General features: G+C 73.1%; 41 protein-coding genes, 1 tRNA gene and 9 pseudogenes (2 of these 51 only partly in view). 24 read left to right on the top strand and 27 right to left on the bottom strand.

Going from position 1 to position 57,671, the window contains the following annotated elements; all coding sequences use genetic code 11:
- Positions 1-319: the 3' portion of a GAF domain-containing protein gene (locus ACEXOX_RS05455; protein ID WP_406519317.1), read on the top strand. 290 nt of this gene lie to the left of the window's left edge; the window shows 319 of its 609 coding nt (coding positions 291-609); its start codon lies beyond the left edge, outside the window; its stop codon occupies positions 317-319.
- A 116-nt stretch (positions 320-435) separates the two neighbouring features.
- On the opposite strand, the pseudogene ACEXOX_RS05450 reads toward ACEXOX_RS05455, so the two are convergent.
- A pseudogene (locus tag ACEXOX_RS05450) lies at positions 436-1,721 on the bottom strand (acyl-CoA dehydrogenase family protein).
- A 387-nt stretch (positions 1,722-2,108) separates the two neighbouring features.
- On the opposite strand from ACEXOX_RS05450, the pseudogene ACEXOX_RS05445 reads away from it, so the two are divergent.
- Positions 2,109-3,307: pseudogene (locus ACEXOX_RS05445) on the top strand (Gfo/Idh/MocA family protein).
- Between the two features lie 10 nt (positions 3,308-3,317).
- On the opposite strand, the gene ACEXOX_RS05440 reads toward ACEXOX_RS05445, so the two are convergent.
- The 3 genes from ACEXOX_RS05440 to ACEXOX_RS05430 form a co-directional block, all read right to left on the bottom strand.
- Complete coding sequence (locus tag ACEXOX_RS05440; protein WP_406519316.1) at positions 3,318-6,563, bottom strand: amidohydrolase family protein; 3,246 nt, start codon at positions 6,561-6,563, stop codon at positions 3,318-3,320.
- Positions 6,564-6,759: 196 nt separating this feature from the next.
- On the bottom strand, positions 6,760-7,662 hold the full coding sequence (locus ACEXOX_RS05435; RefSeq protein WP_406519315.1) for a transketolase: 903 nt from the start codon (positions 7,660-7,662) through the stop codon (positions 6,760-6,762).
- 97 nt (positions 7,663-7,759) lie between these two features.
- The gene (locus tag ACEXOX_RS05430) at positions 7,760-8,509 is read right to left on the bottom strand and encodes a transketolase (protein ID WP_406519314.1); all 750 of its coding nucleotides are present in this window, start codon (positions 8,507-8,509) and stop codon (positions 7,760-7,762) included.
- 55 nt (positions 8,510-8,564) lie between these two features.
- On the opposite strand from ACEXOX_RS05430, the gene soxR reads away from it, so the two are divergent.
- Complete coding sequence (soxR, locus tag ACEXOX_RS05425) at positions 8,565-9,062, top strand: redox-sensitive transcriptional activator SoxR (protein ID WP_030998286.1); 498 nt, start codon at positions 8,565-8,567, stop codon at positions 9,060-9,062.
- Here soxR and ACEXOX_RS05420 read toward each other — a convergent pair.
- Positions 9,043-9,459: a YiaA/YiaB family inner membrane protein gene (locus ACEXOX_RS05420; RefSeq protein ID WP_406519313.1), complete on the bottom strand. Its 417-nt coding sequence runs from the start codon at positions 9,457-9,459 to the stop codon at positions 9,043-9,045. The genes soxR and ACEXOX_RS05420 overlap by 20 nt on opposite strands.
- Positions 9,460-9,524: 65 nt before the next feature.
- Here ACEXOX_RS05420 and ACEXOX_RS05415 point away from each other — a divergent pair.
- From ACEXOX_RS05415 to ACEXOX_RS05385, 7 genes and pseudogenes are all read left to right on the top strand, one after another.
- Positions 9,525-9,598, top strand: a tRNA-Pro gene (locus tag ACEXOX_RS05415).
- A 415-nt stretch (positions 9,599-10,013) separates the two neighbouring features.
- Complete coding sequence (locus ACEXOX_RS05410; RefSeq protein WP_406519312.1) at positions 10,014-10,214, top strand: hypothetical protein; 201 nt, start codon at positions 10,014-10,016, stop codon at positions 10,212-10,214.
- 1 nt (position 10,215) lies between these two features.
- Positions 10,216-11,292, top strand: a complete 1,077-nt coding sequence (locus ACEXOX_RS05405; protein WP_406519311.1) for an MAB_1171c family putative transporter — start codon at positions 10,216-10,218, stop codon at positions 11,290-11,292.
- A 528-nt stretch (positions 11,293-11,820) separates the two neighbouring features.
- On the top strand, positions 11,821-12,135 hold the full coding sequence (locus ACEXOX_RS05400) for a hypothetical protein (protein ID WP_406519310.1): 315 nt from the start codon (positions 11,821-11,823) through the stop codon (positions 12,133-12,135).
- Positions 12,136-12,207: 72 nt separating this feature from the next.
- Positions 12,208-13,436 (top strand): annotated as a pseudogene (locus tag ACEXOX_RS05395) (cytochrome P450).
- 315 nt (positions 13,437-13,751) lie between these two features.
- Entirely contained in the window at positions 13,752-15,368 is a 1,617-nt protein-coding gene (locus ACEXOX_RS05390; RefSeq protein ID WP_406519309.1) for a D-alanyl-D-alanine carboxypeptidase family protein, read from the top strand.
- Positions 15,346-15,876 (top strand): DUF309 domain-containing protein, encoded by a 531-nt coding sequence (locus ACEXOX_RS05385; RefSeq protein WP_406519308.1) that lies wholly within the window; start codon positions 15,346-15,348, stop codon positions 15,874-15,876. Before ACEXOX_RS05390 ends, ACEXOX_RS05385 begins: the two co-directional genes overlap by 23 nt.
- Positions 15,877-15,985: 109 nt before the next feature.
- On the opposite strand, the pseudogene ACEXOX_RS05380 reads toward ACEXOX_RS05385, so the two are convergent.
- The 8 genes and pseudogenes from ACEXOX_RS05380 to ACEXOX_RS05345 all read right to left on the bottom strand — a co-directional run bounded on the left by ACEXOX_RS05380 (position 15,986) and on the right by ACEXOX_RS05345 (position 23,193).
- Positions 15,986-17,019: pseudogene (locus ACEXOX_RS05380) on the bottom strand (hypothetical protein).
- Between the two features lie 89 nt (positions 17,020-17,108).
- Positions 17,109-18,359: an MFS transporter gene (locus tag ACEXOX_RS05375; protein ID WP_406519307.1), complete on the bottom strand. Its 1,251-nt coding sequence runs from the start codon at positions 18,357-18,359 to the stop codon at positions 17,109-17,111.
- 21 nt (positions 18,360-18,380) lie between these two features.
- Positions 18,381-19,427 carry a metallophosphoesterase family protein gene (locus ACEXOX_RS05370; protein ID WP_406519306.1) on the bottom strand — a complete coding sequence of 349 codons (1,047 nt, stop codon included), beginning with the start codon at positions 19,425-19,427 and terminating at the stop codon, positions 18,381-18,383.
- A 56-nt stretch (positions 19,428-19,483) separates the two neighbouring features.
- A complete protein-coding gene (locus ACEXOX_RS05365; protein WP_406519305.1) occupies positions 19,484-19,816 on the bottom strand; it encodes a DUF427 domain-containing protein in 333 nt (110 codons plus the stop codon).
- Between the two features lie 140 nt (positions 19,817-19,956).
- Positions 19,957-20,415 carry a thioesterase family protein gene (locus ACEXOX_RS05360; RefSeq protein WP_406519304.1) on the bottom strand — a complete coding sequence of 153 codons (459 nt, stop codon included), beginning with the start codon at positions 20,413-20,415 and terminating at the stop codon, positions 19,957-19,959.
- On the bottom strand, positions 20,412-21,368 hold the full coding sequence (locus tag ACEXOX_RS05355; RefSeq protein WP_406519303.1) for a 3-hydroxyacyl-CoA dehydrogenase NAD-binding domain-containing protein: 957 nt from the start codon (positions 21,366-21,368) through the stop codon (positions 20,412-20,414). The genes ACEXOX_RS05360 and ACEXOX_RS05355 overlap by 4 nt, the downstream gene beginning before the upstream one ends.
- A 41-nt stretch (positions 21,369-21,409) precedes the next feature.
- The gene (locus ACEXOX_RS05350; RefSeq protein WP_406519302.1) at positions 21,410-22,297 is read right to left on the bottom strand and encodes a 3-keto-5-aminohexanoate cleavage protein; all 888 of its coding nucleotides are present in this window, start codon (positions 22,295-22,297) and stop codon (positions 21,410-21,412) included.
- 38 nt (positions 22,298-22,335) lie between these two features.
- On the bottom strand, positions 22,336-23,193 hold the full coding sequence (locus ACEXOX_RS05345; RefSeq protein WP_406526240.1) for a TetR family transcriptional regulator C-terminal domain-containing protein: 858 nt from the start codon (positions 23,191-23,193) through the stop codon (positions 22,336-22,338).
- A 223-nt stretch (positions 23,194-23,416) separates the two neighbouring features.
- On the opposite strand from ACEXOX_RS05345, the gene ACEXOX_RS05340 reads away from it, so the two are divergent.
- The 4 genes from ACEXOX_RS05340 (at position 23,417) to ACEXOX_RS05325 (ending at position 29,630) form a co-directional block, all read left to right on the top strand.
- Positions 23,417-25,480, top strand: a complete 2,064-nt coding sequence (locus ACEXOX_RS05340; protein ID WP_406519301.1) for a SpoIIE family protein phosphatase — start codon at positions 23,417-23,419, stop codon at positions 25,478-25,480.
- A gap of 161 nt (positions 25,481-25,641) precedes the next feature.
- On the top strand, positions 25,642-27,051 hold the full coding sequence (locus tag ACEXOX_RS05335) for a glutamine synthetase family protein (RefSeq protein WP_406519300.1): 1,410 nt from the start codon (positions 25,642-25,644) through the stop codon (positions 27,049-27,051).
- A gap of 55 nt (positions 27,052-27,106) precedes the next feature.
- A complete protein-coding gene (locus tag ACEXOX_RS05330; protein WP_406519299.1) occupies positions 27,107-28,279 on the top strand; it encodes an amidohydrolase family protein in 1,173 nt (390 codons plus the stop codon).
- A 70-nt stretch (positions 28,280-28,349) separates the two neighbouring features.
- On the top strand, positions 28,350-29,630 hold the full coding sequence (locus ACEXOX_RS05325; protein WP_406519298.1) for an MFS transporter: 1,281 nt from the start codon (positions 28,350-28,352) through the stop codon (positions 29,628-29,630).
- A 28-nt stretch (positions 29,631-29,658) separates the two neighbouring features.
- Here the strand turns inward: ACEXOX_RS05325 and ACEXOX_RS05320 are convergent, their stop codons facing one another.
- From ACEXOX_RS05320 to ACEXOX_RS05305, 4 genes and pseudogenes are all read right to left on the bottom strand, one after another.
- Positions 29,659-32,037: a phosphoketolase gene (locus ACEXOX_RS05320; RefSeq protein WP_406519297.1), complete on the bottom strand. Its 2,379-nt coding sequence runs from the start codon at positions 32,035-32,037 to the stop codon at positions 29,659-29,661.
- A 132-nt stretch (positions 32,038-32,169) separates the two neighbouring features.
- On the bottom strand, positions 32,170-33,669 hold the full coding sequence (locus ACEXOX_RS05315) for a M81 family metallopeptidase (protein ID WP_406519296.1): 1,500 nt from the start codon (positions 33,667-33,669) through the stop codon (positions 32,170-32,172).
- A gap of 37 nt (positions 33,670-33,706) precedes the next feature.
- The gene (locus ACEXOX_RS05310; protein WP_406519295.1) at positions 33,707-34,399 is read right to left on the bottom strand and encodes an ROK family protein; all 693 of its coding nucleotides are present in this window, start codon (positions 34,397-34,399) and stop codon (positions 33,707-33,709) included.
- A 365-nt stretch (positions 34,400-34,764) separates the two neighbouring features.
- Positions 34,765-34,884 (bottom strand): annotated as a pseudogene (locus tag ACEXOX_RS05305) (hypothetical protein); the annotation flags it as partial.
- 256 nt (positions 34,885-35,140) lie between these two features.
- Here ACEXOX_RS05305 and ACEXOX_RS05300 point away from each other — a divergent pair.
- From ACEXOX_RS05300 to ACEXOX_RS05285, 4 genes are read left to right on the top strand one after another with little or no spacing between them, the layout of a single operon-like run.
- Positions 35,141-36,949 (top strand): peptide ABC transporter substrate-binding protein, encoded by a 1,809-nt coding sequence (locus tag ACEXOX_RS05300; protein WP_406519294.1) that lies wholly within the window; start codon positions 35,141-35,143, stop codon positions 36,947-36,949.
- On the top strand, positions 36,946-37,896 hold the full coding sequence (locus tag ACEXOX_RS05295) for an ABC transporter permease (protein WP_406519293.1): 951 nt from the start codon (positions 36,946-36,948) through the stop codon (positions 37,894-37,896). The genes ACEXOX_RS05300 and ACEXOX_RS05295 overlap by 4 nt, the downstream gene beginning before the upstream one ends.
- Before the next feature lie 11 nt (positions 37,897-37,907).
- A complete protein-coding gene (locus ACEXOX_RS05290; protein ID WP_406526239.1) occupies positions 37,908-38,828 on the top strand; it encodes an ABC transporter permease in 921 nt (306 codons plus the stop codon).
- 10 nt (positions 38,829-38,838) lie between these two features.
- Positions 38,839-41,046 (top strand): dipeptide ABC transporter ATP-binding protein, encoded by a 2,208-nt coding sequence (locus tag ACEXOX_RS05285; protein ID WP_406519292.1) that lies wholly within the window; start codon positions 38,839-38,841, stop codon positions 41,044-41,046.
- Here the strand turns inward: ACEXOX_RS05285 and ACEXOX_RS05280 are convergent.
- Positions 41,023-41,760: a L,D-transpeptidase gene (locus ACEXOX_RS05280; RefSeq protein WP_406519291.1), complete on the bottom strand. Its 738-nt coding sequence runs from the start codon at positions 41,758-41,760 to the stop codon at positions 41,023-41,025. The two genes, ACEXOX_RS05285 and ACEXOX_RS05280, sit on opposite strands and share 24 nt — an antisense overlap.
- A 565-nt stretch (positions 41,761-42,325) precedes the next feature.
- On the opposite strand from ACEXOX_RS05280, the pseudogene ACEXOX_RS05275 reads away from it, so the two are divergent.
- Positions 42,326-43,716: pseudogene (locus ACEXOX_RS05275) on the top strand (NADP-dependent succinic semialdehyde dehydrogenase).
- 57 nt (positions 43,717-43,773) lie between these two features.
- Here ACEXOX_RS05275 and ACEXOX_RS05270 read toward each other — a convergent pair.
- A pseudogene (locus ACEXOX_RS05270) lies at positions 43,774-43,950 on the bottom strand (response regulator transcription factor); the annotation flags it as partial.
- Positions 43,951-44,015: 65 nt separating this feature from the next.
- Here ACEXOX_RS05270 and ACEXOX_RS05265 point away from each other — a divergent pair.
- Complete coding sequence (locus ACEXOX_RS05265) at positions 44,016-44,411, top strand: FG-GAP repeat domain-containing protein (RefSeq protein WP_406519290.1); 396 nt, start codon at positions 44,016-44,018, stop codon at positions 44,409-44,411.
- Here ACEXOX_RS05265 and ACEXOX_RS05260 read toward each other — a convergent pair whose 3' ends face one another.
- The 4 genes and pseudogenes from ACEXOX_RS05260 to ACEXOX_RS05245 all read right to left on the bottom strand — a co-directional run bounded on the left by ACEXOX_RS05260 (position 44,412) and on the right by ACEXOX_RS05245 (position 49,882).
- Positions 44,412-46,661 carry a SpoIIE family protein phosphatase gene (locus ACEXOX_RS05260; RefSeq protein WP_406519289.1) on the bottom strand — a complete coding sequence of 750 codons (2,250 nt, stop codon included), beginning with the start codon at positions 46,659-46,661 and terminating at the stop codon, positions 44,412-44,414.
- 284 nt (positions 46,662-46,945) lie between these two features.
- A pseudogene (locus ACEXOX_RS05255) lies at positions 46,946-48,195 on the bottom strand (MFS transporter).
- Positions 48,192-49,337, bottom strand: a complete 1,146-nt coding sequence (locus tag ACEXOX_RS05250; RefSeq protein ID WP_406519288.1) for a PLP-dependent cysteine synthase family protein — start codon at positions 49,335-49,337, stop codon at positions 48,192-48,194. Before ACEXOX_RS05250 ends, ACEXOX_RS05255 begins: the two are co-directional and overlap by 4 nt.
- A 110-nt stretch (positions 49,338-49,447) precedes the next feature.
- The gene (locus ACEXOX_RS05245; RefSeq protein ID WP_406519287.1) at positions 49,448-49,882 is read right to left on the bottom strand and encodes a hypothetical protein; all 435 of its coding nucleotides are present in this window, start codon (positions 49,880-49,882) and stop codon (positions 49,448-49,450) included.
- Positions 49,883-50,561: 679 nt separating this feature from the next.
- Between ACEXOX_RS05245 and ACEXOX_RS05240 the strand changes: the two are divergent.
- From ACEXOX_RS05240 to ACEXOX_RS05230, 3 genes and pseudogenes are all read left to right on the top strand, one after another.
- Positions 50,562-51,110: pseudogene (locus tag ACEXOX_RS05240) on the top strand (transposase family protein); the annotation flags it as partial.
- 187 nt (positions 51,111-51,297) lie between these two features.
- Complete coding sequence (locus tag ACEXOX_RS05235) at positions 51,298-51,786, top strand: hypothetical protein (RefSeq protein ID WP_406526683.1); 489 nt, start codon at positions 51,298-51,300, stop codon at positions 51,784-51,786.
- Between the two features lie 17 nt (positions 51,787-51,803).
- Positions 51,804-52,073 (top strand): transposase, encoded by a 270-nt coding sequence (locus tag ACEXOX_RS05230; protein WP_406526238.1) that lies wholly within the window; start codon positions 51,804-51,806, stop codon positions 52,071-52,073.
- 468 nt (positions 52,074-52,541) lie between these two features.
- On the opposite strand, the gene ACEXOX_RS05225 is transcribed toward ACEXOX_RS05230, so the two are convergent.
- Together ACEXOX_RS05225 and ACEXOX_RS05220 are read right to left on the bottom strand one after the other, a co-directional pair.
- Positions 52,542-53,393, bottom strand: a complete 852-nt coding sequence (locus ACEXOX_RS05225; RefSeq protein ID WP_406519286.1) for an alpha/beta fold hydrolase — start codon at positions 53,391-53,393, stop codon at positions 52,542-52,544.
- Positions 53,394-53,396: 3 nt separating this feature from the next.
- On the bottom strand, positions 53,397-54,011 hold the full coding sequence (locus ACEXOX_RS05220; RefSeq protein WP_406519285.1) for a TetR/AcrR family transcriptional regulator: 615 nt from the start codon (positions 54,009-54,011) through the stop codon (positions 53,397-53,399).
- Between the two features lie 98 nt (positions 54,012-54,109).
- On the opposite strand from ACEXOX_RS05220, the gene ACEXOX_RS05215 reads away from it, so the two are divergent.
- Positions 54,110-55,600, top strand: a complete 1,491-nt coding sequence (locus ACEXOX_RS05215; protein ID WP_406519284.1) for a carboxylesterase/lipase family protein — start codon at positions 54,110-54,112, stop codon at positions 55,598-55,600.
- Positions 55,601-55,761: 161 nt separating this feature from the next.
- On the opposite strand, the gene ACEXOX_RS05210 is transcribed toward ACEXOX_RS05215, so the two are convergent.
- Both ACEXOX_RS05210 and ACEXOX_RS05205 read right to left on the bottom strand, forming a co-directional pair.
- On the bottom strand, positions 55,762-56,988 hold the full coding sequence (locus ACEXOX_RS05210) for a metallophosphoesterase (RefSeq protein ID WP_406519283.1): 1,227 nt from the start codon (positions 56,986-56,988) through the stop codon (positions 55,762-55,764).
- 180 nt (positions 56,989-57,168) lie between these two features.
- Positions 57,169-57,671, bottom strand: partial view of a DUF1990 family protein gene (locus ACEXOX_RS05205; RefSeq protein ID WP_030022452.1) — the 3' portion only. It continues 34 nt past the right edge of the window; 503 of the gene's 537 nt are visible here — the last part of the coding sequence; its start codon lies off the right edge, out of view — the gene reads right to left on this strand; the stop codon is at positions 57,169-57,171.

Here is a 57,671-nt window from a genome sequence, read left to right as displayed (position 1 = left end):
CGCCCAGCCCGGCCGGGTGATGGCCCGCGACCACGGCTACTGCCCGCACGTCATCGTCCGCCGCAAGGCCCTCGTCCTGGAGGACGTGTGCGACTACCCGCGCTTCGCGGGCAACCCGGTCGTGGACGAGATCGGCATCCGCTCGTACCTGGGCGCACCGCTCATCGACCGTACGGGGATGGCGCTCGGCACGGTCTGCGTGGTGGACCTCGAACGCCGCCCATGGGGGCGCGAGGGCCTGGAGACCATCAAGTCGATGGCGGCCGAACTCGTCGAGAAGATCCACCGCATGGAGCAGCAGCGCGCCGGGGAGAGCTGACGAGCCCACATGCCCGGGGAGGGGCGGTGGCCCGGCTTCCGGGGCGGACGGCACGGGTCCCGGGAGAGGTGGCGCGGAACCCGGGAAGAAGACCCGCGCCACCCTCCGGCCCGGCCTCAGCCGGTCGGCTGCAACTCCGTCCGCTCCCGCGGGAGAGAGGTGCGGCGTCCGGCGACGGCGGGTTCCGCGGCCCGGTCGTCCTCCGCGAGATCCGCCGGTTCCCTGCGGACCAGGCCCGCCAGCCGGCTGGACCACTCGCCCTTGGCCGTGCCGAGGGCCAGCTCGCCCAGGCGCAGCAACTGGACGTCGGTGGTCCCGGCCGGGGCGAAGATGTGGTGGGCGTCGCGCAGGAAGCGCTCCACCGGGCGGTCCGTGAACAGCCCGCAGGCGGCGTGGATGTCCATCGCGTCGCGCGCCGACTCCACGGCAGCCTCGACGTTGACCAGTTTGGCGTTCATCAGCTCCGCGTCGCAGGGCTGGCCCTGGTCGAGCAGGTGGACGGCGTGGTAGGCGGCCAGCCGGGCGGTCAGCAGCCGGGACTGGACGCGGCCGAGCTTGATCTTGATGTTGCCGAGGTGCGCCAGCGGCTTGCCGTAGCGTTCCCGCTCCGCGCAGAAGCGCGCCGTCTCGTCCAGCACCGCCTGGTGGATGCCGAGCGACACCGCGGTCAGGTTCGGCCGGCCGTACAGCACGCTGGAGGAGTACGCGACGGCCAGCCCGTCGCCCTCGCTGCCGAGCAGATTCGCCGCCGGCACCCGGCAGTTGTCGAAGAACAGCTCGCCGAAGCTGAAGCCGTGCAGCCCCATGGCCTGCTGCTGCGCGCCGACCCGCAGGCCCGGCCGGTCCGCCTCCACCAGGAACGCCGACAGACCCTTGGAGCCCTCACCGGTCCGGACGACGACGCCGTGCAGATCGCCGACGTGGCTGTTGCCGACGTAGATCTTGCGGCCGTCGAGGACGTAGTCGTCGCCGTCGCGGACCGCCCGGCTCGTCATGCCGAGCACATGACCGCCCGACTGCGGCTCGGTGACGGCGATGGTCGGCAGGCACGCGCCGGTGGCGACGGCCGGCAGCCAGGTCTTCTTCTGCTCCTCGCTGCCGAAGTGGATGATCTTCGCGGCGCCGAGCTGGGACGCCTGCACCATGGCGCCCATGGCGCCGCTCACCCGGGACAGTTCTTCGATGATCAGGGTTTTGGCCAGGTGTCCGGCGCCCATGCCGCCGTAGGCCCGGGGACGGTCGCGCCGATCCACCCCTGGCGGGCGATCCGGCGTGACAGATCGTGGCAGACGGTACGGGACGCCTCCATCTCGGCTATCCGGGGGCGGACCTCGCTCTCGGCGAAGTCCCTGACCCGGTGCCGGAGTGCTTCATGCCGCTGGTCGGTGAAGTAGCGATGCAAGACGAGCCTCCTCCGTCGAACGCCCCGCGCCGTGCTGCTTGCCGCCTGCCCACCGGGCGGCGCACTCCGCGAGTGCGCCGCCGGTCGCCCTGGTCCGCGACCCTGCCGTTCCGGACCGTCATGGGTTGCTTACCTCGTGCAATACCCGTTGGCATACCTGCTGCACGGCGCATAAAACATCAACACCGTGCATTTATGCGAGCAATGGGAGCGCGCGGAACCCGTTCACCACCCCTGTGGTCTACGGTGCGTGCAGCACGTCCGGCGGTGTTCTCGTGGGGTGGCGAGGGGAGGCGCGACACCGGTGGCCCCCGGCCCCCGCCGCCCCTCGTTCCTTGGTCCCGCACCCCGCCGACCATGGAGTCCGGCAGCCTCTGGAGGCACCTCATGACCGACGATCTGCGCCTGGGCGTCATCGGCTTCGGGTTGCGCGGTGATCTCGCGCGCACCGCTCACCGGCCGGGATACGGCGCCCGGGTCGCCGCCGTGGCCGACCCCGACCCGGACGCGTTGGCGTACGCCACCCGGCGCTTCCCCGGCGTCGAGACCTTCGCCGACCACCGGGCGCTGCTGCACCATCCCGGCCTCGACGCGCTCCTGCTCCTCACACCCGACCACACCCACGCGGACCTGGCGCGCCAGGCACTGCGCGCCGGCCGCCCCGTCTTCGTGGAGAAGCCCCTCGCCACCTCGATCGAGGACTGCGACGCGATACTGCGCACCGCCCACGAGACCGGTACGCGCCTGTACGTCGGCCACAACATGCGCCACATGCCCGTCATCCGCCTGATGCGCGAACTGATCACGCGCGGCGACATCGGCCGGGTCCGGACCGTGTGGGTACGGCACTTCGTCGGGCACGGCGGCGACTACTACTTCAAGGACTGGCACGCCGAGCGGCGGCACACCAACGGGCTGCTGCTCCAGAAGGGCGCGCACGACCTGGACGCGCTGCACTGGCTCGCGAACGGCTACACACGGCAGGTGCAGGCGCTGGGCGACCTGACGGTCTACGGCGATCCCGGCATGCGGCGGGCGCCGGGGAGCCCCGGCCGGAGGACTGGCTGGCGCACGACGCGCACTGGCCTCCCGGCAGCCAGCGCGGCCTGAACCCGCTGATCGACGTCGAGGACGTCTCCCTGGTCAACATGCGCCTGGACAACGGGGTGCTCGCCGCCTACCAGCAGTGTCATTTCAGCCCTGACTACTGGCGGAACTACACCGTCATCGGAGACGCGGGCCGTCTGGAGAACTTCGGCGACGGGCCGGGCGGTGCGGTACGGGTGTGGAACTCCCGCCAGTCCGGCTACCGTGCCGACGCCGACGCCGTGTACGAACTCCCCGCGAGCGAGGCGGACGACGAGGCCGGGCACGGCGGCGCCGACCCGCTGCTGGTGGACGAGTTCCTGCGGTTCGTCCGGCACGGCGGGCCGACCGACACCTCACCCGTCGCCGCCCGGATGGCGGTGGCGGCCGGCGACCGGGCCACCGCCTCGCTCCGCGACGGCGGCACCCCGCACGAGGTGCCGCCCCTGGACCCGGAACTGGTGGACTACTTCGAGCGCGGCCAGACCAAGGAGGGGTGAGCCTCCTTCCTCAGTCGGCCGCCCCGCAGCACGAATCGCGCCGGTGCTGCCGCCCGACCTCCAGCCAGTCCACCGCGCGCGCCCCGGCAGCCCGGACCGCGTGGCTGTCCGGCGCGGGGAAGGACGCCACCAGCTCCTCCTGCTCGTACAGCCGCCCGCCCCGCAGCACCGCCGCCGTGCGGACCAGCGTGTCGAAGTCGGTGAACGGGTCGCCGTCCACGATCACCAGGTCGGCCAGTTTGCCCTCCTCCAGGGTGCCGAGGTCCCGGTCGGCGCCGAAGACGCGGGCGGGCAGGGCGGTGGCGGTGCGCAGGGCCTGCGCCGCGGTGAGCCCGTAGCGGTGCAGGGCGCGCAGCGCCAGGTGCAGGTGCAGGCCGACCGGTGTCAGCGGCTGGTCGGTGCCCAGGGCGACGAGGCCGCCGCCGTGCAGCACCCGCCGGTAGACGCCGATCTCGGTCCGAAGGTCACCCAGCTGCTTCGGGGTGGGGCGGTGGCCCGCGTTCTCCCGTGTCAGCGCGGCGTCCCACGGCGGCATGAGGGTCGTGACCCGTTCGTCGTCGGCGAGGCCGGGGTCCTCCCCCAGCAGCACGGAGGCGGTGAAGGGGGTGGCGATGAGGTGGAAGTCCGTACCGGTGTAGATCTCCTCCACGTCCTGGTAGGCGTGGCCGGTGGCGGTGATCGCGTGCCCGAACTCCAGACGCTGTGTCGCCTGCAAATGGGTCGTCAGGTCCTGGCCGAGCTGCACGCCGGGGGACAGCAGGTGACTGCCGGACCGTACCCCCAGCCGCTGGTGCGCGAAGCGCGCGGCCTCCTCCATGATCCAGCCGGGGGCCCGTACGTACGTCTTGACGAAGTCCCAGTCGAGCGCGGCGCCCCGCTCCAGCGACCGGCGCAGGCCCTCCCGCGTGGCATGGGCACGGCCCATGCTGTAGGCGACGCGGCTGCCGTCCAGCAGCTCGCCGCAGGCCAGCAGCCGCGGCCCGGCGAGCGTGCCGGCGGCGACGGACTCCCGGACGCGGGCCTGTTCGTAGGAGAAGCCACCGAAGGAGACGGCGGTGGTGATGCCGTAGGCGAGCTGGAGGGCGGTCTGCCGGCCGCCGTACGTGGTCTGCCAGGGGTGGGTGTGCGAGTCCCACAGGCCGGGGATCACGGTGCGCGCCGAGGCGTCGACGCGGCGGGCGGCGCGCCGGCCCGCGGCCCGGCCGTGCGGCTCGACGTCGGCGATGCGGCCGTTGCGCACCACCACGTCGACGTCCTCGCGCACCTCCTCGCCGGTGCCGTCCCAGAACCGGCCCGCGTGCACGACCGTGTCCCGGGCGCGCGAACCGCGGTGGTCCAGGGCCACCCGGACCGTTCGCGCGGGGCCGCCGTCCACACCGGTCAGCCGCAGCCGGCCGGCTGACAGGTACAGCAGGGTGCGGGAGTCGCCGGACCAGGACGGGTGGTCGGCGCTCTCGTCGGTCAGCCGGCGCGGCGTGCCGTCGGGGGTGCCGTCCGGGCGTACGGGCAGCACCCAGAGCGCGGATTCGGCGATCAGCGCCATCCACCGGCCGTCCGGGGACCAGACGGGGCCCGAGTCGTAGCGGTCGGCGATCGACCGCACGGTGTGCCCCGGGTCCGGGGCGTGCAGCCGGTCCTTGCCGGTGCGGGTGTCGAGGACCCGGATGAGGTTGTAGCCCTCGCGGAAGCGCCGGTTGAGGCGGTTGCGGTCGCAGAAGGCCACGTAGCGGCCGTCCGGGGACCAGCTGGGGCGGCCGGGCACACCACCGCCGCCCAGCGGGGCGGTCGTGGTCTCCTTGCCGTCGGCCAGATTCCGTACGATGAGATTTCCGGACATGCCGATCGCGGCGAGCCGTCTGCCGTCCGGGGACAGCGCGGGCTGTACCCGGCCCCCGTCGGCCAGCACCGTCTCCTCGCCGGTCGCCAGGTCGTGCCGGCGGACCGCGAACAGCCCGTCGCGGTCGTCCGCGTACACCAGGGAACGGCCGTCGCGGGCCCAGCTCGGCCCGAGGACGTACCGGGTGGCGCCCGCCCGGACGAGCCGCCGCGGCCGGCCGCCCGAAGCGGACACCAGCCACAGCGAGTCGAGGGCGGCGAAGGCCACCTGGCGCCCGTCGGGGGAGAGCGCGGGCAGGTGGACGCCGCGCACCGGCCGGACGCCGGTGCGCTCGAAACCGTAGTCCTTGACCTCGTAACGGGGCCGCCGGACGGGCATGTCGGCGGTGAAGGGAATGGTTTCCGCGCCGTCCGGCGCGCCCGGCCGCAGCACCGTGAACTGCCCGCCCACGGTCAGCAGCAGCTCCTCGCGGGAGATCCAGCGCGGTGGTACGGGCTCCACGTCACCGTCCACCGGGACCTCCGCGCCGTCCACGACGAGGACGCAGGTGGCGCCGGGGCGCTCGGTGGTGCGCAGATAGGCGAGCCGGGGAGCACCGCCCTTCGCGGCGGGCGCCAGGGCCGGGACCATGGCCTGGGCGCCGGCGGCGGCCGTGTGCTCGATGACGACCTCGCCGCCGCCGTCGGCCCGTACGGACGCGACGGTACGGCTGTCCAGGCTGGTGCCCGACACCGCGCCGCGCACGAACCACAGCCGCTCGCCGTCCGGCGACCAGGTGGGGTCGAAGTCCTCCCACGCGCCGCCCTGGTGGGGGCCCGCCTGCCCGGGGTGCCCGGTGACGCGGGTCAGCTTCCGCGTCCGTACGTCCAGCACCCAGATCCGGTACGGGCTGCCCGCCACCGGATCACCGCCCCGCTCGGACGCGAAGGCGATCCGGGTGCCGTCCGGCGACCAGGCTGGGCCGCGGTCGTCCCACGGCCCGTCGGTCAGCTGCCGCAGGTCCGAGCCGTCGGGGCGCAGCGTCCACAGGTGGAAGCCGCCGCCGCGGTAGGCGCAGACGGCGAGGCGGGTGCCGTCGGGGGAGAAGACCGGCCGGGTGGGTTCCAGGTCCGGCGGGGTGAGCGCGCGCGCCTCGCCGCCTTCGCGCGGCACGGACCACAGGACGTTCTGGACCTCGGCGACGAGCCGGTCGCCGGCGGGGGAGAGGGTGGCGGCGCCGTTCGTGGCGGCGGTGAACGAGAGGGTCGGCAGCCGGGTGGCTTCGGCGGCGTGGGCGGGGGCGGCGAGCGGCCCTGGCAGCCCGGCCAGTCCCGTGACCGCCGCGGCGGAAGCCGTCCCTTGCAGGAAAGTGCGCCGGGAGAAAGGCCGCGGAAGGCGCGCGGCCCGGGAAGCGTCCTCGGATCTGTCCGTGGTGTCCAACGGTCCTCCAGCCATGGAAGGTTACGTGGGTCGGCGGCCTGGGGCGAGCGTGGCCTGGGGTGAGCCGACCGATCGTGTCACGCACCGACGGTCCGAGGTCAACACCCCGCGGCGCGCGCCGCTTGGCGCGTCGCGGGGTGGGGGAGGCACCGGGGACGGCGTCCCGCGGCCGGCGCGGGCCGCCGGCCGTCCGGCGTCACCGGGCGAGGAAGCCGGTGATCCGCTCGCGCAGCGACCGCGCGTCCAGGCCCTGGCCCGCCAGGTGCTCGTCGAGCTGCCCGTAGCGGCGCAGTTCCCGGCGGCCGACGCCGAGGCCGAGGACGCGGTGCGGTACGTGCTCCAGCGCGTCGTTCGCGTGCCGGGTCGAGGTGCCCTCGTGGTACGGCTCGACGATCACCACGTCCGCCGCCGTCGCACCGGCCACCGCGGCCCGCAGCGCCGCGGCGTCGAAGGGCCGGACGGTCGTCGCGTACAGCACGGTCGCGTCCAGGCCCTCGGTCGCGGCCAGGACGTTGTCCAGCATCGGCCCGACCGCCACCACGACACCACCGGTCCCTTCGCGCACCGTCAGGAAGCGGGCCCCGTCGACCGGCCGCGGCGTCGCGTTGGTCTGTACGGACAGCCGTACGTAGACCTTGTCGTCACCGGCCGCGGCGGCCTGCCGCAGCAGCGTGTCGGCCTCGTCCGGGTGGCCGGGGACGTGCACGGTCCAGCCGTCGAGGGTGTCCAGCAGGGCGACGTCGCCCGGCGCCATGTGGGTGAAGCCGCCGGCCGGCCAGTCGTACGAGCCCCCGGCACTGACCAGCACCCCGCCCACGTCCTGGTGCCCGAAGTCCAGCTTCACCTGCTCGAAGGGGCGCTCCACCAGGAAGCTGGCGAAGGTGTGCACGACGGGCCGCATCCCGGCCAGGGCGAGGCCGCCGCCGACCCCGACGAGCAGCTGTTCTCTGATGCCGACGTTCACCACCCGCGTGGGGTGGCGTTCCTGGGCGGACCGGAAGCCGTCGACGCCGATGTCGGCGAGGACGACCGCCAGCCGGGGGTCCTCGTCCAGCAGCTGGGTGGTGACCGAGGCGAAACGTTCGCGCATGGTGTCCATCAGAAGAATCCTTCTCAAAGTCGGCGCGCAGCGGCGCGGTGCGGTGCGGGAGGTGCGGATACGGATACGGATGCGCGTACGGGGCGGGCGGCGCGCCTCAGGCCGCCTCGGCCTTCGGCTTCGGCTCGCCCGAGTACTCCTTGGCCTCCACCCGGGCGACGACCACGTGCGGCCGGTCCGGATGGGGCGCGGTGAACGCCGCGTACAACGCCTCGTGGTCGCGCCCGTCCACGGTCACCGCCGACCAGCCGGCGGCCTCGAACCGCGAGGCGATCCCGCCGCGCCAGCCGTGGCTCGACGAGGTGTTGTCGACGACCAGCGTGTGCAGCCGGGACAGGCCGGCGGCGCCCGCGTACGCGATGGCCTCGTGGTTGCTGCCCTCGTCCAGCTCGGCGTCGCCGATCAGGACCCACACCGCCGGACCGGTGCGGTCCTGGGCCCGCAGTCCCAGCGCCGTGCCCACGGCCAGCGGCAGCCCGTGCCCCAGCGAACCGCTGCCGATCTCCGCGCCCGGCACCAGCACCCGGTCCGGGTGGTGGCCGAGCGGCGAGTCGTACGAGCCGAAGCCCGGCAGCCACGCGGCGGGGAAGAAGCCCTTGGCGGCGAGGACCGCGTAGTAGGCCATCGGCCCGTGGCCCTTGGAGAGGAGGAAGCGGTCCCGGTCCGGGTCCTCCGCGGCGGCGGGGGAGACCCGCAGCACCCGGTCGTAGAGCACCCACAGGGCGTCGAGGGTGGAGGTGGCGGCCGGGCCGTGCTTCTCGTCCCCGGTCATCAGGCTCATCAGGTGCGGGAGTTCGCCGAAGCCCGCGTCGTGTGCGGTGGTCCCGTTCAGGGGCGTGGAAGTCATGGAAGAGAGCCTGCAACTTCAAGTCCACTTGAAGTCAAGCGCTAGTCTGACGGCCATGACCTCACCCCACGACCGGCTCCCGATCGGCGAGCTCGCCGGGCGCAGCGGGCTGGCTGCCTCCGCGCTGCGCTACTACGAGCAGCTGGGGCTGATCCACTCCGAACGCACCGGAGGCGGACAGCGCCGCTTCACCCGCGCCACCCTGCGCCGCATCGCCTTCATCCGGGCGGCCCAGGCGGTCGGTCTCTCTCTGGAGGAGACCAGCGCGGCGCTGGCCAGGCTGCCGCGGGACCGCGCGCCCAACGCCACCGAGTGGAACAAGGTGGCCCGCACCTGGACCCGCCGCATCGACCAGCAGATAGCCGAACTCCAGAAGCTGCGCGGCCAGTTGTCCAGCTGCATCGGCTGCGGCTGTCTGAGCCTGCGCAAGTGCGGCCTGTACAACCCGGGCGACGCGGCGGCCGTGAGCGGCGCGGGCGCCCGCTACCTGCTGGGCGACCGCCCCGAGACGGTGGGCGTCGAGACGCCGGGCGTCAGACCTGACCCGGCTTGAAGACGTCCTGCTCGATCAGCAGCTTGTCGATCCTCGCCTTGTCCACCCGGTTGGTGACCTCCTCGACCTCCTGCCGGTCCCGTACGCACTTGGCCAGCGTGAACGCCGACGAGACCACGAAGACCAGACCGAGCCCGAGGAAGCCGCGCTCCCAGGCGCCCACGGGCAGCTTGGCGATCCCGATCATCAGGGCGACCAGGAGAGCCCGAACGAGATCGCGGACTGCACGAAGAAGGCGGTGGTCGTCGGCCGCTGTATCGATGGAGTGGTCATGCGCGTAGCGTCCCGCCGCGGTGCCGGGGGCGCATGAGTACCCGTACTCATGCGCCCCCGGCACCGCGGCGGCCGGATCGGAGCGGCCGGCCGGGGCCGCCGCGCCGAACCTGGCGGCGGACACCCCCTGACATGCGGTATTGTTCTCATGCGCGGCCAGCCGGGAGAAACACCGGGCCGGACGGGCATCGGGACGTGGCGCAGCTTGGTAGCGCACTTGACTGGGGGTCAAGGGGTCGCAGGTTCAAATCCTGTCGTCCCGACTGGATGGAACAGCCTCTGGCTTGGGAGAAATCTCAGACCAGGGGCTGTTTTCCGTGCTCTTTCGTCATGACGCGGCCCGGCCGCGGCGGACGGCCACGGTCCGGGCCGGGTCCTGGCCGTCCGCGCCGTCCCTGGCTGGGAAACCTTGGTCATGGACGTGGTTCCCGCGCCTTTCACTGACCGTAAGTGCACTGGTGCGCGATATCGCGTGCGTGACAGGATGCGGGCTGCGGTTTCGGCGGTGGTAACTGCGTGCGGGGCGCGGGCGGCCGGGATCCGGGGAGCACAGCCGGGGGGCAGATGCTGGTAGGGGGCGCGCGGACCGGTAACGGGGCGCGAAACGTGCGTACGAGACGGTGGGGCCGCCTGCGCGCGGGCGCGCGGGCCCGGCGCGAACGGTACCGGTGCCGGCGATTGATCACCGAACGGGACCTGCCCGTCCCGACGGTCCCGGCGGACGTGTGCGCCGCCGACCTGGCCGCGTCCTCGGAACCCGCGCCGCGGCACCGGCGCGCCGAGCGGAACGGCACGGGGCGCGCGGGCGGTGTCGACGGGAAGGCCGACGCCGCGAGCGGCGCCGGCACAGCTGACACGGACGGGGGAACGGGTGTTTGACGTGCTGTACCTGTGTTTCGGCGGGGCGGCCTGGGCCGTCGTCGCCTTCAAGGCGCGCGCCTGGCTCGGCGACCGCGGCAATACGGACCTGGGCCTGACGTGTGTGATGAGCGCCGGCGTCGCGACGGTGTTCGTCTTCTCCGCCCCCGGCGTGTACCGCTGGTTCGACGGTTTGACCGGTGTGCCGAACCTGTCGATGGTCCTCCTCCACTCCGCGGTCGTGGTCTTCGCGGCCGGCGCGTTCGTCCTCCTGCTGCGCTGGAACAGCGGCACGGGAGCGGAAAGCCGGGCGCGGGCCCGGGCGCGCGCCCGCGTGGCCGTGGCGGTGGTGGCCGTCGCCTGGGCGGCCGCGGTCCTGTGCTTCGCCGCCGGGCGGCCGGACGGCGTGGAACACCCACGCGACTTCACCACCGCGTACACGGCCTCGCCGGGAGTGATGACGTTCCTGGTGCTGTACCTGGCCATCTTCGGCACGAGCCTCGCGGGCCTGGGCACCCTCTGCCCGCGCTACGCCCGCCAGGTCGGTCCGTCCTGGCTCGCCCGCGGTCTGCGGGTGCTCGCCACGGGCTGCTGGATCGGCCTGGTGTACTGCGCCTGCAAGCTGGCCGGCTTCGTGCTGTCCTGGGCCGGGCACGAGGCGCTGTGGCTCTCCAACGGGGTGGCGCCGCTGAGCGCGACGGTCGCCGCGGCCCTGGTACTGACCGGGCTCGCGCTGCCGGCCGCCGGCACCCGGGCATACGCCTGGCGCCGGCTGCGCCGTCTGCACCCGCTGTGGAAGGACGTCGCCGCGCAGGCTCCCGAGGTGGCCGCGCGGCGTCCGGCCGGGGCCGGCCGGTGGGGGCTCACCGGCCTCCAGCGGCGCGCCGACCGGCAGCTGGCGGAGATCCGGTACGTGCAGCGCGGCATCCGGCGGTACGTGGAGTCGGACACCATCGACATCGCGCGGGAGCGGGGCGCGCGGTCGTGGCGGACGAACGTCAGCTGGCGGCCGTCGCGGAGGCCGCCGCCCTGCGCCGCGGGCTGGAGAACCGGGCCATCGGTCTCGTGCCCGTCCTCGGTTCCGACAGCGTGGTGGTGAGGGCCGAGGAGCGCGCGGGGAGCGCACACCGCAGGGCACGGCCGAAGGCCGGGAGCAGCTGCCGCACGGCCGGGCCGGTTGCCCCCGTACCGAAGGCGTGGCCGAACTCGCGACCGAATTCGAGCACTTGGCGCGTGTCGCGGACGTCTACCACTCACCGCTGACGGACACGGTACTCACCGAGCTACGGCAGCGCAGCGCCATGCAGCGGCACTGAGTTCGTCCCGCACGGTCCGGCTGCGCACGTGGGGTTCGGCTCGAACGTGGCCACGCGCCGGGCCCGGGGCCACCGGATATTCCGATCAAGATCACGGGGAGCCGTGCGACGATGGGCCGGCCAGCGGAGAGTCACGACCGGGAACGAAGTCCGATGAAGTACGTCACCCTCGATGCGCAGGCCGGCGACCTGTCCAGCGTCCTCGACCCCCGTCGCTACCTGGAGCGTCTGCCCTCGCTCAGCGGTGACCTGCCGCCCGGCGCCCGGGCCTTCGCCACCGACCCGGACCACTACGACTTCCGCAGCGAGCGATGCGTGAAGGACCTGGAACTCCAGCACGTCCGGGCGGCGGAACGGACGACGACGCGGTCGAGGTACGGCTTCGGCACAACTGCTGGAAACACAACGCGGACCTGGTCATCCGCTACACGGGCGTCTCCGGCTTCGAGACCACGACTCCCGTGGCCGGTCGATGGGCGGACCTCGGAACGCTGATCCTCGACGAAATCCTGCCCCATGCGAACGGTTGCAGTCACGAGCTGGCGTTCTGGGACGGCACGCTCACCGTCATCTGCCGTGACCTCGTGGCGGCCTGGGTCGAGGCCGACTGCCGCACCGGGCCGTGAGCCCGGCGCGTTCCCGGGCGGTACGGCGGTCGCCGACCGCGTCGGCGGCCGCCGTGTCTAGAGTCGTGCACCATGCAGACGACCGCCGAGACCGGCCCTGACGACCTCATCGATGTGACACACCTTCTGGACGATCCGCACGCCGGTTACGCGGCGTTGCGGGACGCCGGGCCCGTACACCGCATCGCCGGCCCCGACGGGCAGCCCGCGTGGCTGGTGACCCGGTACGAGGACGTGCGCCGCGGACTGTCCGACCCGCGGCTCTCGCTCGACAAACGCCATGCCCGAAGCGGCTATCGCGGGTTCTCGCTGCCGCCCGCGCTGGACGCCAACCTGCTCAACATGGATCCGCCGGACCATACGCGGGTGCGCCGCCTGGTGGCGAAGGCGTTCACCCCCGCCCGGGTCGAGAAGCTGCGGGAGCCCGTGCGGCGGCTCGCGGACGGGCTGCTGGACGCGGTGGCGGAGGCCGGCCGGGCCGACCTGATGGCGGCTTACGCCGGTCCGCTGCCCATCGTCGTCATCTGCGACCTGCTCGGCGTACCGGAGCGGGACCGCCCGGACTTCCGGAGCTGGTCGGACGCGCTGTTCACGCCCGACCCGGCCCGGCCGGAGCAGACGAAGGAGGCCGTCGGGGCGATGATGCGGTACTACACCGGCCTGATCGCGGCCAAGCGGACCGCGCCGGGGGACGACCTGCTGTCCGACCTGATCATGGTCAGGGACGGCGGTACGGAGGGGAGGCGGACGGCGGTGCGGACCGGCTGACCGAGGACGAGCTGACCTCGCTGGCCTTCCTCCTGCTCCTCGCCGGCTACGAGAACACCGTCCATCTCATCGGCAATTCCGTACTCGCCCTGCTGGACCACCCCGAACGCCTCAGGGCGTTGCGTGCGGATCCGGCCGAACTGCCGAAGGCCGTGGAGGAGTTCGCCCGCTACGACGGACCGGTCTCGCTGGCCGTCCGCCGGTTCCCCGTCGAGGACGTGGAAATCGGTGGCGTGCGGGTGCCGCAGGGGGAGACCGTGCTGCTCTCCCTTGCCTCCGCCAACCGGGACCCGCACCGCTTCCCGGACGCCGGCACGCTGGATCCGGGCCGGGACGCCGGGGGCCACCTCACGTTCGGGCACGGCATCCACCACTGCCTCGGCGCGGCGCTGGGACGGATGGAGACGGAGACCGCGCTGGCCGTTCTCATCAGCCGTTTTCCCGGTCTGCGGCTGGATGTTCCGCGGGCCGGGCTGCGCCATCGCCGGACGCTGCGCGCACATGGCCTGATCTCGCTCCCCGTCGCCTGGTAATCGCGGGACGAACAAGTTTTTGAGGCATAACCGTTCCTTCATGCGGTAGAAAGGTCGTGAGGCCCGCCCGGTGTGCATCCCCCGTCGCACCGGGCGGGTCCTCGTGCGTACGGGGTGTGCGCGGGGTGCGCACGGGGTGGATGTGCTCCCCTTGCCGTGCCGCGGGCCGGCCGGGCCGCTCCCGCCGTCGTGGCCGCCCGTGAGCCTTTGGCCTCTGATGTGCCGAGTTCGGCCTTCGATGTGCCGGGTTTGGTGCTTCGGCCGTCTGGCGTAGGTTCCTCTGCGGGTGAAGTGCGTGCTTCCTAGCGTGAAGGCATGGCACTTGAGACGCTTCTGTCCCGGAAAGCCGGTGTGCTGGCCGTCGTCGCCGCCACCGGGCTGACGCTCACCTCCATACCGACGGTGGCCCACGCCGAGCAGGTGGCGGTGGGCCGGCGTGCCGTGGACCCGGGGGCGGGAGCGGCCAAGGGGCAGGTGGCGGACCAGTTGGGGGACCGTACGGGGCGCACGGTGGCGGGGGCGGGAGCCCCCGCGCTGCCCGACGGCGTGTCGGCCCGCGCCTGGGCGGTGACCGACGTCCGTACGGGCGACGTGCTGGCGGCCAGGAACGCGCATCAGCGGCTCGCGCCGGCCAGCACCCTCAAGACCCTGTTCGCGGTCACCGTGCTGCCGAAGTTCCGCGCGGGAACCGTGCACAAGGTCACCCCGGAGGAACTGGCGGGCATCGGCCCGGGCAGCAGCCTCGTCGGCCTCAAGGAGGGCCGCAGCTACCAGGTCGCCGACCTGTGGCGCGGGGTCTTCCTGCGCTCCGGCAACGACGCCGTACGGGTGCTCGCCGCGATGAACGGCGGCTGGACGGCCACCGCCCGCGAGATGCAGGCCAGAGCGCGCCAACTGGGCGCCCGCGACACCTCGGTGAAGTCCCCGGACGGGTACGACAGCCCGGGGCAGGTGTCCTCGGCGTACGACCTGAGCGTCTTCGGGCGCGCGGGCCTGGCCAACACCGACTTCGCCAGGTACTGCGCCACGACGACGGCCCGGTTCCCCAGCAAGGGCAGTCCCTCGTTCGAGATCCAGAACACCAACCGGCTGCTGTCCGGCGCGAACGGGCTCCGGCGCTATCCGGGCATCGTCGGTGTGAAGAACGGCTACACCAGCAACGCGGGCAACACGCTGATCGCCGCGGCCGAACGGGGCGGCCGGACGCTGCTGGTGACCGTGCTGAATCCGCAGTCGGGCGCGTCCAACGCCGTGTACCACGAGGCGGCTTCGCTGCTGGACTGGGGATTTCGTGCCGCGGGCAAGGCCCGCCCGGTCGGCTCCCTGGTGGCCGCCGCGCCGGGCGGCCGGACCGCCCCTCGGCCGACGGAGCGCGGAGCGGCGCCGAGCGCTCCTCCGCCTCCGTGCGGCCGGTCGCCGCGCAGGTCTCCCGGGAACCCGGCCGGTGGTCGCAGACCACGGGGTGGGCGGTCGCTGGTGGCTTCGCCGTGGCGCTGGCGGTGGGCGCGGTCTTCGGCTGGCGCATGTACGTACGTGGTCGGCGCACGCCCGGGGGCGGCTCCTGACCGGTGGCGCACCACCCGTCGCAGGCGGGCGCGCGGCACCGTCGAAATCCGGCCAATGACGCGACCGGGCCGGACGCCCTCTGTACCCGGCCCCTCCGTACCGGACCCGGCCCTCCGTGCCGTGCGCACACCGCCCCGTGCGCACATCGCTCCGTCGCGCGCTGCACAATCGAACCGTGAACGTGACACGACGCGACGAGGGCGGCGACCCGGCCTGCTGGCTGGACCAGGTGTGCCAGGAGTGCGGCCGGATCACGGACCGGCCGGCGGAGCCCGGCTGCGAACACTGCGGAGCGGGAAGCGCCGCCGCCGTGGCGCACGCCCCCCAACCGGAAGGACGGACCATGGCAGCCCGCGCCCCGGATGAAGGAACGGACGAGGCCCCGGCCGCCCGGGACCGCGACCCCGAAGGCCGGGCCCGCAACGCCCGGCCGCGGGACGGTCTCGGACGCCCGCTGCCGTACGGCACGCCGGGCGTGGCCCGTCAGCCCGAAGGCGTCGAACGCAGCCCCCGTGAGGCGCTCACCGAAGCCCAGGATCTCCTGGACCGCGGTCTGCCCTTCCACGCCCACGAGGTGCTGGAGGATGCCTGGAAGATGTCGCCCGAGCCGGAGCGGCAACTGTGGCGCGGCCTCGCCCAGCTCGCCGTCGGCCTGACCCACGCCGCCCGGGGCAACACCAAGGGCGGCGCGGCCCTGCTGCTCCGGGGCGCCGGCGCCATCGCCCCGTACGCGGACACCGTTCCGTACGACATCGACGTCCCCGGACTGGCGGACTGGGCGCGGGATCTGGCGGACCGGCTCGACGGGCCGGTGGCGGCGGCCGGGAACGCGCCGCGCCTGTGCACCGCCAAGGGCCCGCAGGCGGCGGACTGACACCCGGGGCCAGGCAGGACACGGCCCCGGACCGCGGACACCCCCCTGGCCGTGGACACGCCCCCGGACCGCCCTGACCCGGCCCCGCCCCGCCCCGACGCGCCCCCGCTCAGCGCACCAGCGCGGGCGACGACGCCCCCACCACCCGCAGCGCCGGGCTGCCGGTGCCGTCCGCCGGTACGGTCCAGATGTCGCTGCCCTTGCCGCCGCTGCCCGGCAGCGCGTAGCCGAGCGTGTGGTCGTCCAGCCAGGCCGCCTGATCGTCCACGCTGCGCTGCTCCGCGAGCGGGTGCTCGCGCATCGTGCGCAGGTCGAGCACGTACAGCTGCCAGGGGGCGCGGGCCCCTTCCCGTACCCGCTTCTTGAAGGCGAGGCGGGTGTTGTCGGGCGAGAGGGACGGGCACTCCAGGTTCTCGCGCAGGGTGCGGGCCGTCCAGCGGCGCAGGTCGCCTTCGACGAGGTAGGTGCGGCCCTTGGTGGAGACGGTGGCGTAGAAGCGGTTGTCGTCGCGGGCGAAGGTGACGCCCCAGTAGTTGACGTCGGGGGAGTGGTAGCGGCGGCCGTCGAGGGTGAGCGGGATGTCCTCCATGTTCTTGATCAGGTAGCCGGTGCGGGTGTCCAGGATCGAGGTACGCGTGGAGAAGGACGTGGTGGCGTACGAGTCGCCGGTGGCGAACATCGTCCAGGACAGCATCCGGCCGGAGGCGGAGACCCGCGCCCGGTTGGGGATGCCGGTGAGCGCTATCCGGCGTTTCTCGCGCAGCCGCTCGTCCAGCACGACGGCGTACGAGGCCGGGGGATGCCGGGGCGGCGCTGGAGGCACAGGGCGGTGCCCCCGGCCGCGTAGAAGCGCTCGCAGGAGGGGCCTCCGGTGGTGCGGCGGTCCGGCGCCGATGCGGCTGCCGCGCTCATGGCGGCGGCGCCGTGGGCGGAGGGCCCGGAGGCCGGGGCGGCCAGGCGGGCGACCCGGCCGGCGCCCTCCCCGTCCCGTGTGCTGCGGAAGTACAACTGCCCGCGGTCCAGGCCGAACGCCGAGGGAGGGTCGGCGGAATCGGCGCGCCGGGCCGCCGTCACCGTGTAGACCACGGCGACCGTGGTGAGGACGGCGGTGGCCACCGCGATGGCGATGACGCGGGCGCGCATCGAGAACCCGCCCGGGCGGCTCTTACGGGCTTCGTCCCTCACGTCCCCCGCCTCCGTCTCCGGTGGGTCCGCCCTGTCCGTCATGACCACTAGGAACGCCTTTCCGTACGGGGAAGCAGCGCGGCGGCGCCCGCCAAGGCGGCTGCGAGGACGACGACGGCGACGGCCAGTGCTGCCCGGCTGCCCCACAGCGTCCAGGCGGCGCCGAATCCCGCCGCGGCGAGCAGGCGGCTCAGTGCCTGGCCCGTTTGCAGCAGGGCCATGCCGCTCGCCTGCCGTGCCGCGGGCAGGGCGGGCCCTGCCAGGGCCATGAGCACGCCGTCGGTGGCGGCGTAGAAGACACCGACCAGTACCAGCACACCGGCCAGCAGGACGGTGCCGTCGCCGACGGTGAGCAGCAGCAGATAGGCGGCGAGGAGCGCCGCGTGGCCGAAGAGGAACGGAACCCGCCGCCCGATGCGGTCACCGAGCCGTCCGGCGGGCACCGCCAGCAGCAGGTAGACCGCGGCGGTGCCGAGCGGGAGCAGCGGGAACCAGCGGACCGCGAAGTCCAGTTGCTTCTGGAGCAGCAGGTAGACGAACGAGTCGCCGATGGTGGCGGCGCCCAGCAGGGCGGCTGCCGCCATGATGCGCCGGAAGGCGGCGTCGCGCAGCGGCTCGGCGATCCTGCTGCGCAGCGGGATCCGCGGTCCGGCGGCGGGCGCGGCCACCGGGCCCAGAGCCGCCCGTCCGGGGACGAACGCGACCAGCAGCAGCACGCCCAGCAGCCCGACGCAGAAACTGACGACGAACACCGCGTCGTAGGCGTCCGCGGTCGCCCACAGCAGGGCGAACGCGGCGAGCGGGCCGAGCAGCGCGCCCGTGGTGTCCATCGCGCGGTGCACGCCGAACGCCCGGCCCAGTGCGTCGGGCGGGCTGCTGAGCGAGATCAGCGCGTCGCGCGGGGCGGTCCGTACGCCCTTGCCGATGCGGTCGGCGGCGATGGCCGCGCTGATCCCGGCCGTACCGCCGCCCGCGAGCAGCAGGCCCAGCCGGGACAGCGCGGACAGCGCGTAGCCGGTGCCGGCCACCAGCTTGTGCCGCCCGCCGCGGTCGGCGGCGTGCCCGCCGGCCAGCCGTACGAGCGCGGTGACGCCGTTGTAGAGCCCGTCCAGGAACCCGAACTGGAGGGGCGAGAGCCCGAGCTGGAGGACGAAGTAGAGCGGCAGCACCGCGGTGACCATCTCGGAGGAGATGTCGGTGACCAGGCTGACCGTGCCGAGCGCGAGGACCGGTCCGGCGACGCGGCCGCGCGTCACCTGTGCGGTGGCGGCGGCCGCGCCGGTGGTGGCGAGATACATGGCGGGTGGGTCCCGGGCCGGTCAGTGGCACCGGTAGGACGGGCTGCTGTCCTTGGTCTTGCCGTCCGTGCCGATCAGGTCCCAGGAGAACCCGTCGTCGGTGAGGTTCAGCTTGACCACGCCGAAGGTCTTGGTCAGCCGCTTCTCACTGTTCGGCTGGACTTCCTCGATCTTGTACGGGTTGGCGCCGCCCATGCCGGCGAGCAGTTCGACCAGGCCCTTGTCGTCGGCCTTGCCGTCCGCGTCCTGCGGCGCGAAACGCTCGTAGTGGTGGTCGTGCCCGTTGAGGACCAGCTCCGCCTTGGCGTCGTACAGCAGCTTCCACACCGAGCGGCTGACCGGCTGGTTGCCGTGCTCGCCGGAGGAGAACAGCGGGTGGTGCCAGTAGGCGGCCACGCACTTCTTGGAGTTGGCCGCGAGGTCGTCCTTGAGCCACTTGGTCTGCGTGGAGTTCAGACTGTTGGAGTCCAGCGCGACGAAATGCCAGTTGCCGTGGTCAAAGCTGTAGTAGCTCTTGCCCTGGGGATAGGCGACGGAGCCGAAGTAGGACTTGTAACCGGCCAGCTTGCCGGCCGGGTCGTACGTCTCGTGATTGCCGGCGACCGGGTGGGTCTTGGCCTTGAAGGCGCCCCAGGAGGTGTCGTAGTACTTCTGGAAGTCCTTCAGCCGGGCGTCGTCGTACTGGTTGTCGCCCATGGTGAGCACGAAGGCCGGGTCGATCTTCTCGACCTGGGCGGCGGTCTTCGGGTGCACGCAGCTGCTGCTGCTCGCGGTGCACTTCTCGGCGATGTCACCGGCGGCGACCACCGTGAACCCGCCGGCCCGCGCGGCCGTCCGCTCCGGCGCGGCGTCCGCCCGCCCGGCCGGTGACCACAGCACCGCACCGCCGACGAGCGCGAGGACCGCGCCCGCGGCGGTGGGTATGCCGGTGCGGGGGTTGCTGAGAAAGAGCCTGGCCGGGCGGGTGCCGCGGGACTTCGCGGCGCGGGGGTGGGCGTCATGTCCGTCTCCTCGGTCGGCGGAGGTGCCGTTCGGAGGAATCTTGACGACGGCGCATGTACGCGTCAATAAGCCTGACGGAGAATAGTTAGGAAACTTTCCTACTCACCATCGCGCGGTGTCGCTCAGATCAACTCGGCCCCGTAGAAGCACAGATGGTCCTTGATCTGCTCGACCGCGGACTTCGGCGCAGGGTAGGCCCACGCGATGTCCTCCGGGCCACCGGAAAGCGACCAGTAGGAGGCGTCCCCCTTGAACGGGCAGTGGGTACGGGTCCCGGACGGGACCAGCAGATCCGTCCGGACGTCCTCGGGCGGCAGGTAGTAGCGCACCGGATACCCGGTCTCGTGGAGCAGCAGCGGACGGCGGCTGTCGGCGACCACCTGGCCGTCGTGGACGACCCGGACGTGCTCGGTGCCCTGCTCGACGGTGATGCGGTGACCTGGTACGGACGGCATGACGGTTCCTCTCCGGACGGGGTGCGAACTCCTAGAGTGCACCGCGCGGCGGGCGGACGGCCGACCCGGCGACGGCGCGCCCCCGGCGGACCGGGGACACGTCGTGCAACGCCACGCCACGCCTCTCGGATTCCCCGCCCCTACACCTCGCGGATCCCCCGCCCGGCCCACTCCGGCGCCGGCCGGACCAGCTCCGCCAGCCGCCCGTACGCCCCCTCGGGCAGCGGCGCGGCACGCCCCTCGTCCTGGTGGACGTGCAGGGCGAAGATCTCCTCGGTGGCCACCGGGCCGCCGGCCGCGTCCCCCACGTACATCTCGTGGACGAAGCGCGCCTTCTTCGCGCTTACGCCCAGGACCGTCGTCCGGACGAGGAGTTCGGCGCCCCGCGGCACCTCCGCGAGGTAGCGCACGTGCGCCTCGACCGTGTAGAGCGAGTGGCCGGTGCGGGTGCGGTAGGCCGCGTCGAGGCCGGCCGCGTCCATGAGGGCGTCCGTCGCGAAGCCGAAGACCAGGACGTAGTACGCCTCGGAGAGATGGCCGTTGTAGTCGATCCAGGCGTCCTGGACGGTCCGCCGGAACAGCGGCAGCCCCGCCGTCACCGGGCGGGCCCGTCCAGACGGCCGGTCGCCCGCAGCACGTCGATGACGCCCTGGTCGCGCTCGGCGACGAGCTGCGCGTACGTCCGGCCGTCGGCGGCCCGGTCGCAGCCGTCGACCACCGCGTCCCGCAGCGCCCGGTCCAGCTCCGGGGCCTCCAGCCGGGTCCACGGGGACTTCAGGGACGGGCCGAAGTGGTCGAGCATGTGGGCCATCCCGCCCTCGCCGCCGGCCAGCGCGAACGTCAGCATCGGGCCCATGAACGCCCAGCGCAGCCCCGGCCCTTCGGTGATCGAGGTGTCGATGTCCTCGACCGTGGCCTCGCCGTTGGCGACCATGTGCAGCGCCTCGCGCCACAGGGCCTCCTGGAGGCGGTTGGCGATGAAGCCGGGCAGCTCACGGTCCATGGTGATCACGGACTTGCCCGCCGCCTCGTAGAACTCGGCGGCCCACTCGACCGCCGTACGGTCGGTCCGCTCCCCGCCGACCACCTCGACCAGCGGGATCAGGTACGGCGGGTTGAACGGGTGCCCGACGACCAGGCGGCCGGGCGTGGCGGCCGCCGTCTGCATGTCGGTCATCGGGTAGCCGGAGGTGGAGGAGGCGATGACCACGCCGGGCGGGGTGGCGGCGTCGAGCCGGCCGAGCAGGTCGCGCTTGAGCTCCAGCTTCTCGGGGGCGCTCTCCTGCACGAACTCGGCGTCGGCGACGGCTGCGGCGAGGGTCGGCGCGATGGTCAGGCGGTCGGGCGAGGCGCCTTCGGCCAGGCCGAGCTGTTCCAGGGCGGGCCAGGCGGCCGTGACCAGGCGGCGCAGCTTGTCCTCGGCGTCCGGTGCGGGATCCCAGGCGGTGACGTCGTAGCCGCGGGCGAGGAAGTGGGCGACCCAGCCGCCGCCTATGACGCCGGCGCCGATGCACGCCACGCGGCGTACGGAGGAGGGAGGGGTGGGGGACACGAAAGACTCCTGAGGGTGAGAGGGCGAGGGGGAACCGGGCTTCAGCCGCGCGGCTTCAGGCCGAGGCGGGCCCGGGCCTGGTCCGGGGTGGCGACCGTCGCGCCCAGCAACTCCGTGATCTGCACGGCCCGTTCGACCAGCTGCCCGTTGGTCGCCTTGACGCCCTTGCTCAGGTAGAGGTTGTCCTCCAGGCCCACCCGGACGTTGCCGCCGAGCAGGATGGACTGCGCGACCCACGGCATCTGCATCCGGCCGAGCGCGAAGCTGGCCCACTGGGCGCCCTCGGGGAGCATCGCGACCATCGACTGGAGCACGCCCGGGTCGGCGGGCGCGCCCCACGGGACGCCCATGCACAGCTGGAAGACGGTCGGGTCGTCGAGCAGCCCTTCGGCGAGCAGCTGCTTGGCGAACCACAGCTGTCCGGTGTCGAAGATCTCCAGCTCCGGCCGTACGCCCAGCTCCTGGATGCGCTTGGCGCCCGCGCGCAGCATGTCGGGTGTCGAGACGTAGAGGCTGGAGCCGTCGCCGAAGTTCAGCGAGCCGCAGTCCAGGGTGCAGATGTCGGGCAGCAGTTCCTCGACGTGCGGCAGCCGCTCCAGGCCGCCGACCAGGTCCGTACCGGGCAGGTGCCGCAGCGGCTCGTCCGGGTCCACGACGAGGTCGCCGCCCATCCCGGCGGTCAGGTTGACGACGACGTCGGTGCCGGTCTCCTTGACGCGCTCGACGACCTCGGCGTACAGGCGCGGGTCGCGGGACGGGGCGCCGGTCTCCGGGTCGCGTACGTGGATGTGGACGACGGCGGCGCCGGCCGAGGCCGCCTCGACGGCGGACCTGGCTATCTGCTCGGGGGTGACGGGCACGTGCGGCGAGCGGCGCACGGTGTCACCGGCTCCGGTCAGCGCGCAGGTGATGATGACCTCGTTGTTCACGGCGGGTCCTTCGGTCGGTGGGGCGGGGAGCAGCCCGCTCAGGGGGCCAGCTCATGGTCGATGAAGGTGAGCAGCGCGGCGTGCATGGTGTCCGGGCCGGTGCTGTCGGGTGCGGTGGCCAGCACCTGGGTGGCCAGGCCGTCGATGAGCGCGGTCAGCCGCAGCGCGGTGGGCTCGGGGTCCACGGCACGGAAGACGCCCTGGTCGACGCCCCGCCGCAGTACTTCGGCGACGGTGGTCCGCCACTGCCGGTAGTAGTGCTCGTGCAGTTGCCCGACGGCGGTGGAACGCGCGGCCTGTGCCCACAGGTCGAGCCAGACCAGCCACTGCCGCCGCTGCTGTGCGGTGCGCGGTGTCTGGAGCGCGATCAGGTGCAGCAGTTCGGCGTGGGCGTCCGGCGCGTCGGCCAGGCCCGCGGCGCGCCGCGCGGTGTCCTCGTCCATGCACCAGCGCACGGCCGCTTCCAGCAGCTCGTCGCGGCCGGGGAAGTGGTAGTGCACGGCGGCCGTGCTGGTGCCGCAGGCGGCGGCGATGTCGGCGACCCGGACGCCGTGGAAACCGTGCTCGGCGATCAGCCGGACGGTCTCCCGGACGATCTGGAGCGGCCGGCCGCCCTCGGGCACCGCGACCGGCTCCCGGTCCCGGGCCGGCGCCGGGGAGCCGCCCCGGGAGCCGAGCAGCCACGCCACGTCCACGCCGCCGATGTCCGCGACGCGCACGATCTCGGCGAGGGTGAAGCGCCGGGTGCCGCCCAGCGACCTGGACAGCTTCGAGGGGTCCATCACGATGCGCCGGGCGAACTCGCGGCGGCTGCATCCGAGGCTGTCGACCACCTGCCGGACGCGGTCACAGACCTCGCTGTCGTCGGGGACCCGGGTGCCGGGGTCTTCGTCCATGGGCATGGTCAGGGACCGTAACAGCGTGTTGAGATCATCGCAACGACCTCATCGGGAGATGTTGCCAGAAAGGCCGGTCATGCTGGGGTATGACTGTTGTGTTGAGCACTGACTGATGCGTAAGTCAGATGCGCGGTCCGGCCGGACCGGCTTCGTCGACCGACGCCGTACGGGACACGTGTGGACCGGCCACGTACAGGACAAATGTGGCAAAGTTGCGGACATGGCTGACCGGGGCGCGAAGCGGCCGACCGTGTCGGTGCCGGACGACTGGCCCGCTCATCCGGACCTGACGCTGGCCCTCAACGGCATGGGCGGCTTCGACTGGGACCTCGACAGCGGCCGTATGCACATGGACGGTTCCGCTCTGGAGGTCTTCGACCTGCCGCCGGAGGAGTACGACTCCGACCCGGCCACCCTGGGCTGCCGTCTGCCGCCGGACGAGGCGGCCCGCCTGGACAGCGTCGTCTCCCAGGCGCTCAAGGACGGCAGCGACTCCTACGGCGCCTACTTCCGCGTCCGGCTGCGGGACGGCACGGTGCGGTGGACCCACACCCAGGCCAGCATCCGCCGGGACGCGACCGGCAAGCCGCACCGCATCATCGGCGTCGTCCGGGACGCCGGCCAGGAGTACACCCAGGCGGCGGAACGGGCCCAGGCGCACGCCCGCAGACTGCGCAACACCGGCCTCGTCGAGCGCACCACGGCGGCCCTGGCGCACGCCAGGACCGTCCACGACGTCATCGGCGTGCTCGGCGACGACCAGGCGCTGACCAGACTGGGCGCGCGGAACGTCATCGTCGGCCTGGTCGAGGCGGGCCGCATCCGGGTGGTGCACGAAGGGCAGGCGGGCAGCTTCGTACCGCAGCACGAGGTGCTGCGGGTCGAGGAGGAGTTCCCGATGAGCGAGGCGGTGCGCACCCTCCAGCCGTGCTTCATCCGCTCCCGCGCCGAGTTCGCCGAACGCTACCCGGCGCTCTGGCCGCACCTCGAAAGGATGGACTTCGGCTCCGCCGCGTACCTGCCGCTGATCGCGCAGGCCCGGCCGATCGGGGTGGTCGGCCTGTTCTACCGCTCGGAGAACCCGTTCGGCGTACAGGAGCGCAACCTGCTGCTCGCCCTCGGCTCCAGCGTCGCGCAGAGCCTGGCCCGCGCCATGCTCTACGACCAGGAGCACGACCTCGCCGAGGGCCTCCAGCAGGCCATGCTGCCGCGCCGCATCCCCGGCATCCCCGGCGCCCAGATCGCCGTACGCTACCGGGCCGCCCGGATCGGCCGGGACATCGGCGGCGACTGGTACGACGTGATCCCGCTGCCCGAAGGCCGGGTCGCCGCGGTCATCGGCGACGTCCAGGGGCACGACACCCACGCCGCGACCGTCATGGGCCAGCTACGGATCGTGCTGCGCGCCTACGCCGCCGAGGGGCACCCGCCCGCCACCGTCATGGCCCGCGCCTCCGCCTTCCTCGGCGAACTCGACACCGACCGCTTCGCCACCTGCACGTACGCCGAGGCCGACCTGACCACCGGAACGGTGCGGCTGGTACGCGCCGGGCACGTCGACCCGCTGCTGCGGCACGCCGAGGGCCTGTGCCGCCGGCTGGAGGTGGCCGGCGGCCTCCCGCTGGGCATAGCGACCGGCTTCCGCGACCTGGACTACCCCGTCACCACCGTCCACCTGGCCGTCGGAGAAACCCTGGTGCTGTACACCGACGGGCTGGTGGAACAGCCGGGCGCCGACATCGAGGACGGTGTACGGCACCTGGCCAGAGTGGTGCGCGACGGCCCCCAGGACGTCCAGCAACTGGCCGACCGGCTCTGCGAGCTGGCGGCCGAGCAGACCGGCGAGGACGACATGGCGATGCTGATCCTGCGGCGCGGCGGGGAGCCCGCCGCACCGGCCGCCGGACGGCTCCAGCAGCACGTCGCACCCGACGACGCCCAAGGGCTGTCCGCCGCCCGCCACATGATCCGCGCCGCGGTACGGGCCTGGGGCGCACGGGAGCGCGCCGAGGAGGTCGAACTGGCCGCCGACGAGCTGATCACCAACGCGCTGCTGCACACCGACGGCGCGGCGGTGGTGACCGTACGGATGCCGCACGGCACCGACCGGCGGCTGCGCCTGGAGGTGGCCGACCGCTCCAGCGCCCTGCCGCGCCGCCGCGACAGCGACGAGTCCGCGCTGTCCGGACGCGGGCTGCTGCTGGTGGACCGGCTGTCGGATGTCTGGGGTGTGGAACCGCGTGGCAACGGAAAGTGCGTATGGTGCGAGTTCGACTGTCCGTGACGGCCGGTACGGCCTCCGGGAACGGGACGGCCGCGCCTGCCGTCCGGCAGGGCACCCGCGGCAACCGCCCCTGACCGGGCGCACCGTGGCGCGGACAGCGGACCAGGGCACAGCTCGATCGGCCGCCGAATGAGCGGCATGGCGGAATGGGGACACGCGCTATGGAACCGGGGCCTGCGCAGCAGTGGGGCGACGCCCGCCGGACGGCGGCACGGCTGGACGCGGAGCACGTCCGCGCCATCGCCCTCACCTGGGTCGACAACGCGGGCATCGCCCGTACCAAGACCGTGCCGACGGCCCGGCTGGCACCCGCCGTGCAGCGCGGTGTCGGCATGTCACCGATCTTCGACGTGTTCACCTCCGACGACGCGATCACCGCCTCCGCGCACCTCGGCGGGCCCGACGGCGACCTGCGGCTCTTCCCCGACCTGGAGCGGGTCACCGTACTGGCCGCGCAGCCCGGCTGGGCCTGGGCGCCGGTCGACCGCTACGACCAGCTCGGCACGCCGCACCCCGGCTGCCAGCGGCAGTTCGCCCGCCGCATGGTGCAGCGGGCCGCCGACGCGGGGCTGGTGCTGCGGATGGGGTTCGAGACGGAGTGGGTGGTCACCCGCGCGCCGGAGGCCGACAGTGGCCGCCCCGACGGCCCCGCGGGCGCCGACGAAGCCCTGGACTACCCCTGCGCGGGCCCCGCCTACGGCATGACCCGCGTCGTCGAACTCTCCGACTACCTCCGCGACGTGGCCGAGGCGCTGGCCCTCCAGGACATCGACGTCCTCCAGCTCCACCCCGAGTACGCGCCGGGCCAGTTCGAGGTCTCCACCGCGTCGGCCGACCCGCTGCGCGCCGCCGACGACCTGGTCCTCGTCCGGGAGACCGTACGGGCCGTCTCGCTCCGGCACGGCCTGCGGGCCAGCTTCGCGCCCTCGGTCGTGGCCGGCCAGGTCGGCAACGGCTGCCACCTCCACCTCAGCCTGCACCGCGGCGAACGCAGCCTGCACCGGGAGCCGGACGCCGACCGGGGCCTGGACCCGGACGCCGTACGGTTCCTCGGCGGCGTCCTGGAGACGATGCCCGCGCTGCTCGCCGTCGGCTGCCCCTCGCCCGCGAGTTACCTGCGGCTGGGCCCGTCCGTGTGGGCCGGCGCCTACCAGTGCTGGGGCGTGGAGAACCGGGAGGCCGCGCTGCGCCTGGTCACCGGCGCCCCCGACGACCCGGACGGCGGGCACGCCGAGATCAAGCCGTTCGACGCCGCCGCCAATCCGTACCTGGCGGTCGGCGCGGTGATCGCCGCCGGGCTGCACGGCCTGTCCACGGGCGCCGTGCTGCCTCCGCCGGTCACCGGCGACCCGGGCGCCCTGGGGGTCCGGGAGCGCGCCCGGCGCGGCATCGTCCGGCTGCCCTCGTCGCTGACCGAGTCCACCGACCGGCTGGCGGAGTCGGCGGTGCTGCGGGAGGCCATGGGCGAGGTGCTGTACGGCGCCGTGATCGCCGTACGCCGCGCGGAGGCGGCGCACTTCGCGGACAGCGAGCCCGAAGAGATCGCCGCGGCGACGCGATGGAGGTACTGATGGCCGTGCCCGCCCTCGTGTCCCCTCCCGGTGCCGCCCACGGACGGAGGGGCCGGTGACCGCACAGGCCGCCGACGGCGCCCCGGACCCCTTCCCGGACCTGCCGCCGCTGATCGACCAGCACTGTCACGGCGTGCTGCGCGGCGACCTGTCGGCCGCCGAGTTCGAGTCGTACCTGACCGAGTCGGACCGGCCCGCCGCCGCGGGCACGACCTTCTTCGACACCCAGACGGGCTTCGCCGTCCGCCGCTGGTGCCCGCCCCTGCTCGGCCTCGCGCCGCACTGCACGCCCGGCGCGTACCTCGCCCGGCGGCGCGAACTGGGTGCGGCCGAGACCCGCCGCCTGCTGCTGGGCGGTACCGGCATCGGTACGTACCTGGTGGACACCGGCCTGCCCGGCGACCTCACCGGGGCGCACGAGACGGCCGAGGCGGGCGGCGCCACCGGGCACGAGATCGTCCGCCTGGAGACGCTGGCGGAACGGGTCGCGGCAGGCGTACGGGCGGCGGGGGAGCGGAGCGTGGACGCGGCAGCCGAGGTGTTCGTGGCCAGGCTCGCCGACGCCGTACGGGACGCGGCCCGCACCGCCGTGAGCTTCAAGTCCGTCGCCGCCTACCGCCACGGGCTGGCCCTCGCCCCTGAACCCCCGCGGGCGGACGAGGTGACGACCGCCGCCCGCGCCTGGCTCACCACCGGCACCCACCGTCTCACCGCCCCCGTCCTCCTGCGCCACCTCCTGTGGCTCGCCACCGCCACCGGCCGCCCCCTCCAACTGCACACCGGCTTCGGCGACCCCGACCTGCGCCTGCACCACGCCGACCCGGCCCTGCTCACCGATTTCGTCCACGCCACCGCGGGCACCGGCACCGACCTGATCCTGCTGCACTGCTACCCGTACCACCGCCAGGCCGCCTACCTGGCCCACGCCTTCCCGCACGTCTACGCCGACGTCGGCCTGGCCCTCGGCCACACCGGCCCCCGCGCGGCAGCCGTGCTCGCCGGATTCCTCGAACTGGCCCCCTTCGGCAAGCTCCTCTTCTCCACCGACGCCTACGGCCTGCCGGAGCTGTACACCGTCGGCAGCGCCGCCTTCCGTACGGCGCTGGCGGAGGTGCTGACCGGCTGGGTGCGCGCGGGCGCCTGGTCGGCGGCGGACGCCGAACGCGTCGCGGCGCTGGTCGCGGCCGGCAACGCCCGCCGGGTGTACGGCCTTTCGGAGGGCCGGTAGCCGTACGGCCGGTGTCATGATCAGGCCACCCAGGTAAGTGGCTCCACCACGGACCGTGCTTTACTGCCCCGTGCCTCCTGTCATATCCGACCCCAAGCCCCGCCCTCCGCTGCACACCCGCCTCTTCGCCGACATCACCCCGCTGCGCACCTCCGCGGACTACCGGCGCCTGTGGTTCGGCAACACCGTCTCCTGGGTCGGCCAGCAGATGACCGCGCTGGCCGTCTCCCTCCAGGTGTACGCCCTCACCGGCTCCACCTTCGCCGTCGGCGCGGTCGGCCTGTGCTCCCTGGTCCCGCTGGTCGTCTTCGGGCTGTACGGCGGGGCGGTCGCCGACACCGTCGACCGCCGCAAGCTCGGTATGTACAGCGCGGTGGGCGCCACCGTCCTGTCCGTCGCCCTGGCCGCCGCCGCGCTCGCGGACGTCCGGCAGGTCTGGGTGCTCTACACGGTCGTCGCGCTCCAGGCCGTCTGCTTCGCGATGAACTCGCCGGCCCGCTCGTCGATGATCCCGCGCCTGCTGCCGCCCGAGCAACTGCCCGCCGCCAACGCCCTCAGCTCGCTCACCAGCAACCTCGGGATGATGGGCGGCCCGATGCTCGGCGGCGTCTTCGTCGGCCTGTGGGGCTACCAGGCCGCCTACCTGATCGACGTGGGCTGCTTCACGGCCGCGCTGTACGCCATGTGGCGGCTGCCCGCCATGCGCCCCGACCACGGCGACGGCGACGGGGCGCCGCGCCGCCCCTCCGTCCTGGAAGGACTGCGCTTCCTCGCCACCCGGCCCAATCTGCGCATGACCTTCTTCGCCGACCTGGCGGCCATGGTGCTGGCGCAGCCCCGCGCGCTGTTCCCCGCCGTCGCCGTGCTCTGGTTCGGCGGCGACGCCAAGACGGTGGGCCTGCTCGTCGCGGCGCCCGCGGTCGGCGCGGTGCTCGGCGCGCTGTTCTCCGGGTGGCTCGGCGCGGTCCGCCGGCACGGGCTGGCGATCCTCGTCTCGGTCGCCGCCTGGGGAGCGGCCGTCGCCTGCTTCGGCCTGACCCGCCACCTGTGGCTCGGCCTGTTCTTCCTCGCCGTCGCCGGCTGCGCCGACACCGTCTCGATGGTCTTCCGCGGCACCATGCTCCAGGCCGCCGCGCCGGACCGGATGCGCGGCCGCCTCCAGGGCGTGTTCATCGTCGTGGTCGCGGGCGGCCCCCGGCTCGGCGACTTCCTGGCCGGATCGGCGGCCGACCTCGCCACACCGGCCGTGGCGGTCGTCGGCGGGGGACTCGCCTGCGTCGTGACGGTAGTGCTCCTGGCCCTGTGGCGCCGCGACTTCGCCCGCTACGACGCCCGCGACCCGCAGCCCTGACGGGCGGCCCCGGGGCCGCCCGCCGCCGTCACCGGCCGCCGCCCGGCCAGCTCCACTCCTCGACCTCCGGCAGGTCCGTGCCGTGCTCGCGGATCCAGGCGTGGTGGCGCTGCCGTACGTCCGCCATCGCCTGCCGCACCCCGGCGGCCCGTACAGCCAGTCCCGGCACCCGGTCGATCACGTCCATCACCAGCCGGTAGCGGTCCATGTCGTTGGTGACCACCATGTCGAACGGCGTGGTCGTGGTGCCCATCTCCTTGTAGCCCCGCACGTGCAGGTTGGGGTGGACGGCCCGGCGGTAGGTGAGCCGGTGCACCAGCCACGGGTAGCCGTGGTACGCGAAGACCACCGGCACGTCGTGCGGCAGCAGCGCCTCGAACTCCCGCTCCGTCATGCCGTGCGGATGCTCCTCGTGGGGTTGCAGGCGCGTCATGTCGACGACGTTGACGACCCGTACCGACAGCTGCGGCAGGTGGGTGCGCAGCAGGGAAGCGGCGGCCAGCGTCTCCTGCGTCGGCACGTCACCGGCGCAGGCGAGCACCACCTCGGGCCGGCTGCCGGGCTGCTCGGTGCCCGCCCACTCCCAGATGCCGGCGCCGCGCGCTACGTGCCCCCGCGCCTGCTCGATGTCCAGCCAGTCGAAGCACGGCTGCTTGCCCGCGACCACCACGTTGACCACGTCACGGGTGCGCAGCACATGGTCGGCCACACACAGCAGGCTGTTGGTGTCCGGCGGGAGGTAGACCCGTACGGTGTGCGGGTCCTTGTTGAGGATGTGGTCGACGAAGCCGGGGTCCTGGTGCGAGAAGCCGTTGTGGTCCTGGCGCCAGACGTGCGAGGTCAGCAGGTAGTTCAGGCCCGCCACGGGCACCCGCCAGGGGATGTCGCGGGCCGACTGGAGCCATTTGACGTGCTGCGAGGCCATGCTCGACACGATGTGCGCGAACGCCTCGTACGAGGAGAACAGGCCGTGCCGGCCGGAGAGCACGTACCCCTCCAGCCACCCCTGGCACAGGTGCTCCGAGAGCACCTCCATCACCCGGCCGTGCCGCCCCAGATGCTCGTCGGTGGGCTCGGTGGCGGCCTGCCACGCCTTGTCGGTGGCGTCGTACACGTCCTGGAGCCGGTTGGAGGCCGTCTCGTCCGGGCCGAACAGCCGGAAGTCGCGGCGGTCGGCGGTCCGCTCCATCAGGTCGCGCAGCAGGCCGCCGAGGACGCGGGTCGGTTCGTGCATCCGGGTGCCGGGCTTGTCGACGGGCACCGCGTACTTCTCGGGGTCGGGCAGTGGCAGCGTACGGACGAGACGGCCGCCGTTGGCGTGCGGGGAGGAGCCGAGCCGCCGGTCACCGCGCGGCACACAGGCCAGCACCCGGTCCACCGGCCGCCCCTCGCCGTCGAACAGCTCGCCCGGCGCGTACGACCGCAGCCAGCCCTCCAGCTGGCGCAGATGGTCCGGGTTGTCCCGGACGCCGGACAGCGGGACCTGGTGGGCGCGCCAGGTGCCCTCGACGGGCGCGCCGTCCACCTCGCCGGGGCCGGCCCAGCCCTTGGGGGTGCGCAGCACGATCATCGGCCAGCGGGGCCGGGACCGCGCGCCGTCGCCGCGGGCGGTGCGCTGGGCGTCGTGGATGCGGTGCAGCGCGGTGTCCATGGCGGCGGCCATGGCCTGGTGGACCTGCGCGGGATCGGAGCCGGTGACGTACAGCGGCTCGTGCCCGTAGCCGCGCAGCAGCGCGTCCAGTTCGTCCTCGTCCACCCGGGCCAGGACCGTCGGGTTGGCGATCTTGTAGCCGTTCAGGTGCAGGATCGGCAGCACGGCGCCGTCGTGCGCCGGGTCCAGGAACTTGTTCGCGTGCCAGGAGGCGGCCAGCGGCCCGGTCTCCGCCTCGCCGTCCCCGATCACGCACGCCACCAGCAGGTCCGGGTTGTCCAGCGCGGCGCCGTACGCGTGCGCGAGGGAGTAGCCCAGCTCGCCGCCCTCGTGGAAGGAGCCCGGCACGTTCGGCGCCGCGTGGCTCGGCACCCCGCCGGGGAAGGAGAACTGCCGGAACAGCCGGCCCATCCCGGCCGCGTCCCGCCCGACGTCCGGATACAGCTCCCCGTACGTCCCCTCCAGCCAGGCACCGGCGAACACCGAAGGCCCGCCGTGCCCCGGACCCCACACGCACACCGCTTCCTGCCCGTGGGTGCTGATGACCCGGTTGACGTGGGTGTAGACCAGGTTCAGGCCCGGGCAGGTGCCCCAGTGGCCGAGCAGCCGCGGCTTGATGTGCTCGGGGCGCAGTTCCTCGGTGAGCAGCGGGTTGCCGGTCAGATAGATCTGACCGGCGGCGAGGTAGTTCAGCGCCCGCCAGTGGGCGTCGAGATCGAGCAGTTCGCTCTCGGTGAGCGGGGTCGGCGACTCCATCGGGGCCCTCCGTCGGGGGAAAGGTGATCAGGGAGCGCCTCTCCACCGTACGGGCCGTCATGCACCCGCGCCGCACATAACGGGCCGACCGGACGCGCCGGGCCCCGGGGCCCGTGTCCCGGAGCCCGTGCCTCAGAGCAGCACCGGTGTCAGGTCCGGCTCCTCGAAGCCCGCGTCGTCGAACGGGTAGAGCGGGCGGACCACCCGGTGGTGGCCCAGGCGCGAGAGGTCCTGGTCCACGCCGCCGGGGGTGAGGGCGAGCAGCCAGTCGGCGGCCATCGCGTACAGCTCCGGCTCCAGGTAGCCGATCTTCACCACGACGATGTCGTACGCCGTCGGGTCGAGCGTGCCGAAGTCGGCCCGGGTGTGGAAGGGCTTGCGGCGCTCGGTGAGCACGGCCGTCACGCCGCCCCGGGTGACGGCGGCGGTGCGGCCGCCGCCGTCGTACGCCGGGTTGCCGCGTGGGGCACCGGTGGCGGGTGCGGCCGGGTCTTCCAGGGCGGTCACCGTGCCGGTCAGCTCGTACGGCTCGGCGTGCGGGCCGGTGCCGGCGCTGACGTGGCCGCCGACCTTCAGGGTCACACGGGCGCCCACCCCGGCCTCGAAGCAGGCGGCCACCGCGGCCGGGTCGGTGATGCCCGGGTGCAGCGCGGTGACCCGGCCGCTCGCCAGGTCCTCGTCGGCCAGCAGACGCCGCAGCATGTACGCGAGGTCGCCCGCGCCGCCCGCGGTGGGATTGTCGCCGGAGTCGCTGATCAGGAACGGGCGGGCGGGGGAGGCCACGGCGTGGGCGATGCACGCGTCGGCGTCGCCGGTCGGGCCGACGAAGACGAAGTCGCGGCGCACGTCCCAGTACTCCTGTGCCAGGCCGCGGGCCTGCTCCAGCGCCAGGTCCGGGTCGTCGCCGGTCACCACGACCGCGGCCCGGCAGCGCGCCTCGTCGGCCCAGGCGTAGCCCACCCAGACCGCCGCGTCCACGATGCCGTCCAGCGCCTCGACGGAAGCGAGCCTGCCGTACAGGGACTTGGCCGGTTCCAGCCGGGTGCTGGTCTTCTCGCCGGGGAGCAGGACCGGCACCTGCACCCAGGCGCGGTACGGGCGGCCCTTCCCGGACGCCAGCCGTCCGACCAGCTTGCGGGCGGCCCGCTCGCGCGTCTCCCAGGCGTCCTCGTGCGGGGCGAGGCGGTGCGCGGTGAGCAGGTCGATGCGGTCGGCGAAGCGGCGCGAGACGTTGCCGTGCAGGTCCATGGCGGCGGAGAGCAGGGAGTCCGGGCCGAGCGCGTCCCGTACGGCGTGGGTGAGGTCCGCCTCGGCGTCGTCCAGGCCGACGACGCTCATGGCGCCGTGGATGTCGTAGACCATGCCGTCCAGCGGCCCGGCCTCGCGGATCCGGGTGACCAGTTCGGACTTGATGCGGTCGTACGTCTCCCGCTCGACGGGGCCGCCGGGCAGCGCCACCGCGTGCACCAGGGGCACCCACTCCACCTGGTCCGTGAGGTCGCTGTCCGGCCGGGTCCAGGTGTAGCGGTCCAGGAGCGCGGTGCCGCGGGTGATGCGGAAGTCGTCGTACGTCGAGCGGTGCGGGCAGAACTGGCTGGACTCGATGGCCATGCCGCCGATGGCGATGCGCATGTTGGTCGGGCACCTTCCGTTGGGACGGTCGGGGGATCTACGTACGGATGATGGGCAGGGCCGGGAGTCCGCCCTCGGCGGCCAGTTCGCGCAGCGCGGCATGGCCGGCGCCGAGCAGTCCCGCGTCGGGGCCGCAGCTCGCCGCGACGATGGCCAGCTCGCTCGTCGCCATCGGCAGGCACCGCTCGTACAGCACCCCGCGCACCGCCGCGACCAGCGGTTCCGCCGCGGCGAGTGCGCCGCCCAGCACCACGGCCTCCGGGTTGAAGAAGTTCACCACGATGCCCAGCACCCCGCCGATGTGCCGTCCGGCCTGCCGCACCAGGGTCGTCGCGTGCGGTTCGCCGTCCTCGACGAGCCGCAGGATGTCGGTGGCGGAGTCCGCCTCGATGCCCTGGCCGCGCAGCGCGGCGGCGATCGCGGCGCCGCTGGCCACCGACTCCAGGCAGCCGATGTTCCCGCAGGAGCAGGGGCGTTCGGCGGCGGCGTCCACCCTTACGTGACTGATGTCCCCGGCGCAGCCGCGGGCGCCCCGGTAGAGCCGGCCGTGACTGATCACGCCGGAGCCGATGCCGCGGCCCGCCTTGACCACCACCAGATGCCGCAGGTTGGGGTGGGCGGCCCGGTGCTCGCCCAGGGCCAGGACGTTGGCGTCGTTGTCGACCAGGACGGGCAGACCGAGGAGTCCGGCGAGCCGGTCGCGCAGCTCGTACAGATGCCAGCCCGGCATCCGGGACGGCGCGATGACGCGGCCCGACGCGGGGTCGACGGGTCCGGGAAGCCGATGCCCGCGCCGCACACGGTGCGTCCGGCCGCGCGCTGGCGGTCGGCCAGCGCGGTCAGGCGTTCGGCGAGCAGGCCGACGGCCGGTTCCGGGCCGGTCGTCAGGTCGAGGGCGCACTCGTCGATGTCGAAGCCGGTGCCGGTCAGGCCCACCGCGCCGGTACGGATGTGATGGCTGCCCAGGTCGGCGGCGAGCGCGACGGTGCCGCCGTCCGGGACGCGCAGCAGCCGCGGGCGGCGCCCGCCGCGGGAGGCGCCTTCGCCGGACTCGGTCAGCAGTCCGGCGTCGACCAGTTCCTGGACGCGGGCAGAGACGGTGGAGGCGGCGAGCCCCAGCTCCCGTACGAGGTCGGCGCGCGAGCGGGCGGTGCCGGTCGCGACGAGTTCGAGGACGTGCGCGGCGGAGCCGGGCTGTTCCTCGGCGGCGGTCACGTCGGGGCCTCGGGGGCGGACGGGGTGGCGCCCGGGGCAGCGGTCATGGCGGTGCCTTTCGGCCGTGAACGGCGGGGAACGCCGGAAAATCGGCGGGTAGTTCCTCTTCTTTATTCGGTCGCCGAAGAAAGAAGAGGAATCAAGTGGCCTTCAGTACACCCCAATTGCCGATGTTCCGCCAGACCCTTGACTTCTTTTCGCGGCCGTCCGTACTTTTCTCGCATTCTTCGACCGGCCGACCCTTTCCGGAGGCAGCATGGGCCCGCGCAGTACCTGCCGACGCGGGCCCCGCCACGCCCTGCTCCGCGCGGTGACCGCACTGCTGCTCGGCATGGTCGCGGTCACCGGTTGCGGCCCGGCGGACGGCGCCGTCACCGACGTCGGGGCCACCGGCGGCATCCGCGTCGAAGGCGGCACGGCCACCATGGCGCTGCCGCCCGCCGCCACCCCCAACTGGATCTTCCCGATCGGCACGGCCGGTTACCTGGCCTCGTACAACAACTCCGTACAGGACCTGCTCTACCCACCGCTCTACACGGCCGAGAAGAAGGGCGCGGGCCTGACCATGGACAGCCCGCGCAACCTCGCCGGGCAGCCCCGCTACAGCGACGGCAACACCACCGTCACCATCACGCTCAAGCAGGGCCACCGCTGGTCCGACGGCACCCCCGTGACCAGCCGCGACGTGGAGTTCTGGTACGACCTGATCAAGCACGACAAGGAGGAGTGGGCGGGTTACTCGCCGGGCCTGCTGCCCGACAACGTCAAGAAGTTCGAGGTGCTGGACGAGCACACCTTCCGGCTGCGCCTGGACCGCGCGTACAACCCCGCCTGGTTCACCGGCAACCAGCTCGACAACTTCACCCCGCTGCCCAAACACGCCTGGGATCCGCACGACGAGGACCCCGAGAAGGTGTTCGCGCGGCTGCTCCAGCACGCCAAGCAGCTCTCGAAGTTCGCCACCGACCCGCTCTGGAAGACCGTCAGCGGACCCTGGCGCATCGAGAAGTGGACCACCTCCGGACAGGTGTCCCTGGTCCCCAACAAGCAGTACGGCGGCCCCGACAAACCCCACCTCGACCGCGTCGTCCTCAAGCCCTTCACCACCGCCGACTCCGAATTCAACGTGCTGCGCGCCGGCGGCGTGGACTACGGCTACATCCCGCCGTCCGTCATGGAACAGTCGGCACGCTTCGAGAAACTGGGCTACCGCATCGACCCGTGGGAAGGCTGGGCGATCACCTACATCGTCCTGAACCTCAACCACCCCACCGCCGGACCGCTGCTCCGCCAGACCTACCTGCGCCAGGCACTCCAGCACCTCGTCGACCAGAAGACGATCTCCGAGGTCGTCTGGCACGGCAGCGCGGCACCCACCCGCGGCCCGGTGCCCGCCGCGCAGCTGGACCGCGACCCGTTCCCGTACGACCCGAAGAAGGCCGAAGCCCTGCTCGCCGCGCACGGCTGGCAGCGCACCGACGGCAGGCTGCGCTGCGCCCGCCCCGGCACCGGCCCCGGACAGTGCGGCAAGGACATCCCCGGCGGACAGCCGCTGCGCCTGGAACTGCTCTCCCAGTCCGGCTCCACCGAGACGTCCAACACCATGCAGGAGATCAAGTCCGCCATGGACAAGGCCGGCATCACCCTCGACGTCCGGCAGCAGCCGCTGAACACCGTCCTCGGCACCACCGTCCCCTGTAAGCCGGCCGAACCGGTGTGCTCCGCCTGGCAGCTCGGCTTCTTCGGCACCCAGGGCAGCTGGTACTTCCCGACCGTGGCCAGCGGCGAGTCGCTCTTCGCCACCGGGGCGCCCTCCAACATGGGCAACTGGTCCGACCCGAAGGCCGACGAGCTGATCAAGAAGACCGAGTACTCCGACGACCCGACCGCGCTGCGCGACTACGCCCGCTACACGGCGGACCAGGTGCCGGTCCTGTGGACGCCCAACCCGGCCTACCAGGTCTCCGTCATCCGCAACGACCTGCGCGGCATCGACCAGAACCCCACTCTCGGCCTGACGCCGCAGGACTGGTACTTCGTCAAGAAGGGCGGTGCGGGCCGGTGATCCGCTTCCTGGCCAAACGCGTCGCCCAGGCCGTCGTGGTGCTGCTGCTGGTCTCCGTCATCGTCTTCGTCCTGCTGCACCTGCTGCCCGGCGGACCGGCCCGCGCCATTCTCGGCGTCAAGGCCACCCCGGAAGCCATCGCGCACTTCAACCACCAGCAGGGCTACGACCGTTCCCTGCCGCAGCAGTACGTGATGTACCTCGGGCGGCTGCTCACCGGCGACCTCGGCGAGTCCTACAAGCTCAACCAGACCGTCGCCTCCCTGCTCGGCGAACGCCTCCCCAAGACCGCGCTGCTGGCCGGCCTGTCCCTCGCGCTCGCCGCCGTGCTGGCCGTCCCGCTCGGCATCCTCCAGGCCGTACGCCGCGGCAAGGCCGCCGACTACCTGCTCACCGGCGCCGCCTTCCTCGCCTACGCCACCCCGGTCTTCTTCCTCGGCCTGGTCCTCGTCCTCGTCTTCAGCCAGCAGCTCCAGATCTTCCCGGCCGAGGCACCGCAGGCCGACACGGTCGGCGGTCTGCTCGCCGAGGCCCCGGCCCTGGTCCTGCCGGTGGTGACCACCGCCCTCGGCATCATCGCCGCGTTCAGCCGCTACATGCGCTCGGCCGTACTGGACAACCTCCAGGAGGACTACGTACGCACCGCGCACGCCAAGGGGCAGTCGGGCACCCGCGTCATGGCCCGGCACGTGCTCCGCAACGCGCTGATCCCGCTCGCCACCCTCCTCGGGCTCTACCTGCCCACCCTCTTCAGCGGCACCCTCGTCGTCGAGTCGATGTTCAACTACCCCGGCATGGGCCTGCTGTTCTGGAACGCCGCACAGGGCTCGGACTTCCCCGTACTGCTCGGCGTCACCCTGATCGTCGGCGTGGCCACCGTGCTCGGCTCACTGATCACCGACATCGCCTACGCCGTACTCGACCCCCGGATCAGGAGCGTCTCGTGACCGCACCCTCCATGGACGCGCCGAGCGGCGCCGAGGCCGCCCGGTCCGGGGACGACGACCTCTCCGCGGCGGCACCCGCCGCCCCCGGGCCGCTGCGCCGCACCCTCGCCGTCTTCGCCCGCAGCAGACTCGCCCTCATCGGCACCGCCGTCCTCCTCGGCCTGCTGGCCCTGTGCTACCTCGGCCCGCTGCTACACCCGACCGACCAGACGCACACCGACCTGTCCCAGGCCGGCCTGCCGCCCGGCAGCCCCGGCCACATCCTCGGCACCACCGACCTCGGCTACGACATGCTCGGCCGGCTGATGTACGGCGGACAGACCTCCCTGGAGATCGGCCTCGCCGCCGGACTGCTCGCCACCCTCTTCGGCACCGTGTACGGCGCGGTCGCGGGCTACTTCGGCGGCTGGGCGGACGCCGCCATGATGCGCGTCACCGACGCCGCGCTCGCCATCCCCGCGCTGTTCCTGCTGGTCGTGGTCGCCGCCATCGTCACGCCCAGCAAGCCCGTCCTCATCCTCATCATCGCCTCGGTCGCCTGGCTGTCCCCGGCCCGCCTCATCCGCGGCGAGGCACTCGCCCTGCGCAGCCGCGACTACGTGCACGCCATGCGCCTGATGGGCGGCGGCGGAGGCCGGGCCGTCTTCCGGCACATCCTGCCCGGCGCCGTCGGCACCGTCATCGTCAACGCCACTTTCCAGATCGCCGACGCCATCCTCTACGTCGCCTACCTCTCCTTCCTGGGACTGTCCATCCCGCCGCCGGCCGCCGACTGGGGCTCCATGCTGTCGGCCGGCATCACCTACACCCAGGTCGGCCACTGGTGGCTGATCTTCCCGCCCGGTCTCGCCGTCGTCCTCGTCGTCGCCGCGTTCAACTTCGTCGGCGACGGCCTGCGGGACGCCTTCGACGTGCGCCTCCAGAAGAGCTGAGGAAGGGCCCATGACCGCCGACCCCCTGTCCGCGACCACCCGCCCGCCGTCCGGGACCGCCGCACCGCTGCTCAGCGTCGAGGACCTGCACGTCGAGATCACCGGCCACGGCCGCACCGTGCACGCCCTGGACGGCGTGCACCTCGACCTCGCCCCCGGGGAAGCCCTCGGCATCGTGGGCGAATCCGGCTGCGGCAAGACCATGACGGCGCTGTCCGTCCTCGGCCTGCTGCCGAAGGGCGGCCGGATCACCCGGGGACGCATCCTCTTCCAGGACCGCGGCACCGGCGCGGACGGCGCGACCGACCTCGCCGCCGCGCCCGGACCCGTCCTGCGGGAGATCCGCGGCAACACCGTCGGCATGGTCTTCCAGGACCCGCTGTCCTCCCTCAACCCGACCATGACCATCGGCGCCCAGGTCGCCGAACCCCTGCTGCTGCACAAGGAGGTCACCCGGCGGCAGGCCTGGGAGAAGGCCGAGGAGACCCTGCGGCTGGTCGGCATGCCGCAGCCCGCCGAACGGATGCGGAACCACCCCCACCAGCTCAGCGGCGGCATGCGGCAGCGCGTCGCCATCGCCATGGCCCTGGTGTGCGAACCCAGACTGCTGATCGCCGACGAACCGACCACCGCTCTGGACGTCACCACCCAGCACCAGATCCTCGAACTCATCGACGACCTGCGTACCCGTCTCGGCATGGCCATGATCCTGGTCACCCACGACCTCGGCGTCATCGCCAAGCGGGTGGACCGGGTCGCGGTCATGTACGGCGGCAAGGTCGCCGAACGCGCCGGCGTGCACCGCCTCTTCGCCGCCCCCAGGCACCGCTACACCCAGGCCCTCCTCGCCGCCCTCCCCGAACGCGCCACGGGCGAACGGACCACCCTCGCCACCATCCCGGGTCTGCCGCCCACGCTCGTCACCCGGCCCGTCGGCTGCCGCTTCGCGCCGCGCTGCGCCTTCGCGAGCGAACGATGCCGTACGGAGGAGCCAGAGCTGTCGGGCGAGGCGGGGCTTTCGGAAGGGCCGGAGCTGTCGGGGGAGCCGGAGTTTACGAAGGGGCCGGAGCTGCCCGGGGGAGCGGAGCACCGGTACGCGTGCTTCCACCCGGCGGAAAGCGCGACGGAGGGACGGGCGACCGGCCACGGGCGGGGTACGGCCGCCACCTCACCCCCACCCGTCTCCGCCCCCGCGGCCCGGGAACCCCTCCTCGACCTCACCGCCGTCACCAAGCGCTACGCCCTGCACGCCGGCCCCTTCGCCCGGCGCAAGGGCGCCAGGGAGGTCGGCGCCGTCGCCGGGGTCAGCCTCACCGTCACCCGCGGCGAGACCTTCGGTATCGTCGGCGAGTCCGGTTGCGGCAAGTCCACCCTCGGCCGGATGGCCGTCGGTCTGGAACCGCCCACCGGCGGCACGATCCGCTTCGCCGGCCGTGACATCGGCGCCCTGACCCGGCGCGAACTGCGCGCCCACCGCCGCGACGTCCAGCTGATGTTCCAGGACTCCTACGCGTCCATGGACCCCCGGATGCGCGTCGGCACGATCCTGCGCGAGCCGCTGGTCATCCAGGGCATCGGTGACCGCGCCGCGCAGGAGCGGCGGGTCGCCGCCCTGCTCGACGACGTCGGCCTGCCCCGGGGCGCCGTGGACCGCTATCCGCACGAATTCTCCGGCGGCCAGCGCCAGCGCCTCGGACTGGCCCGCGCGCTCGCCCTCTCGCCCTCCCTCGTCGTCGCCGACGAACCGGTCTCCGCGCTCGACGTCTCCGTCCAGGCGCAGATCCTCAACCTCATGCGCGACCTGCAACGCGACAAGGGGCTGACGTACCTCTTCATCTCCCACGACCTGGCGGTGGTACGGCACCTCGCGGACACCGTCGGCGTCATGTACCTGGGCAAACTCGTGGAGACCGGCCCGGCCCGGGACGTCTTCGCACGCCCCCTGCACCCGTACACCCGGGGCCTCCTCGACACCGTCAACGCCCCCGACCCGACGGCCCCCGCCGCGGGCACCCCGCTGACCGGTGAGACCCCGTCCGCCGCCGCACCACCCTCCGGCTGCCGCTTCCGTACCCGCTGTCCGGTGGCCCGCGCGCGCTGCGCGGAGAGCGAGCCGGAGCCCACTGAACCGACCGCTCCCGGACACCGGGTGGCCTGCCACTTCCCCTCGCGGCGGCCCCCGGCCCGGGAGCGGTCAGTAACGCGTGACGGCCGTTAGCCCGGAATCCGTACCGATCGCGATGTACGGCCGGGCGGCCGGCCGCACCCACGCCACGATGCGGGCCATCGCCCGGGCCGGCACCGACACACAGCCCGCCGTCGCCCCGCGCCCGTGGACGTGCAGGAAGATCCCCGCGCCACGGCCGCGCACCGGGCGGTGGTAGTTGAAGCCGATGACGAGAGCCCGGCGGTACTGCGTCGGGTAGTCGGCCAGCCGCTCGGCCTCCGTCGCCGCGCAGTCGTGCGGGCGCGGGTCCACCCAGCGGTTGTACGAGGACGAGCCGTTGTCCTGACACCACCAGGACGTGTCCCGTACCGGCCGGTACGGGATCCTCGTCCCGGCCGGTGCCCCGGCGAGGCCGAAGGCGAACGGCAGGTCGTACAGGCCCGTGGGGGTCGTCGAGGTGCCCTGCTCCCGTGACTCGCCCTCGGCCAGCCCGTTCGCCCCGAAGCGCGCGGGCGCCGTACCGACCCGGTGCCAGCGGCTTCCGTGCCGCTGCCACCAGCTGACCGTGCCGGTCGTGGAGCGCAGGCTCGCGGCGCGGGCCGTGATGAGCTGACTGCCGCCGCCGGTGTCGGCCATACGGGCGGGCAGCGGCCGGCCGACGGGGGGCGCGGCGGGGGAGCGGGGTACGGCCACGGCGGAGGCGGGCACGGACAGGGCGAGCACGGCCGCGCAGGCCGCGGCCGCCAGGGTCCTCGCGGAGGTCATGACCGCAATGTAGGCGGCCGGGGACCGCGCGTAGCCGAACGAACCGGACAAGCCACCCGAAGGAGCGGGGCGGGCGCCCGGGGCGCAATCCGTCGCGCGTCAGTGCGATAGACCGGCGAAACCCGGGTACCGGGGCCGGAGAACCACCTGCCGTCCGACCCAGGAGGTCTGCTGTGGAGCGGCAACCGACACCGCACCGTACGCGCGAGCCCGGGCAGGAGAGCGAGCCCGTGCCGCCGACACCCACGCCGTCCCCCGGCCCCGGCGGACCCGAGCCGGGCCCCGGGCCCGGCCCCGTGCCGGGGCCGACACCGGGACCGCCGGTGCCCGGGCCGCCCGGCCCGACACCGGCCCCGCCCACGCCGCAGCCGCCGACGCCCAGCCCCGACCCCGTACCGCGCCCGCCGGGCCCCGACCCCGTACCGGAGCCGTCCCCGGCCCCCGGTCCGATCAGCTAGACCGCCTGGGCCCAGGCCCGTACCGGCCGCCGGGCTCGCAACCGCGGGCCCGGCGGCCCCGACTCCTTCACGACGCCCGCCCACCACCCCACGGGAGGTGCACCCCCATGGCCATCGCCACGGTCGACCCGGCCACCGGTGAGACGCTCAAGACGTTCGACGCCCTCGACGCGAGCGGGATCGAGGACCGGCTCGCCCGGGCCGAGCAGACGTTCCGCGCCTACCGGACGACGACCTTCGCCGAACGCGGCGAACTGCTGCGCAACGCCGCCGGCCTGCTCGAAGCCGGCCAGGACGGCATCGCCCGCACCATGACCACCGAGATGGGCAAGCCGCTGGCGGCGGCCCGCGCGGAAGCCGCCAAGTGCGCGAAGACGATGCGCTGGTACGCCGACCACGCCGAGGAACTCCTCGCCGACGAGGTACCGGACGCCGCCGACACCAAGGACGCCGGGGCGTCCCGCGCCTATGTCCGCTACCGGCCGCTGGGCACCGTCCTGGCCGTCATGCCGTGGAACTTCCCCTCTGGCAAGTGATCCGCTTCGCCGCGCCCGCGCTGATGGCCGGCAACACCTGCCTGCTCAAGCACGCCTCCAACGTGCCGCAGACCGCGCTGTACGTGGAGGACCTGCTGCGCAGGGCGGGCTTCCCCGAAGGCTGTTTCCAGACCCTGCTGGTCGGCTCCGGCGCGATCGAGGACATCCTGCGCGACCGCCGGGTCGCCGCCGCGACGCTCACCGGCAGCGAACCGGCCGGCCGCTCGGTGGCGTCCATCGCCGGTGACGAGATCAAGAAGACGGTGCTGGAGCTGGGCGGCAGCGACCCGTACATCGTGCTGCCCTCCGCCGACCTCGACGCGGCCGTACGCACCGCCGTCACCGCCCGCGTCCAGAACAACGGCCAGTCCTGCATTGCCGCCAAGCGCTTCATCGTGCACACCGACGTCTACGACGAGTTCGCGGTGCGCTTCACCGAGCGGATGGCCGCACTGACCGTCGGCGACCCGATGGAGGAGACCACCGACGTCGGCCCGCTGGCCAGCGAACAGGGCCGCGCCGACCTGGAGGAACTGGTCGACGACGCGGTACGCCGGGGCGCCGCCGCGCTGTGCGGCGGCAAGCGTCCGGAGAAGCTGACCGCCGGCTGGTTCTACGAGCCGACCGTCCTGGCCGGGATCACCCCCGAGATGCGCATCCACCAGGAGGAGGCGTTCGGCCCGGTCGCCACGCTCTACCGGGTCAACAGCCTCGACGAGGCGATCGCCACCGCCAACGACACCCCGTTCGGCCTCAGCTCCAACGCCTGGACCCGCGACGAGGAGGAACAGCAGCGCCTCGTCCGCGACATCGAAGCCGGCGGGCTCTTCTTCAACGGCATGACCGCCTCCCACCCCGCCCTCCCCTTCGGCGGCGTCAAACGCTCCGGCTACGGCCGCGAACTGGCCGGCCACGGCATCCGCGAGTTCTGCAACGCGACCACGGTGTGGCACGGGGCGTGAGCCCTCAGAGCCCCCGGAGCCCCTGAAGTTCTCGGGGCTCCGGGGGCTCCGGGGACCTCAGACCCACCCGCGCCGGCCGGCCTTGAGCCCGGCGGCGAAGCGGCTGGTCACCTCCAGGCGTTCCATCAGCGAGGCCATCTGGCGGCGTACGGTACGCAGGGACACCCCGAGCCGCCGGCCGGCCGCCTCGTCGGTCAGCCCGGACGCGAGGAGTTTGAGCAGTTCCTTCTCTCCCGTGGTGAGCCCGTCCTCGGCCGTCCGCCTGTGCGGCTGCCGGGTTCTTCGTCGCCAACAAGGCCGTGCCGACGACCACCACGGGCGTCTTCGACGGTGACGGCAAGGAAGACATCGCGGTCCTGCACAACAACGGACAGAACAGCTCCGGCAAGAACATCACCACCCTGTACGAGTTCACCAGCACCGGTTCCGGTTTCAAGGCTCGCGAGAAGGTGTGGGACAACGACGACCGCACCACCGGCAGCTGGAACGCCGACCGGACCAAGCTGGTGACGGGCGACTTCAACGGCGACGGCAAGACGGACATCGGCGTTCTCTACCACTACGGCAAGCGGGACGACGGCGCGAACAGCACCGGCCTGTGGTCCTTCACCAGCACGGGAAGCGGATTCGCGGCGCCCGTGAAGAACTGGGAGAGCACGCAGTCCTGGAACTGGTTCCGCAGCGACCTGGCCTGATCAGTCCGGCCGCGGCCGGGCGGGCGGGTGGTGCTCCTCGCCCGGCAGCGCGAACTCGCACCAGAGGGCCTTGCCGCTGCCCCTCGGTTCCGCACCCCAGACGTCGGAGAGGGCTTCGACCATCATCAGGCCGCGCCCGGAGGTGGCGGTCTCGCCGGGGGTGCGGCGGCGGGGCCAGCGGCTGGATCGGTCCTCGACCTCCAGGCGGACACGGCGCCGGGGGCCGCCCGCCCTGCCGGGGCCGGGGCCGGGCGGCAGGAGTTCGACCGTCACCAGGGCTCCGCTGTCCGTGTGGGTGAGCGCGTTGGTGATGAGTTCGGTGGCGGCGACCTCGATGTCGTACGCGATGGAGCCGGCCCGCCACTGGTCCATCGTGCGCCGCAGCATCGCCCGCACCTCCGAGGCGCCGGACGGGTCGGCCTGGTGGACATGGAGCCGGAAGCGCGGGGTGATGGTGGTCGTCCCGGCCGCCGGCGCCCGGTGCAGCAGGACGAGGGCCATGTCGTCGCCGGACCCGGACCGGGCCCACAGCTGGTCGGAGAGCCGGTCGGCCAGTGCTTCCAGCTCGGCGGGGCCGTCCCGTACCGCGGCGGTCAGCGCGTCGATGCCGGCGGTGATGTCCTGGCCGGGCTGTTCGACGAGGCCGTCGGTGCACAGCAGCAGGGCGGAGTCCGGTTCCAGGAACAGCTGGGTCTCCGGAAAGTGGTCCTGGCCGAACGCGGTGGCCAGTCCGAGCGGCAGCCCGCCGCGTACCGGGTGCCAGTCCGTGTGCCGGGCGGCGTCCCAGACGAGCGGGCCCAGATGTCCGGCCCGGGCCACGTGCAGCGCGCCGGATTCGAGGTCGGCCTGGACGTACGTGCACGTCGCGAACCGTTCGGTCTCCAGCTCGGCGAGGAAACGGGAGGCACGCACGAGGACCGTCTCGGGGGAGTGGCCCTCGGTGGCGTAGGCGCGCAGGGCGATGCGGAGCTGGCCCATGACGGCCGCGGCGTGCGTGTCGTGGCCCTGGACATCGCCCACGACCAGCCCGATCCGCCCCTGGGGCAGCGGGATGACGTCGTACCAGTCGCCGCCGATGTCCCGCCCGGTGCTCGCCGCGTGATAGCGGACGGTGACCTCGCCCCCGGCGATCTCGGGGACCCGGCGCGGCAGCATCGTGGCCTGCAGCCCGGTCGCGAACTCGCGTTCCTGGTCGAAGAGCATGGCCCGCTGGAGGGACTGGGCCACGACTCCGGCCAGCGCCAGCGCGAGGTTGCGGTCCTCCGCCGAGTGCTGTTTGGGCTCGGTGTTGAACAGGCCGAGCGCCGCGATGACGCGGTCCTGCGCGACCAGCGGCAGGAAGACGGCGCTGCCGGAGGGGACCCGGTCCAGGTACGGGCGCAGCCGCGGGTAGCGGGCCATCAGCTCGCCGCGGGAGGACAGGAACGCGGCGCGGCGGGACAGCGCGGCGTCCGACAGCGGCAGGGTGTCGTCGAGCCGGGAGGCCATCATGTCCTCGGGCGTCGCGCCCGGCAGGCCGGTGATGGCGATGACCTCGAAGCGGTCGTTGTCGACCAGCCCGAGGATCAGCGCGTCGGCGCCGAAGCGCCGGGCGCCGCCGGTCCCGGTGAGCACCCGGGTGACGTCCGCGACCGACAGGGCACGGGAGAGGGCCGCCGTGGTCTGTTGCACCATCGCGGTCTGCCGCTGCCGGTTCTCCTGGAGCGACCGCAGCAGCACGGAGTCGGCCATCTCCGTACCGGCTTCCCGGACGAGCCCGGTGATCCGGTACGGGCGGCCGTCCGCGGTGCGCAGGATGCGGCCCTGGGCGTGCGTCCACCGGGGTGAGCCGTCGCGGCAGTGGACGCGGAAGTACGCGCCGTACGAGGGCGCCCCGTCCTGGACGGCCTGGGAGACGGCCGCGTCCAGCCGGTACCCCTCTTCGGGCGGCAGGCGGGCGGTGAGCGTCGAGGACCGTCCGTCGTACTCGTCCGGCCGCAGGTCGAAGACGTCCAGCGCGCACGCGTCCAGTTCCAGCGTCGCGCCGTCCAGATCCCAGTCGAACGTGCCAGTGCGGTTGAGGGCTAGACGTTCGCGCAGGTCGAGGGGGGCGAGGGGGTCGGGCGACGGGACGGAGGAGGCGCCGCCCGGACCGGCCCCCGGGACTGCGTCCGGGTCGCTTCCCGGATCGGTCTCCGGATCGGGAGCGCGGGGCGGTACGCCGCGGCGCGGGTCGTAGCGGCCGGGCGGAGTGGTGTTCCGTCCGGTCATGACCTGCGACGCTCCTGTCCCCCGGCCGGTGCGGACGTACGGCTGCCGGACGTGTCCCCCGGCCGGGGGCGGGGGCCGCACACCGGAGGCGCGCCGGCCCCGGCTGCCCGCCAGGCAGTCGGGACCGGCGACGCCGGGGCCACCACGCCCGCCGCTTCCCCGCGCGGCCCGCCGAAGGGGGACCATCGCAACCGGGAAGCGGCCATGCGCCCACGTTAGGACAGCAGTCCGGAATGCGCACTTTCAAGGGCGTGTGAGGGGTATGTCGGTGGAGCGCCGACCGGCTACGCCGGGGCCGGTTGCGGCCGGCGGCCCGGTGCCAGGTGCCCGCCGCGGGCGAGGGCGGCGAGGGCCGTCGCACAGGCCAGGCCGGTCGCGGCCAAGGCGGTCCAGGTCAGCCAGCGGGCGTCGTGGCGGGCGGCGAAGTCCCACAGGGCGCCGGTGACGAGGTTGCCCACGGTGATGCCCAGCCCCGAGACGGTGTTGTAGAGGCCGTAGTGGGTGGCCACCAAGCGGCCTCCGGCCAGCGTGACGACGGTGTCCATCTCGAAGGGATGGACCACCGCGCCGCCCGCGGCGAGCAGCACCACGGCGGCGACGAGCGCGGTGAGGACCGCCGCGGGTACGCCGGACGAGACGAAGGCCAGGGGAGGAAGGCCAGCCCCATGGCGGCCAGGCCGCGCACCAGGGCCTGGCTGGGGCTCCACCGGGCCTTGGCCCAGCCGGTCAGCCGAAGCTGGCCGGCGACGGTGACGGCCGCCGAGACGACGAACAGACCGCTGGTGACCAGGGTGCCCCGGTCACCGAGGGCGTCGGAGGCGGCCAGGGGCAGGGCGAGGTAGACCTGGAAGGTCAGGACGTAGGAGCCGATCATCGCCAGCGAGAACAGCAGGAACGGCCGGTTCGAGGCGACCGCGCGCCACTGGGCGAGCACCCGCTCCCGGGTGGCGGCGGCCGTACCGCCGAGCCGGGGCAGAGCGCGCCATTGCAGCAGGGTGAGCGCGGCGAAGACGGTGGCGGCGACCGTGCACACCAGGCGGAAGTCGGCGGCCAGCAGCGCCAGGCCGACGAGCGGGCCCGCGAGCATGCCGGCCTGGTAGTAGACGTTGAAGGTGGCGAAGGCGTCCACCCGCCGCGATCCGGCTTCGGCGGCGAGGTAGGCGCGGACGGCGGGGTTGAACAGGGCGCCGGCGAAGCCGGTCGCCGCGGAGGCGGCGATCAGGGCGGGCAGGCTGTCGACCCAGCCGAGCAGACCGAAGCCGACGGTGCGCAGCAGGCAGCCGGTCATGATGGGGATCTTGTAGCCGACCCGGTCGGCGAGGGTGCCGCCGATGAGGAACATGCCCTGCTGCGAGAAGTTGCGCACGCCCAGGACGAGGCCGACGGCCCAGGCGGCCAGGCCCAGGGTGCCGGCCAGGTGGGCGGCGAGGTAGGGCATGAGCATGTAGAAGGCGAGGTTGATGGCGAACTGGTTGGCCATCAGCAGCCGTGCCGCGGGCGGGAAGGAGCGGGTCTGCCGCCACAGGTGCTTCATCGGGCGACTCCCGCCGTGCTCAGTGCGTCGCGGTTGGCGGGGCGGGTCGGGTCGGTGACACGGGTGCAGCGGGTCCAGCGGGTGACGACCTGCCGGGCGGGGTCGTCGATCTCGTCGGGATCTTCGGCGGGCAGCCGGTCCAGCAGGTGGTGCTCGCGGCCGTAGGCGTCGTCGAAGACGGTACCGACGTAGCGCTGCGGGCCGTCGGGGAAGACGGTGACGATCCGTTCCTCGGCGGGCAGGGTACGGGCCAGCCAGCGGGCGACCAGGGCGACGGCGCCCACGCTCCAGCCGCCGGTGGTGTAGTGGTCGCGGGCCAGGCGCCGGGCGGCCCACACGGCTTCGGGGGCGGCGACCCAGTGGACCTCGTCGAAGAGGTGGTAGGCGACGTTGCGGGGATAGATGCTGGAGCCCAGGCCGCGCATCAGGCGGGGCGCGGCGGGCTGGCCGAAGATCGTGGAGCCGGTGGTGTCGACACCGACGACCCGCAGGCGCGGGAAGAAGCCGCGCAGCACGGACGCGACGCCCGCCGAGTGGCCGCCGGTGCCCACCGAGACCACCAGGGTGTCGATCCGCCCGAGCTGGGCGGTCAGTTCGTGGGCGAGCGGGGCGTAGGCGGCCACGTTGTCGGGGTTGTTGTACTGGTCGGGGCACCAGGCCTCGGGCTGTACGGCCAGGAGTTCCTCGACGCGGTGGCGGCGGGCCTGCTGCCAGCCGCCGGCCGGGTGGGGGCGGTGCACGAGGTCGACATCGGCCCCGTAGGCCGTGAGCAGACCCGTCATCAGGGGCTCCATGCCCGGATCGGTGACGACGGTGACCGGGTGGCCGAAGGTGGCGCCGGCCAGCGCCAGGCCGAGGCCGAGGGTGCCGGAGGTGGATTCGACGATACGGGCGCCGGGCCGCAGCTCCCCGCGCGCCCGCGCCTCGTGGACCATGTGCAAGGCGGTGCGGTCCTTGATGCCGCCGGGGTTGTGGCCTTCGAGCTTGGCCCAGAATCCCCGCCCGGGGGCGGTGAAGGGCTCGCCGATCCACAGGACGGGGGTGTCGCCGACGAGACCGGCGGGGGTGTGCATCGGGCGCCGGGCGCCGGCCAGCAGTTGGGCCGGGGAGACGGGCACGGGAGTGCGGGTGAGCTGGTTCATGGCGTGTTTCTCCTGCGGTCGGCGCCGTGCGGCGGCGGCCGGCCGTGAGTCGGGGAAAGGCGGATCTGCTCACTGGCCGCGCGGGGGTACCGGCGCGGCCTCCGGAGCGATCAGGTCCGCCACACGCCGAGGCGGGCCCGCTCCTGCCCGGCCGCCGTGCGGCCGGGGTACGGCGGCGGCGACCGGTCGGCCGCCACGTCGTCCGGCCCGGCTTCGGTGAAACCGGCCGGCACCAGGCTCGGAAGGGACGGCAGGGGAGAAGCGATCTGCCGTGACGGCTGGAGCGTCGGGCTGTCCGGACCCGAGCAGAGCTCGGCGCTGCCGTGCCCGTGCAGCGAGTGGGAGGCCGCGGCGTCCGTGAACTGCCCGGGCGCGCCCGCGCAGTCGAAGGCGGCGGCGACGGGAGTGTCGACCTGGCCGCCACCTGCCGGAACCGGCCCGTGCGCGCAGACCAGTACGTGCGCCAGGGCAGCGAGCAGTACCAGGATCACCGCTCCGGTCCGGGACGCGGAGCAGCCGGGCGGTACCGCACGGTCGGGCGTCATCGGCGGCAACAGTAACCGTTCATGCGCGGGAACTGCGCTTCGGACGTGAATTTCGGCCGACGCCGGCAGCGCCACCACCCGGTTGCACCGCGGACGGAGGCCCCCGCCGTGATCGCACCGAGCGGCCGTCGACAGCGCTCGTGATCAGTGCACCTGTCGGGCCGTCACGCTGGGCCCCTCGACCGAGGGATTCAAGGTCGTGTAGTTGTCGCCGTCATTCCCTGTCCGGACGCTCATGGAGATGCGAGGCGAGCCCCTGAACGTCATTCCGGCCGCTGTTGGTCCGGATCAATGCGTTGCGCGTGGTCTTGTTACGCGCCCTGGGGACGTACGAGTCCGCTTCGCCGCCGGCGGTCTCGGCGAGCGCGTCCCAGGGTCTTCTCCTGCGTCCATGACTCTCTTGGCGGCCGTTCGGCTTCGCCCGGCAGGCGGCGCAGACGGCGCCAGGCCGTCGCGCCGCCCCGGGGCCAATTAGTGGCTCTGGTCCACTTCGTGTGGTCGCGTACGCAGCGTGACTGTCGATCTTCTCGTGATGGTGGCTGAGATAGCCTGAAAATCGCCCGACCGGTGGTGATCTGGTCGACAGTGCTGCGCCGTGAACGAAGTACGGCCGCAACTTGAGGAGTTGCTGTTCTCCTTGCCGGAGAACGTGTTGGTGGAGTCGGTCGAGACGACCGACATGGCCGTCCGGGTGGAGGCCCTGAGCACCGCCCGGCAGGCGACCTGTCCGGGCTGCGGGTGCCTTTCGAAGCGAATACACGGCTCCTACCTGCGGTTTCCCCGTGATCTGCCGACGGCGGGCAAGTCCGTCGTGGTGGCATTGAGGGTGCGCAGGTTCGTCTGCGCGGAGGGCTCCTGTCCGCGCAAGACTTTCGCCGAGCAGGTGCCGGGGCTCACCCGCCGGTTCGGCCGGCGGACGGAACGGCTGCGATCGACGCTCATCTCGGTCGGCCTGGCGCTCGCGGGTCGGGCCGGGGCTCGTATGACGGACGTCTTCGGGGCGCCGGTCAGCCGAAACACCTTGCTGAGACTGATCGCCTCGCTCCCCGATCCACCCACCGCCACGCCTCGCGTGGTCGGCGTGGACGAGTACGCCCAGCGCAAGGGCCGGATCTACGGAACTGTGCTCGTCGACGTCGAGACACGTCGCCCGATCGACCTCCTGCCCGACCGGGAGGCGGACACGCTCGCGGCCTGGCTCGCCGAGCGGCCCGGCATCGAGATCGTCTGCCGCGACCGCGCCCCCATTCTTCGCCGACGGTGCCACCCGCGGCGCCCCGCAGGCCCTCCAAGTCGCCGACCGGTGGCATCTTTGGCGCAACCTGGGCGAAGCCGCCGAGAAGTGCGTCTACCGGCACCGCGGCTGCCTGCGCCAGATGCCGACACCGCCCGGCGAATCGCCGGAGGAAGAGGCGGTGGCTGTGGTGTCGCCCTGGCCGACGGGCCACCGGTTCGCCGAACGCACCCGCGCCAAGCACGCCACCATCCACGCGCTCCTGGCCGCCGGACACAGCAAGCGGTCCGTCGCCCGACAACTCGGCATGACGCTCAACACGATCCTGCGCTTCTCCCGCGCCAGCACCCCGGAGGAGATGTTCACCGGCCAGTGGCAAAGCCGCGCGACCAAGCTCGACGCCTACAAGCCCTACCTCGATCAACGTTGGAAGGAAGGCTGCACCAACGCCTGGAAGCTGTGGGAGGAGATCAAGGAACAGGGTTATCCGGACGGTTACGGAAACGTCCGCAACTACGTGAGCAGGGCCCTTCGCGGCAAGCCCCAGAAGGTCGGGCCTCGGCCACCCTCGGCCCGCGCCGTCACCCGCTGGCTCCTGACCCACCCCGACGCCCTGGCCGAGTACGACCGCCTCCACCTCAAGGCTGTCTCGCCAACTGTCCCGAACTGACCACACTCGCCGAGCACGTGCGCTTCTTTGCCCACATGCTCACCCACCTGCAAGGCGACCAACTACCCGGATGGATTGAAACAGCCACTGCCACCACCGAACTGCCCAGCCTCCGCCACTTCGCCCAGCACCTCGAACGCGACCTCGACGCCGTCATCGCCGGCCTCACAAGACCCTGGAACTCCGGTGTTGTCGAAGGCCATGTCAACCGAATCAAGATGCTCAAGCGACAGATGTTCGGTCGCGCGGGATTCGAACTCCTCCGGAAACGAGTCCTGCTGGCGTGACCGAAAATCACCAGACCACACGAAGTGGACCAGAACCCGATTCCAGGCTTTGGCTCACTTGGTGTGGGGAGTGCACCGGTGGTGATGTCAGTGGTGTGTGGGCAGATGACCGTGCTCTGTCAGTCGCCGCGGAGGAGGTCGTTCTGTGTCTGGGTCTCCGCCCCTGACCTCTGTTCCGGCAGAGGCGCTGGTCGATGTTTCTCTGGGGAGCCGCGCACGTGTGGCATGTCCAGTCCAGTGTGCCCCAGTTGGCCGCCACGCATCGGTCGTCCCGTTGGCGGTCAGGTCCGCCCCCGTGATGGGGAGGGGACAGTGTGACAGCGGGGACTGTCACGGGGCGGGAAAGGGCCACACTCGGCCTCGTGACTGGTCGAGGTGGATGGCACCGGCGCCTCCTGGGTACGGCCATGAGGCGGACACCGGCCCGGGGGCGCCCGCGCGGGACTGGCAGCCCACGCGGCCACCGGCTCAGTCCCAGAACTCCCGCAGGGCCGCGTTCACGAGAGCGGGTTCCTGGGTGTGCGGGTAGTACCCGGGCACCCGCAGGAGCCGCCCGCCGAGCGAGTCGGTGAGGGACTCGGCCACGGCCGTGAGCGGCAACCCCACGTGCTCGCGGTACGCGGCCGGCGCGTGCTCCCAGGTTCCGCAGATCACCAGGACCGGCAGGGCGGCGCCCCGGATCGCCTCCAGCGGGATGTCCGCCTCCCAGACGGGACGCTCCCTCATAGACGTGGCGACGGCACGGAGCCGGCGGGGCGTGGGCTCGGGCATCTCCATCCCCAACCCTTCGGTGGACGCCCGCAGGTACTGCTCCGGCGTGACTTCCTCCGGGATGCCCGGGGCACCGTCGCGCACCCGGTCGAGGAGGTCGGCGACGAGGGGGTGATGCGCCGCGGCGGTGAAGGCGGAGGGCTGGATGAGGGCGAGGGAACGGACGAGGCCGGGTCGGCGGGCGGCGGCGATGAGCGCGGCGACGGCGCCGTTCCCGTGCCCCACGAGATGAGTGCCGCCCGGACCCGCGGCGAGCGCCTCGTCGCCGAGAACCTCCACGATGTCCTCGGCGTCGGCGTCGAAGTCGCTGCGCACGGTGTCGGGGCTGTTGCCATAGCCCTGGCGGTCCATGAGGAGGAGTTGCCGACTGTCAGCGAGGGGGCGCTGTGCGGCGAACCCGTACGTGGAGTCACTGCCCCAGGTGAAGATGTTGTGGACGAACAGGGCCGGGGTGGCGGCCGCCGTGGTCACCGGGGCCGTCGAAGCCGTCCGGGCCCGGCTGCCCGCCACCCGCTCGCGATCGTCCCACACGGTCACGTGCACGGCCATTGGTCACCCTCCCGAAGGTGAAGGAACGCTGAACAGCCGGTCCAGATGCACGTCGATCGCGGCGAGCGCGTCCTGCGGCTCGATCACGTCGAGTTCGAGCAGGGAGGTGAAGCCGGTGAGGGCGAGGAGCAGGTTGGTCTCGGTTGCCGGGTCGCGGCCGGAGTGGATGTGCCCGTCGGCGATCGCCTGGCGGACCAGCTGCTCGACGAGGAACCGCCCCTGGACGAGGCCGCGGCGCGCCTGCTCGTGCACGGCCTGGTCGTGCAGTGCCTCCAGGACGTAGGCGGCGCTCATCCGGCTTGTCGCGCGGGCGTCGGCATGCAGGGGGAGCATCTCCGCGAGCGTCAGCCGAAGCACGTCACGGGGGTGCGGGCGGGCACCGAGCTTTTCGAGCCCCTGGTGTACGCGCACCGAGGTCTGCTCGGAGGCGAAATCCATCGCGAAAGAGAGCATGGCGGTCCGAGAGGCGAAGTAGTGCTGCAGCTGCCCGTGTGACATGCCCGCTTCCTGTGCCACCACGCGCATCGTCAGCTGTGTGACGCCGCGCTGCTCCACCACCCGCCATAGTGCGCGGGCGATCGCTTCGCGGCGCTCGCGGTGATCCACCTGTTTGGGCATTGCCGCGCCTTCCCTTCCTGCCCGAGGACTGTTCCAATACAGTCGACATAATACACCTGGCCCATAAACCTGGGGTTCACACGACGAAAGGAATCGTCATGTCCGAACAGCCGAAGGTACGGACCACGGAAGGTGTGGTGCAGGGGCTCCGGCGGCCGGGGCACACGGTGTTCCGCGGCATCCCCTACGCCCAGCCCCCGGTCGAAGCGCTCCGCTTCGCCGCGCCCGCGCCGCCGCACTCCTGGGAGGGGACGAGGCAGGCGGTCGAGTTCGGCCCCGTGGTGCCGCTGTCCCTGCCGATCCGCGTACCCCCGCAGGGCACCGACTGGCTGACGCTCAACATCGGCACTCCGGATCCCGGCGCGGCGGGGCTGCCGGTGCTGGTGTGGATTCCCGTGGGCGGCTACCTCTCGGCGGCGTCGAGCGACCCGATGTACGACCCGGCAGCGCTGGCCGAGGCGGGAGTCGTCGTGGTGACCGTCAACTGCCGCGTGGGCGCGGAGGGATTCGCGTTCCTCGACGACGTGCCGCCCAACCGCGGGTTCCTCGACCAGATCGCGGCGCTGGAGTGGGTGCAGCGCAACATCGCAGCCTTCGGAGGCGACCCCGGCCGGGTCACCCTGGGCGGGCAGTCCGCCGGGGCGGGCTCGGTCGCCGCCCTGCTGACGATGAAGTCCGCGCGCGGCCTGTTCCGGCGGGCCATCGCCCACTCGGTGCCGGGGCTGCACAGCACCCCCGCGCTGGCACGGCAGGTCACCGCCGCGTTCGCGGACCGGCTCGGCGCGGCGGCCCCCACCGCCGAGGCCCTCCGCGACATCGACCCATGGCGCCTGGCCGCCGAGCTCACCTCCTTCAACGCCGGCCTCCCCGCGCACCGGGAGAGCTGGGGGCGCCTCACCGAGACCGGCACCGCACTGTGCCCCGTCGTTGACGGCGAGGTCCTCCCGGAAACGCCCTGGTCCGCGCTGACCGGCGCCCGAGCGGGCGGGACCGAACTGCTCGTCGGCCACACCCGGGACGAATTCCGGTACTTCAGCGTCGTGAGCGGACGGTACGGCACGTTCACCGAGGAGGACGCCCAGGCAGCCCTGGACCTGCACGCCCCGCAACCGGACGGGGCGCGGGCCTACCGTGCCGCGTTCCCGCAGGCAGGCCCGGAGGAGCTGGTGGAGACGGTGTACTCCGACGCCCTCTTCCGCATGCCGTCACAGAAACTGGCCGAGGCGAACGCCGCAGCCGGCGGCACCTCGTACCTGTTCGAACTGTGCTGGGTTGCCCCGGCCCTCGACGGCATCCTGGGCGCCTGCCACAGCCTCGACGTGCCCCTGGCATTCGGCACGCTGGACAGCCCTGTCGCCACCCAGCTCATCGGCGCGAAACCCACCCCCGAGGCCCTCGCGCTCTCCCGCGAGCTCCAGCACGTCTGGGTCCGCTTCATCACCACCGGCGACGCGGGCTGGCCCGCCCACCGGCCCGGCGGTCACCTCACCCGCGTCCTGGACGCCGAGCCGAAGTCGCTGCCCTACCCCGAACAGGCATCCCGCCAGATCTGGGAAGGCCACACCCCCGTCCCCTTCGATCATTCGTAATGGTCCGGGTCGGCTCCTACGACGGCGACGCCGCCACGCACCTGCCCATCGGGGACAGCCTGAAGTGGCGTACAGCCAGGCAACACCCGGCCCGCTTGGCATCAGATCCCACCCGAGAGCACGCGGCGTGACGACTCCACACGAAGTGGACCAGACCCCAATTAGTTCGCTCCGGCCCCCGCCCGCACCCGGGCTCCCGCCGATACCGGCCGTGTGGTCCGCGTCCGGTGGGCGAGGTGGGCCTTCTTCGTGGCGATGTCGACCGTGTACGCGTCGATCGTCAGCGTCCCGGCCCCCGCCTTCAGCACCATGAACCCGTGCCGGGCGAAATCCTGCCAGGCGGCGGGGTGGGTGAAGTGGGCCCTGCCGTCGCCCGTCTTGGCCGCGGCGCCGCAGACGAGCTGCCGGGTGCCGCGGGTACGGTCGGTGGGCTCCAGGATCTGCAGGGTGTGGTCGTGCCCGGACATGATCAGGTCGGCGCGGCCGCACACCACCTCCTCGTACAGCTTCTTGAGGTGGATGCCGCTGGTGTAGTTGCCGATCACGAAGCCGTCGTACGCGCCGGCGCTGCCGTGCTTGCCGTTGTTCAGGTACGGGTGGTGGCCCAGCACCACCTTCCAGCGCGCGCGGGAGGCGGTCAGCGCGGCGTCCAGCCAGCGGCGCTGTTCGCGCATGTACGGGCCGTTCCAGTAGTAGTGCGGGTCGGTCTGCGCTACGTAGGAGGCGACCGGGTTGGTGTCGAGCGCGAAGAACTCGACGAGCGGTTCCCCCTGGGAGCCGTCTGCCGGGAGGGCGACGTTGTAGTAGCGGCCCGGCATGTACCAGCGGCGGGACGTGGCGGCGTACGCGACCTCGCGGTCACCGCGGGAGGGGTCGCCGCCGCTGCCGGGAATCAGCCCCGAACAGTCGTGGTTGCCCAGCACCATCAGCCACGGCACGTCGATACCGGTGTTGGGCAGCTCGAACTTCTCCGCGAACTCCGAGTCGTGGTCGGACTCCGGGCCGTTCTCGTAGATGTTGTCCCCGAGGCCGACCGCCAGCCCGACGTGTTCGGCGCGGCAGACCTCCGCGGCCGCCGCCGTGACCGCGTACTGCTCCGCCGCGCCCGTCCCGGCGTCACCGGTGATCAGGACGGCGTACTCGCCGGAGGGACCCGGCGCGGACGGGAGCGGGAACCGCCCCGGGGCGCCCGCCCGCGGCACGGCGGCCGCGGGCTGCTGCGCCCCGAACGGCAGCGCGGCCAGCGCCGCTCCCGCCACCGCCCCGCCCAGCAGCGTCCGCCGGTGCACACCGCGCGCCGCGGCCGGCGCGTCCACCGTGCCGTCCGGTACGGCGGTGTCGGTCGGTACGGCGGTGTCGGCGGGGCCGGGGCCGCCGTCCGCGCCCACTGGTCCTCGGTCAGGTCCGCCCGCGGCGGAATCAGCTCGTCGTCGCACATGGCTGGCTTTCTCTCACGGGCGGCGGGGCAACTGGTGACGGAGCCATGAACGCCGTGTGGACGTATGGGGAGTACGGCGTGGCGCGGCCCGGGCGTGCCACGCCACCCGGCCTCCCGGCCGGCCTTCCGGTCAGCGGGCGCGACGGGCCAGCCGGCGCAGTGTCCGGCCGCAGTGCCGGGCGTACAGGCGCTGGAACACCGGCACCACCGGCCCCGCCAGCCGGGTGTACCAGCGGCCCGGAACGCTGAAGGCCGTCATCGTGAACCACACCGCGCCGTCCTCCCGCATCTCGACCACGAAGGACTCCTCGCCGCGCTGCGGGTGGCCGGCCAGCGTGCCGTACGCGAAGCCGATGCGCTCGCTCTCGTACTCGCTCCACACCACCCGGCACGGCGCCCACAGCCGGGCGGGGCCGAGCCCCAGTGCGCACTCCACCCGGACGCCGGGCGCGGCCTCCGGCGCCGAGGCCCGTACCCGGACGCCCGCCGCGCGGTGCATCCGGAAGGACGTGACCGCGTGGCCCGCGGCTTCGAGGACCGCGCGGCCGTGGCCGAGGTAGGTGGCCTCGTGCAGCTGGCGGTATCCGCCGGGCAGCGGACGGTGGCGGGTGGCGCCCTGCTCGGCGTAGTTGA

This window comes from Streptomyces sp. Ac-502, assembly GCF_045222935.1.
Taxonomy (GTDB): domain Bacteria; phylum Actinomycetota; class Actinomycetes; order Streptomycetales; family Streptomycetaceae; genus Streptomyces; species Streptomyces monomycini.
The sequence above is the reverse complement of the archived record's forward strand: the minus strand, read 5'-3'. Positions and strand labels throughout refer to the sequence as shown.

Coding starts and splice junctions, on each gene's coding strand:
- ACEXOX_RS05435 (WP_406519315.1), bottom strand. CDS start 7,662: ATGGACACCATGCGCGAACGTTTCGCCTCGGTCACCACCCAGCTGCTG.
- ACEXOX_RS05430 (WP_406519314.1), bottom strand. CDS start 8,509: ATGACTTCCACGCCCCTGAACGGGACCACCGCACACGACGCGGGCTTC.
- soxR (WP_030998286.1), top strand. CDS start 8,565: ATGACCTCACCCCACGACCGGCTCCCGATCGGCGAGCTCGCCGGGCGC.
- ACEXOX_RS05400 (WP_406519310.1), top strand. CDS start 11,821: ATGCGTGAAGGACCTGGAACTCCAGCACGTCCGGGCGGCGGAACGGAC.
- ACEXOX_RS05390 (WP_406519309.1), top strand. CDS start 13,752: ATGGCACTTGAGACGCTTCTGTCCCGGAAAGCCGGTGTGCTGGCCGTC.
- ACEXOX_RS05385 (WP_406519308.1), top strand. CDS start 15,346: ATGGCAGCCCGCGCCCCGGATGAAGGAACGGACGAGGCCCCGGCCGCC.
- ACEXOX_RS05375 (WP_406519307.1), bottom strand. CDS start 18,359: ATGTATCTCGCCACCACCGGCGCGGCCGCCGCCACCGCACAGGTGACG.
- ACEXOX_RS05365 (WP_406519305.1), bottom strand. CDS start 19,816: ATGCCGTCCGTACCAGGTCACCGCATCACCGTCGAGCAGGGCACCGAG.
- ACEXOX_RS05345 (WP_406526240.1), bottom strand. CDS start 23,193: ATGGACGAAGACCCCGGCACCCGGGTCCCCGACGACAGCGAGGTCTGT.
- ACEXOX_RS05340 (WP_406519301.1), top strand. CDS start 23,417: ATGGCTGACCGGGGCGCGAAGCGGCCGACCGTGTCGGTGCCGGACGAC.
- ACEXOX_RS05335 (WP_406519300.1), top strand. CDS start 25,642: ATGGAACCGGGGCCTGCGCAGCAGTGGGGCGACGCCCGCCGGACGGCG.
- ACEXOX_RS05320 (WP_406519297.1), bottom strand. CDS start 32,037: ATGGAGTCGCCGACCCCGCTCACCGAGAGCGAACTGCTCGATCTCGAC.
- ACEXOX_RS05315 (WP_406519296.1), bottom strand. CDS start 33,669: ATGCGCATCGCCATCGGCGGCATGGCCATCGAGTCCAGCCAGTTCTGC.
- ACEXOX_RS05310 (WP_406519295.1), bottom strand. CDS start 34,399: ATGCCGGGCTGGCATCTGTACGAGCTGCGCGACCGGCTCGCCGGACTC.
- ACEXOX_RS05300 (WP_406519294.1), top strand. CDS start 35,141: ATGGGCCCGCGCAGTACCTGCCGACGCGGGCCCCGCCACGCCCTGCTC.
- ACEXOX_RS05290 (WP_406526239.1), top strand. CDS start 37,908: ATGGACGCGCCGAGCGGCGCCGAGGCCGCCCGGTCCGGGGACGACGAC.
- ACEXOX_RS05285 (WP_406519292.1), top strand. CDS start 38,839: ATGACCGCCGACCCCCTGTCCGCGACCACCCGCCCGCCGTCCGGGACC.
- ACEXOX_RS05280 (WP_406519291.1), bottom strand. CDS start 41,760: ATGACCTCCGCGAGGACCCTGGCGGCCGCGGCCTGCGCGGCCGTGCTC.
- ACEXOX_RS05260 (WP_406519289.1), bottom strand. CDS start 46,661: ATGACCGGACGGAACACCACTCCGCCCGGCCGCTACGACCCGCGCCGC.
- ACEXOX_RS05250 (WP_406519288.1), bottom strand. CDS start 49,337: ATGAACCAGCTCACCCGCACTCCCGTGCCCGTCTCCCCGGCCCAACTG.
- ACEXOX_RS05245 (WP_406519287.1), bottom strand. CDS start 49,882: ATGACGCCCGACCGTGCGGTACCGCCCGGCTGCTCCGCGTCCCGGACC.
- ACEXOX_RS05225 (WP_406519286.1), bottom strand. CDS start 53,393: ATGGCCGTGCACGTGACCGTGTGGGACGATCGCGAGCGGGTGGCGGGC.
- ACEXOX_RS05220 (WP_406519285.1), bottom strand. CDS start 54,011: ATGCCCAAACAGGTGGATCACCGCGAGCGCCGCGAAGCGATCGCCCGC.
- ACEXOX_RS05215 (WP_406519284.1), top strand. CDS start 54,110: ATGTCCGAACAGCCGAAGGTACGGACCACGGAAGGTGTGGTGCAGGGG.